Annotated in this window: 54 protein-coding genes and 3 pseudogenes (1 of these 57 running past the window's edge); 30 read left to right on the top strand and 27 right to left on the bottom strand. The window is 65.3% G+C overall.

Translation table 11 applies throughout. The features are described from left to right. Positions 1-275, bottom strand: the beginning of a protein-coding gene (locus M1L58_RS13490) for a universal stress protein (protein WP_248659264.1). It extends 283 nt beyond the left edge of the window; 275 of the gene's 558 nt are visible here — the first part of the coding sequence; it begins with the start codon at positions 273-275; the stop codon falls past the left edge of the window. Positions 276-304: 29 nt separating this feature from the next. Between M1L58_RS13490 and M1L58_RS13495 the strand changes: the two genes are divergently transcribed. Both M1L58_RS13495 and M1L58_RS13500 read left to right on the top strand, forming a co-directional pair. After that, on the top strand, positions 305-1,504 hold the full coding sequence (locus M1L58_RS13495) for a glycoside hydrolase family 3 N-terminal domain-containing protein (protein WP_248659265.1): 1,200 nt from the start codon (positions 305-307) through the stop codon (positions 1,502-1,504). Between the two features lie 100 nt (positions 1,505-1,604). Then, entirely contained in the window at positions 1,605-2,207 is a 603-nt protein-coding gene (locus M1L58_RS13500; protein ID WP_006868819.1) for a TetR/AcrR family transcriptional regulator, read from the top strand. A 130-nt stretch (positions 2,208-2,337) separates the two neighbouring features. Here M1L58_RS13500 and M1L58_RS13505 read toward each other — a convergent pair whose 3' ends face one another. Continuing rightward, a complete protein-coding gene (locus M1L58_RS13505; RefSeq protein WP_248659266.1) occupies positions 2,338-3,225 on the bottom strand; it encodes a MaoC/PaaZ C-terminal domain-containing protein in 888 nt (295 codons plus the stop codon). After that, positions 3,225-4,589, bottom strand: coding sequence for a 3-oxoacyl-ACP reductase (locus tag M1L58_RS13510; protein WP_248659267.1), 1,365 nt, complete (start codon positions 4,587-4,589; stop codon positions 3,225-3,227). The genes M1L58_RS13505 and M1L58_RS13510 overlap by 1 nt, the downstream gene beginning before the upstream one ends. 89 nt (positions 4,590-4,678) lie before the next feature. Here M1L58_RS13510 and M1L58_RS13515 point away from each other — a divergent pair, with 89 nt between their 5' ends. From M1L58_RS13515 to M1L58_RS13530, 4 genes are all read left to right on the top strand, one after another. Next, complete coding sequence (locus M1L58_RS13515; protein ID WP_248659268.1) at positions 4,679-5,992, top strand: acetyl-CoA C-acetyltransferase; 1,314 nt, start codon at positions 4,679-4,681, stop codon at positions 5,990-5,992. Between the two features lie 369 nt (positions 5,993-6,361). Further along, positions 6,362-8,059, top strand: a complete 1,698-nt coding sequence (locus M1L58_RS13520) for a VanW family protein (protein ID WP_248659269.1) — start codon at positions 6,362-6,364, stop codon at positions 8,057-8,059. Between the two features lie 81 nt (positions 8,060-8,140). After that, a complete protein-coding gene (locus tag M1L58_RS13525; RefSeq protein WP_006868824.1) occupies positions 8,141-8,920 on the top strand; it encodes an SDR family NAD(P)-dependent oxidoreductase in 780 nt (259 codons plus the stop codon). 108 nt (positions 8,921-9,028) lie between these two features. Then, positions 9,029-9,847: an LppU/SCO3897 family protein gene (locus tag M1L58_RS13530; protein ID WP_248659270.1), complete on the top strand. Its 819-nt coding sequence runs from the start codon at positions 9,029-9,031 to the stop codon at positions 9,845-9,847. Between the two features lie 87 nt (positions 9,848-9,934). Here M1L58_RS13530 and M1L58_RS13535 read toward each other — a convergent pair whose 3' ends face one another. Then, entirely contained in the window at positions 9,935-11,770 is a 1,836-nt protein-coding gene (locus M1L58_RS13535; protein ID WP_006868826.1) for an acyl-CoA dehydrogenase, read from the bottom strand. 274 nt (positions 11,771-12,044) lie between these two features. Here M1L58_RS13535 and M1L58_RS13540 point away from each other — a divergent pair, with 274 nt between their 5' ends. Further along, positions 12,045-12,593, top strand: a complete 549-nt coding sequence (locus tag M1L58_RS13540) for a hypothetical protein (protein ID WP_248659271.1) — start codon at positions 12,045-12,047, stop codon at positions 12,591-12,593. A 4-nt stretch (positions 12,594-12,597) separates the two neighbouring features. Here the strand turns inward: M1L58_RS13540 and M1L58_RS13545 are convergent, their stop codons facing one another. Beyond that, on the bottom strand, positions 12,598-13,368 hold the full coding sequence (locus tag M1L58_RS13545) for a deoxyribonuclease IV (protein WP_248659272.1): 771 nt from the start codon (positions 13,366-13,368) through the stop codon (positions 12,598-12,600). 70 nt (positions 13,369-13,438) lie between these two features. Beyond that, on the bottom strand, positions 13,439-13,654 hold the full coding sequence (locus M1L58_RS13550) for a hypothetical protein (RefSeq protein ID WP_005194730.1): 216 nt from the start codon (positions 13,652-13,654) through the stop codon (positions 13,439-13,441). 248 nt (positions 13,655-13,902) lie between these two features. On the opposite strand from M1L58_RS13550, the gene M1L58_RS13555 reads away from it, so the two are divergent. The 3 genes from M1L58_RS13555 to M1L58_RS13565 all read left to right on the top strand — a co-directional run bounded on the left by M1L58_RS13555 (position 13,903) and on the right by M1L58_RS13565 (position 16,409). Next, on the top strand, positions 13,903-15,180 hold the full coding sequence (locus M1L58_RS13555) for a phosphatase PAP2 family protein (protein ID WP_006868828.1): 1,278 nt from the start codon (positions 13,903-13,905) through the stop codon (positions 15,178-15,180). A 19-nt stretch (positions 15,181-15,199) separates the two neighbouring features. Further along, positions 15,200-15,625, top strand: a complete 426-nt coding sequence (locus tag M1L58_RS13560) for a hypothetical protein (protein ID WP_248659273.1) — start codon at positions 15,200-15,202, stop codon at positions 15,623-15,625. Positions 15,626-15,692: 67 nt separating this feature from the next. Further along, complete coding sequence (locus M1L58_RS13565) at positions 15,693-16,409, top strand: DUF305 domain-containing protein (RefSeq protein ID WP_248659274.1); 717 nt, start codon at positions 15,693-15,695, stop codon at positions 16,407-16,409. A gap of 80 nt (positions 16,410-16,489) precedes the next feature. Here the strand turns inward: M1L58_RS13565 and M1L58_RS13570 are convergent, their stop codons facing one another. Continuing rightward, positions 16,490-17,551, bottom strand: a complete 1,062-nt coding sequence (locus M1L58_RS13570) for a DUF4185 domain-containing protein (protein ID WP_248659275.1) — start codon at positions 17,549-17,551, stop codon at positions 16,490-16,492. A 66-nt stretch (positions 17,552-17,617) separates the two neighbouring features. After that, entirely contained in the window at positions 17,618-18,484 is an 867-nt protein-coding gene (locus M1L58_RS13575) for an acyl-CoA thioesterase domain-containing protein (protein WP_248659276.1), read from the bottom strand. Positions 18,485-18,573: 89 nt separating this feature from the next. On the opposite strand from M1L58_RS13575, the gene M1L58_RS13580 reads away from it, so the two are divergent. Further along, a complete protein-coding gene (locus tag M1L58_RS13580) occupies positions 18,574-19,155 on the top strand; it encodes an HdeD family acid-resistance protein (RefSeq protein WP_248659277.1) in 582 nt (193 codons plus the stop codon). Positions 19,156-19,535: 380 nt separating this feature from the next. On the opposite strand, the gene M1L58_RS13585 is transcribed toward M1L58_RS13580, so the two are convergent. Then, positions 19,536-20,537 (bottom strand): alpha/beta hydrolase, encoded by a 1,002-nt coding sequence (locus M1L58_RS13585; protein ID WP_248659278.1) that lies wholly within the window; start codon positions 20,535-20,537, stop codon positions 19,536-19,538. 297 nt (positions 20,538-20,834) lie between these two features. Here M1L58_RS13585 and M1L58_RS13590 point away from each other — a divergent pair, with 297 nt between their 5' ends. Further along, positions 20,835-22,211, top strand: coding sequence for an NAD-dependent succinate-semialdehyde dehydrogenase (locus tag M1L58_RS13590; RefSeq protein WP_248659279.1), 1,377 nt, complete (start codon positions 20,835-20,837; stop codon positions 22,209-22,211). A 149-nt stretch (positions 22,212-22,360) separates the two neighbouring features. Here M1L58_RS13590 and M1L58_RS13595 read toward each other — a convergent pair whose 3' ends face one another. Next, positions 22,361-22,834, bottom strand: a complete 474-nt coding sequence (locus M1L58_RS13595) for a winged helix-turn-helix transcriptional regulator (protein ID WP_248659280.1) — start codon at positions 22,832-22,834, stop codon at positions 22,361-22,363. 120 nt (positions 22,835-22,954) lie between these two features. On the opposite strand from M1L58_RS13595, the gene M1L58_RS13600 reads away from it, so the two are divergent. Then, positions 22,955-24,127, top strand: a complete 1,173-nt coding sequence (locus tag M1L58_RS13600) for an acetyl-CoA C-acyltransferase (protein ID WP_248659281.1) — start codon at positions 22,955-22,957, stop codon at positions 24,125-24,127. Positions 24,128-24,147: 20 nt separating this feature from the next. On the opposite strand, the gene M1L58_RS13605 is transcribed toward M1L58_RS13600, so the two are convergent. Together M1L58_RS13605 and M1L58_RS13610 are read right to left on the bottom strand one after the other, a co-directional pair. Next, the gene (locus M1L58_RS13605) at positions 24,148-24,894 is read right to left on the bottom strand and encodes an MBL fold metallo-hydrolase (RefSeq protein WP_248659282.1); all 747 of its coding nucleotides are present in this window, start codon (positions 24,892-24,894) and stop codon (positions 24,148-24,150) included. 40 nt (positions 24,895-24,934) lie between these two features. Next, positions 24,935-25,627 carry an SDR family NAD(P)-dependent oxidoreductase gene (locus M1L58_RS13610; RefSeq protein ID WP_248659283.1) on the bottom strand — a complete coding sequence of 231 codons (693 nt, stop codon included), beginning with the start codon at positions 25,625-25,627 and terminating at the stop codon, positions 24,935-24,937. Positions 25,628-25,769: 142 nt separating this feature from the next. Here M1L58_RS13610 and M1L58_RS13615 point away from each other — a divergent pair, with 142 nt between their 5' ends. Further along, positions 25,770-26,642, top strand: a complete 873-nt coding sequence (locus M1L58_RS13615; RefSeq protein ID WP_248659284.1) for a helix-turn-helix domain-containing protein — start codon at positions 25,770-25,772, stop codon at positions 26,640-26,642. A 48-nt stretch (positions 26,643-26,690) separates the two neighbouring features. Here the strand turns inward: M1L58_RS13615 and M1L58_RS13620 are convergent, their stop codons facing one another. Beyond that, the gene (locus M1L58_RS13620) at positions 26,691-27,566 is read right to left on the bottom strand and encodes a cytochrome c oxidase assembly protein (protein ID WP_248659285.1); all 876 of its coding nucleotides are present in this window, start codon (positions 27,564-27,566) and stop codon (positions 26,691-26,693) included. Continuing rightward, entirely contained in the window at positions 27,494-28,048 is a 555-nt protein-coding gene (locus M1L58_RS13625) for a DUF2243 domain-containing protein (RefSeq protein ID WP_248659286.1), read from the bottom strand. Before M1L58_RS13625 ends, M1L58_RS13620 begins: the two co-directional genes overlap by 73 nt. Before the next feature lie 211 nt (positions 28,049-28,259). On the opposite strand from M1L58_RS13625, the gene M1L58_RS13630 reads away from it, so the two are divergent. Beyond that, positions 28,260-28,448: a hypothetical protein gene (locus M1L58_RS13630; RefSeq protein ID WP_248659287.1), complete on the top strand. Its 189-nt coding sequence runs from the start codon at positions 28,260-28,262 to the stop codon at positions 28,446-28,448. A 17-nt stretch (positions 28,449-28,465) separates the two neighbouring features. Here the strand turns inward: M1L58_RS13630 and M1L58_RS13635 are convergent, their stop codons facing one another. Further along, a complete protein-coding gene (locus tag M1L58_RS13635; RefSeq protein ID WP_248659288.1) occupies positions 28,466-29,344 on the bottom strand; it encodes an alpha/beta hydrolase in 879 nt (292 codons plus the stop codon). A 281-nt stretch (positions 29,345-29,625) separates the two neighbouring features. On the opposite strand from M1L58_RS13635, the gene arr reads away from it, so the two are divergent. Continuing rightward, positions 29,626-30,054 (top strand): NAD(+)--rifampin ADP-ribosyltransferase, encoded by a 429-nt coding sequence (gene arr / locus M1L58_RS13640; protein ID WP_248659289.1) that lies wholly within the window; start codon positions 29,626-29,628, stop codon positions 30,052-30,054. A gap of 22 nt (positions 30,055-30,076) precedes the next feature. Here the strand turns inward: arr and M1L58_RS13645 are convergent, their stop codons facing one another. Further along, complete coding sequence (locus M1L58_RS13645; RefSeq protein WP_248659290.1) at positions 30,077-31,585, bottom strand: APC family permease; 1,509 nt, start codon at positions 31,583-31,585, stop codon at positions 30,077-30,079. Positions 31,586-31,794: 209 nt separating this feature from the next. Here M1L58_RS13645 and M1L58_RS13650 point away from each other — a divergent pair, with 209 nt between their 5' ends. The 4 genes and pseudogenes from M1L58_RS13650 (at position 31,795) to M1L58_RS13665 (ending at position 33,912) form a co-directional block, all read left to right on the top strand. After that, positions 31,795-32,427 carry an LGFP repeat-containing protein gene (locus M1L58_RS13650; protein WP_006864954.1) on the top strand — a complete coding sequence of 211 codons (633 nt, stop codon included), beginning with the start codon at positions 31,795-31,797 and terminating at the stop codon, positions 32,425-32,427. Positions 32,428-32,448: 21 nt separating this feature from the next. Then, a pseudogene (locus M1L58_RS13655) lies at positions 32,449-33,064 on the top strand (AMIN-like domain-containing (lipo)protein). A gap of 74 nt (positions 33,065-33,138) precedes the next feature. After that, the gene (locus M1L58_RS13660; RefSeq protein ID WP_248659291.1) at positions 33,139-33,594 is read left to right on the top strand and encodes a nitroreductase/quinone reductase family protein; all 456 of its coding nucleotides are present in this window, start codon (positions 33,139-33,141) and stop codon (positions 33,592-33,594) included. Between the two features lie 117 nt (positions 33,595-33,711). Then, entirely contained in the window at positions 33,712-33,912 is a 201-nt protein-coding gene (locus tag M1L58_RS13665; protein WP_245548546.1) for a hypothetical protein, read from the top strand. A gap of 54 nt (positions 33,913-33,966) precedes the next feature. Here M1L58_RS13665 and M1L58_RS23620 read toward each other — a convergent pair whose 3' ends face one another. After that, positions 33,967-34,794 (bottom strand): oxygenase MpaB family protein, encoded by an 828-nt coding sequence (locus M1L58_RS23620; RefSeq protein WP_374112722.1) that lies wholly within the window; start codon positions 34,792-34,794, stop codon positions 33,967-33,969. Next, positions 34,791-34,943: a hypothetical protein gene (locus tag M1L58_RS23625; RefSeq protein ID WP_374112723.1), complete on the bottom strand. Its 153-nt coding sequence runs from the start codon at positions 34,941-34,943 to the stop codon at positions 34,791-34,793. The genes M1L58_RS23620 and M1L58_RS23625 overlap by 4 nt, the downstream gene beginning before the upstream one ends. A 455-nt stretch (positions 34,944-35,398) precedes the next feature. On the opposite strand from M1L58_RS23625, the gene M1L58_RS13675 reads away from it, so the two are divergent. Next, a complete protein-coding gene (locus tag M1L58_RS13675) occupies positions 35,399-35,968 on the top strand; it encodes a DUF488 domain-containing protein (protein ID WP_248659292.1) in 570 nt (189 codons plus the stop codon). 67 nt (positions 35,969-36,035) lie between these two features. Here M1L58_RS13675 and M1L58_RS23630 read toward each other — a convergent pair whose 3' ends face one another. After that, on the bottom strand, positions 36,036-37,229 hold the full coding sequence (locus tag M1L58_RS23630; protein ID WP_374112724.1) for an alpha/beta fold hydrolase: 1,194 nt from the start codon (positions 37,227-37,229) through the stop codon (positions 36,036-36,038). Positions 37,230-37,384: 155 nt separating this feature from the next. Between M1L58_RS23630 and M1L58_RS13690 the strand changes: the two genes are divergently transcribed. From M1L58_RS13690 to arsB, 4 genes are all read left to right on the top strand, one after another. After that, positions 37,385-37,813, top strand: a complete 429-nt coding sequence (locus tag M1L58_RS13690) for a hypothetical protein (RefSeq protein ID WP_248659293.1) — start codon at positions 37,385-37,387, stop codon at positions 37,811-37,813. 230 nt (positions 37,814-38,043) lie between these two features. Then, positions 38,044-38,421 (top strand): SRPBCC family protein, encoded by a 378-nt coding sequence (locus tag M1L58_RS13695; RefSeq protein ID WP_248659294.1) that lies wholly within the window; start codon positions 38,044-38,046, stop codon positions 38,419-38,421. A gap of 137 nt (positions 38,422-38,558) precedes the next feature. Continuing rightward, on the top strand, positions 38,559-38,846 hold the full coding sequence (locus M1L58_RS13700) for an ArsR/SmtB family transcription factor (RefSeq protein WP_248659313.1): 288 nt from the start codon (positions 38,559-38,561) through the stop codon (positions 38,844-38,846). Next, a complete protein-coding gene (arsB, locus tag M1L58_RS13705; protein WP_248659295.1) occupies positions 38,843-39,949 on the top strand; it encodes an ACR3 family arsenite efflux transporter in 1,107 nt (368 codons plus the stop codon). Before M1L58_RS13700 ends, arsB begins: the two co-directional genes overlap by 4 nt. An 83-nt stretch (positions 39,950-40,032) precedes the next feature. On the opposite strand, the gene M1L58_RS13710 is transcribed toward arsB, so the two are convergent. After that, positions 40,033-40,515: an ArsI/CadI family heavy metal resistance metalloenzyme gene (locus M1L58_RS13710; protein ID WP_248659296.1), complete on the bottom strand. Its 483-nt coding sequence runs from the start codon at positions 40,513-40,515 to the stop codon at positions 40,033-40,035. Positions 40,516-40,616: 101 nt separating this feature from the next. Here M1L58_RS13710 and M1L58_RS13715 point away from each other — a divergent pair, with 101 nt between their 5' ends. Then, positions 40,617-40,982: an Rv2640c family ArsR-like transcriptional regulator gene (locus M1L58_RS13715; RefSeq protein WP_248659297.1), complete on the top strand. Its 366-nt coding sequence runs from the start codon at positions 40,617-40,619 to the stop codon at positions 40,980-40,982. Between the two features lie 31 nt (positions 40,983-41,013). Here M1L58_RS13715 and M1L58_RS13720 read toward each other — a convergent pair whose 3' ends face one another. Continuing rightward, positions 41,014-41,616 (bottom strand): TetR/AcrR family transcriptional regulator, encoded by a 603-nt coding sequence (locus M1L58_RS13720; protein ID WP_248659298.1) that lies wholly within the window; start codon positions 41,614-41,616, stop codon positions 41,014-41,016. A gap of 108 nt (positions 41,617-41,724) precedes the next feature. On the opposite strand from M1L58_RS13720, the gene M1L58_RS13725 reads away from it, so the two are divergent. Continuing rightward, positions 41,725-42,438: an SDR family NAD(P)-dependent oxidoreductase gene (locus tag M1L58_RS13725; RefSeq protein ID WP_248659299.1), complete on the top strand. Its 714-nt coding sequence runs from the start codon at positions 41,725-41,727 to the stop codon at positions 42,436-42,438. A gap of 635 nt (positions 42,439-43,073) precedes the next feature. Here the strand turns inward: M1L58_RS13725 and M1L58_RS13730 are convergent. Together M1L58_RS13730 and M1L58_RS23635 are read right to left on the bottom strand one after the other, a co-directional pair. Then, the gene (locus M1L58_RS13730; RefSeq protein WP_248659300.1) at positions 43,074-44,684 is read right to left on the bottom strand and encodes an amidase; all 1,611 of its coding nucleotides are present in this window, start codon (positions 44,682-44,684) and stop codon (positions 43,074-43,076) included. Positions 44,685-45,243: 559 nt separating this feature from the next. Beyond that, positions 45,244-45,603: pseudogene (locus tag M1L58_RS23635) on the bottom strand (SRPBCC family protein). 250 nt (positions 45,604-45,853) lie between these two features. Here M1L58_RS23635 and M1L58_RS13745 point away from each other — a divergent pair. Then, positions 45,854-46,798, top strand: a complete 945-nt coding sequence (locus M1L58_RS13745) for a carbon-nitrogen hydrolase family protein (protein WP_248659302.1) — start codon at positions 45,854-45,856, stop codon at positions 46,796-46,798. Positions 46,799-47,790: 992 nt separating this feature from the next. Here the strand turns inward: M1L58_RS13745 and M1L58_RS13750 are convergent. Then, positions 47,791-48,126: a helix-turn-helix domain-containing protein gene (locus tag M1L58_RS13750; RefSeq protein ID WP_020793155.1), complete on the bottom strand. Its 336-nt coding sequence runs from the start codon at positions 48,124-48,126 to the stop codon at positions 47,791-47,793. Then, positions 48,123-48,425: pseudogene (locus M1L58_RS13755) on the bottom strand (tyrosine-type recombinase/integrase); the annotation flags it as partial. The gene M1L58_RS13750 and the pseudogene M1L58_RS13755, both read right to left, overlap by 4 nt. Positions 48,426-48,817: 392 nt before the next feature. Here M1L58_RS13755 and M1L58_RS13760 point away from each other — a divergent pair. Both M1L58_RS13760 and M1L58_RS13765 read left to right on the top strand, forming a co-directional pair. Then, positions 48,818-49,942, top strand: a complete 1,125-nt coding sequence (locus M1L58_RS13760) for a hypothetical protein (protein ID WP_248659303.1) — start codon at positions 48,818-48,820, stop codon at positions 49,940-49,942. Between the two features lie 334 nt (positions 49,943-50,276). Continuing rightward, the gene (locus tag M1L58_RS13765) at positions 50,277-51,128 is read left to right on the top strand and encodes a hypothetical protein (protein WP_248659304.1); all 852 of its coding nucleotides are present in this window, start codon (positions 50,277-50,279) and stop codon (positions 51,126-51,128) included. A gap of 582 nt (positions 51,129-51,710) precedes the next feature. On the opposite strand, the gene M1L58_RS13770 is transcribed toward M1L58_RS13765, so the two are convergent. Beyond that, the gene (locus M1L58_RS13770; RefSeq protein WP_248659305.1) at positions 51,711-52,100 is read right to left on the bottom strand and encodes a helix-turn-helix domain-containing protein; all 390 of its coding nucleotides are present in this window, start codon (positions 52,098-52,100) and stop codon (positions 51,711-51,713) included. Further along, entirely contained in the window at positions 52,097-53,206 is a 1,110-nt protein-coding gene (locus M1L58_RS13775; protein WP_248659306.1) for a tyrosine-type recombinase/integrase, read from the bottom strand. Before M1L58_RS13775 ends, M1L58_RS13770 begins: the two co-directional genes overlap by 4 nt. Positions 53,207-53,482 lie beyond the last annotated feature (276 nt).

Raw genomic sequence — 53,482 nt, forward strand, 5'->3', positions numbered from 1 at the left:
TCGAGTGCGCGATCGACCCCGGCGTCGAGCTGGGTGTCGATGAACGGCTGCATGCCGCCGGCGAGGGTGGACATGCGGGCGGGGGTCATGCCGCCGGGTTGCCAGGCGGTCACGACGACAGCGGATTCGGCGCGTAGGAAGTGTCCGGCATAACGGATCGCACGATCGGCGTTCGGAGAGCCGTCGTAGGCGATCATCAGCGTCTGTCTGGCGCGGTTGCCACCGCGACCGCTGGGGGCGGTCGCGGACCCGGCCGAGATGGACCCCACGTCCATTTGCTCAGGTTACATGCCAGACTCGAGCCATGGGCTCAACTCGACGACCTTGTTGGATTCGGAATGCGCTGACGACTGCGACGGTCGCGGCCCTGGGTCTCGGTCTCGTCGCCTGTGACTCGTCGACGCCCGAATCCGCGCCGCCCACCCCGTCCGCATACAGCTCGCCGTCGGCGTCCCCGTCGTCGGTGTCCGCGACGACGACCACCGTCGCAAATCCTTGTGGCGCAGAGCAACTCGCGAAGCTCACGCTGCGGCAGAAGCTGGCTCAGCTGATCGTCGTGGGTGTCACGGGTGCCGACGACGCGCAGCAGATCGTCGAGGACGAAGAGATCGGCGGCATCTTCGTCGGGAGCTGGACCGACAAGGCGATCCTGACGAGCGGTGCAGCATCACGGATCTCGCAGAATTCGTCGATCCCACTGATGGTCACGGTCGATCACGAGGGTGGGCGGGTGTCGCGGTTGTCGGCACTCGGCATCGACAACGCGTCTCCTCGTGAACTGGCCCGGACGAAGACGCCCGAGCAGGTGAAGGAGATCGCCGCCGGCGTCGGCCGTCAGATGAAGAAGCTCGGCATCACCGTCGACTTCGCGCCGGTGGCCGACGTCAGCGACGAATCCGACAACGAGGTCATCGGTGATCGTTCCTTCAGCAACGACCCGGCCGTGGTCACCGAGTACGCGGCCGCCTATGCAGCCGGTCTCGCCGAAGCCGGAATCACGCCGGTGTACAAGCACTTTCCCGGACATGGCCACGGCTCGGGCGACTCGCACCTCGGCGTGGTGAACGTGCCGTCGCTCGCCGAACTGCAGAACAGCGATCTGGTGCCCTTCCGCAATCTGCTGCGCGACCCGGGTACCGCGGGCGCCATGGTCGGCCATCTGATCGTGCCCGGTCTGACCGAGGGCCTGCCGGCGTCCATCAGCCGGCCGGCCATCCAGATGCTGCGGACAGGTGAGGGCTACAACGGTCCGCGGTTCGACGGCGTGATCTACTCCGACGACCTGTCGGGCATGGCGGCGATCAGCCAGCGCTACCCGATCGAGCAGGCGGTCGAGAAGTTCATCCTCGCCGGCGGCGACGTCGCCCTGTGGCTGTCCACCGACCGCGTCCCGTCGGTCCTGGACAACCTCGAGACCGCGGTGAAGCGCGGACGCCTCGCACCTGCTCGTCTCGATGCGAAGGTGACCCGCATCCTCCGGTCCAAGGGCGTCATCACCTGCTGAGCAATCTGTCCGGAGCAACCCGAGCGCTCGTTGAACTTACCGATTGGTAAGTTGATTGGGTATCGTCGTTCGGACACGACAGTGAGGATCGGAGGCGGCCATGTCGGGCGGAACCAAGCGCCTGCCACGTGCAGTGCGTGAGCAGCAGATGCTCGACGCCGCCGTGAAGGTGTTCGCGCAGAACGGTTTCCGTGAGACCTCGATGGACGCCATCGCGTCCGAGGCGCAGATCTCCAAGCCGATGCTGTACCTGTACTACGGCTCCAAGGAAGAGCTGTTCAGCGCCTGCATCGCCCGCGAGTCCGGACTCTTCATCGACGCGATGAGCGTCGGCTTCGACCCGTCCCTCACCCAGCGCGAGCAGGCCGTCACCGTCATCCGCGAGTTCCTGCGCTTCGTCCACGAGAACCGCGAGTCCTGGCGCGTGCTGTACCGCGTCGCGATCGGGACCGCGAGCTTCGCCGGGATCGTCTCCGACAGCCGCCAGCGTGTGACGGAGATGGTTGCGCAGCTCATCAAGGCGGGCACCACCGTCGAGACCGCCGGCGACATCGACTTCGAACTCACCGCCGTCGCCATCGTCGGCGCCTGTGAGGCCGTCGCCGACCGCATCACCGAGGGCGACGTCGACCTCGAGAAGGCCACCAACATGCTCGTCGGCATCGCCTGGCGCGGCCTGAAGGGTGTCGGTACCGACATCTGAGCGCGCCCCCTTGCTCCCTGAGGTGTGAGGAGCGATAGCGACGAACCACGAAGGGCCTGGCGAGAGCACTCACCAGGCCCTTCGTGGCTCGCTTCGCTCGCACCTCAGGGGGCGAGGGGGTCTGCGAAAATCAGCCCTTCCGCGTCGTCGCGGTGAGGTGCGGGAATCCCTTGCGACGGTCGCGGATCGCGATGTCGAAGTTGCCCTCACCGTCGATGCGGCGGGTGTAGAGGTTGACCTTGGCGGGCAGCAGGATCGGCTTGCCGAACTTCACGTCGTAGGTGACCGCGCCGGGCAGCTGCGCCTCGACATTCGCGATTGCCGCTGCGGCACTCCACATCCCGTGGGCGATCGCCTTGGGGAACCCGAAGGCCTTGGCGGTCAGGTTCGCCATGTGGATCGGGTTGCGGTCGCCCGACGCGGCGGCGTACTCGCGGATGCGGCCCAGGTCCACGGACAGAACCGAATCCGGCGGCGGCGGGGTCTTCGACTTCGGTTCGGGACCGCGCGGCTCGTCGGACAGGCTGGTCCGCTGCTGCTTGAGGAAGGTCGCCGTCTGCGTGGTCACCAGTTCGGTGCCGACGCTGATCTCGCTGATGACGTCGACGAGGATGCCCTTGCGATGCTCCCGCAGGTTCTCCGCGTGCGTCTCGATCGACAGCGGCTCACCGACCTCGATCGGACGCTTCCGCTCGATCTTGTTCGACATGTGAACCGAACCGATTGCGCCGAACGGGAACTCGTCCGACGTCAGCAGCTTCATGACCACCGGGAACTGCAGCACGAACGGGTACGTCACCGGCAGGGCGGCGCCGAAGCGCTGGCCGGTCGCGTGGCAATACGCCTGCAGCGCAGCGGGATCGACACGCACGTCCTCGAGCCGGTAGTGCGTGTCGGGGAGGGGTGCGTCGGCCGGGACGCGGGCGGGCTTGCCCACGCCCGGCAGCATCCCGGTGACCGCTTTCCCGTAGAGTTCGCCGGTGCCGGGGGCGCCGGGAAGAGTGATCGTCTTACCCATCACGCACCCAGGAATCCCTGGCCGCAGACGCGGACCACGTTGCCGGTGATGGCGGAGCTCGCCGGGTTGGCGAAGTAGGCGACGGTCTCGGCGACGTCGACGGTCTGGCCACCCTGCTGCAGCGAGCTCATCAGGCGGCCGGCCTCGCGGGTGGCCAGCGGGATCGCCGCGGTCATCTTGGTCTCGATGAAGCCGGGGGCGACGGCGTTGATGGTGATGCCCTTCTCGCCCAGGATCGGCGCGTAGGCGTCGACCAGGCCGATGACTCCGGCCTTCGATGCGCCGTAGTTGGTCTGGCCGCGGTTACCGGCGATGCCGGCGATCGACGAGACGTCGATGACCGCGCCGCCCTCACGGAGTGCGCCCTTCTCCAGCAGCTTCTCGACGAGACTCTGCGGGGCGATGAGGTTCACCGCGATGACGGCGTCCCAGCGGGCATCGTCCATGTTGGCGAGCAGCTTGTCGCGGGTGATGCCGGCGTTGTTGACGATGATGTCGATGCCGCCGTGACGCTCGAGGGCGTGCTCGGCGAGCTTGTCGCCGGCGTCGGGGGCGGTCACATCCAGCGGGAAGGCGGTGCCGCCGACCTTGTTGGCGGTCTCCGACAGCGCGTCACCGGCCTGCGGGACGTCGGCGGCGATGACGTGGGCCCCGTCGCGCGCGAGAACCTCGGCGATGGTGGCACCGATGCCGCGGGCGGCGCCGGTCACCACGGCGACCTTGCCCTCGAGCGGACGGTCCCAGTCCTTCGGGGCGGTCGCGTCGGCCGATCCGACACGGATCACCTGTGCGTCGACGAAAGCGGACTTGGCCGACAGCACGAAGCGTACGGTCGATTCCAGGCCGCTCAGACCGGTCTTGGCGTCGGGCGAGACGTACACGAGCTGGACGGTGGAGCCCTTGAGCAGCTCCTTGCCGAGCGAGCGGGTGAAGCCCTCGAGAGCACGCTGTGCGACGCGCTCGGACGGGTCGGTCACCAGCTCCGGCGTGGTGCCGATGACCAGGAAGCGCGCGCACGGCGCGGTCGACCGCATGGCCGGCTGGAAGAACTCGAACAGCTGACGCAGCTCGGCCGGGGAGGTGATGCCGGTGGCGTCGAAGACCAGGCCGCCGTACTTGTCGGCGCTGCGGCCGGTCAGGGCGTTCTGGATGAGGTCATAGTCGTCGCCCGAGAGCATCTCCCGGAGCGGTTCGACGAGGCGTCCCGAGCCTCCGAGCAGCACCGGACCCGGCAGCGGCGGCTCCGACGGCTTGTACCGCCGCAGAGGCGGCGGGACGGGAAGGCCGGCCTGCTTGGCGATGAAAGCGCCCGGGCCGGAATGGACGAAGCTCGAGTACAGGCCAGTTGTTCCGTTGGCGGCCATGTTGGATCTCCTCTGACTGTCGTTCGACAACGAACTTACTCTTGAGTAAGAATACGCTATAGATACCGCACACGACCCTGGAGATCGACGTGGCAGACAACAGCACCACCCCGAAGAAGCCCGAGACCCGCACCGAGCGCCCGGTGGCGATCCTCGGCGGCAACCGCATTCCGTTTGCGCGCCAGGACAAGGCATATGCCAAGGTCAGCAACCAGGAGATGTTCACCGCCGCGCTCGACGGCCTGGTGAGCCGCTTCAACCTGCAGGGTGAGCAGCTCGGCATGGTCGCCGGCGGCGCCGTGCTCAAGCACGCCCGTGATTTCAATCTCATCCGCGAATCGGTGCTGGGTTCGGCGCTGTCGCCCTACACGCCCGCCTTCGACATCCAGCAGGCGTGCGGCACCGGTCTGCAGGCCATCACGACCGTCGCCGACGGCATCGCCCGCGGCCGCTACGACGCCGCGATCGGCGGCGGCGTCGACACCACCTCGGACGCCCCGATCGCCGTGGGCGAGGGATTGCGTCGCCAGCTGCTCGAGGTCAACCGCGCCCGGTCGACCAAAGACCAGATCCTCGGCGCGGCGAAGTTGCTCACCAAGCTCGGGATCGAGATCCCGCAGAACGGCGAGCCGCGCACCGGGATGTCGATGGGCGAGCACGCGGCCATCACCGCCAAGGAATTCGGCATCAAGCGCGCCGACCAGGACGAGCTCGCCGCACGCAGCCACCAGAACATGGCCGCTGCCTACGACGACGGTTTCTTCGACGACCTGATCACCCCGTTCATGGGCCTGACCCGCGACCAGAACCTCCGCGGGGACTCGACCGCCGAGAAGCTCGCCAAGCTCAAGCCCGTCTTCGGCGTCTCCCTCGGCGACGCGACGATGACCGCCGGCAACTCGACCCCGCTCACCGACGGTGCGTCGACCGTGCTGCTCGGCAGCGACGAGTGGGCTGCCGAGCGCGGTCTGCCGGTGCTCGCGTACTTCGTGGACAGCGAGACCGCGGCCGTCGACTACGTGAACGGACCCGACGGCCTGCTCATGGCTCCGACCTACGCCGTGCCGCGTCTGCTGGCCCGCAACGGTCTCACCCTGCAGGACTTCGACTTCTACGAGATCCACGAGGCGTTCGCGTCGGTGGTGCTCGCGACGCTGCAGGCGTGGGAGTCCGAGGAGTACTGCAAGGAGCGTCTGGGCCTCGACTCGGCGCTCGGGTCCATCGACCGGTCCAAGCTCAACGTCAACGGCTCGTCGCTCGCCGCGGGTCACCCGTTCGCTGCGACCGGCGGCCGCATCGTCGCGCAGGCGGCGAAGCAGATCAAGGAGAACGGCGGCGGTCGTGCGCTGATCTCGATCTGCGCCGCCGGCGGTCAGGGCGTCACCGCGATCATCGAGGGCTGACCCGTCGTCCGGCACGCCCTGCTCCCTGAGTAGCGAGCTTGCGAGCGTATCGAAGGGACTCGGCGACGGCTGCGTCCCTTCGAAACGCCCCTCCGCGGGCTCCGGGGCTACTCAGGGAGCGGTAAGGAGACGGATCGGGCGACGAATCGCTCGATCCGTCTCGTTTTCGTCCCTGAAATGGGGTCCTTCGTCACATGTTTGGACCAAACGTGGCCCCGGACGTGTCAACGGCCGAAAAGTAGCGTAAACATGAAGACAGCTCCGGCAGAGCTGTCAGACCCCCGACCCGACAGCTCAGCCGGAGCACCTACATTTCTGGGGTATGAGTTCTGCGGCCACCACCCCGACTGGCCCAGGTAGTCAGCCGTGATGGATGGAGTTGTGACCACGAGCGCCGGGCGAGCACGCCACGCGGTACGCGCTGCGATCGTCGTCGTCGTCATCCTGACGCTCGCCCTCTCCGTCGACTTCGTGGCCTCCCGCGATCACTCCGCCCGTGGGGCCGTCATCGGCGGGATCCCGGCGAGCAACCGCGACACCGTCGAACTCGACTCCGTCATCGAAGAACTCACGACACGTTCCAGGCAGCCGGTCGTCCTGCGGACTCCCGAAGGCTCGGCCGAGGTCGCCCCTGCCGAGCTGGGGCTCACCTTCGACGCGGACGCGACCCGCGCACGCCTCCTCGAACAGCCGCGGAACCCGGTGACCCGCTTCCTGGCGCTCTTCGGCCGTCACCTCGACGTCGAGCCCGTCGTGACGATCGACCCCGGCACCATGAACAAGGCCCTCGACGCCAACCGCCGGTCGCTCGAGAAGGCCGCGGTCGAGGGTGGCGTCCACTACGACGGCGCCACGCCGGTCGGAGACGAGCCGGCACCGGGTGAGCGGGTCGCCCGCCAGGGCGCCGCGGCCGTGCTCGTCGACCGTTGGCTCGACGGCACACCCGTCGACCTGCCGATGGAACCCTTCTCCCCGACCGTGAGCTCGGCGGTCGTCGCGGCCACCGTGGCGGGCCCCGCCGACCGCGCGACATCGGCGCCGGTGAAGCTGATCGACCGGCGCAAGCGCACGGTCGAGGTCCCGGCAGGCGACATCGCGGAGATGCTGACCTTCGGACCGGACGGGCGGGGCGGACTCGCGCCCCGCGTCGACGAGAAGACGGCCCGTAAGTCGCTGGCTGCCGAGCTCGATCCCTCCCAACGCCCCGCAGTCAGTGCACGATTCAGCCTCGCGAGCGGCCGGCCCACCGTCGTACCCGCGGCCACCGGCTCGAAGATCAACTGGGACAAGACACTTCAAGCGCTCGCGACGACCGCGACCGCAGACGGCGGCAACCGCACCGCCGATGTGGTCTACGACGACGTCGACCCCAAGCTCACCACTGACGCGGCCCGCAAACTCGGTGTGAACGAACTGATCAGCGAGTACACCACCGACGGTTTTTCGAGCGCCTCCGGGGAGAACATCCGCCTCGTCGCGGCCGAGGTCGACGGCGCTCTGGTCCTGCCTGGCAAGGTCTTCTCGCTCAACGGGCACACCGGTCCGCGAGGTACGGCCGAGGGATACGTCGACTCGACGATCATCAACAACGGCCGCGCCGCGACGGCCGTGGGCGGCGGCATCTCCCAGTTCGCGACGACGCTCTACAACGCCGCCTACTTCGCGGGCCTCGAGGACGTCGACCACACCGAGCACGCGTACTACATCTCGCGCTATCCGGAGGCCCGGGAGGCCACCGTCTTCGAAGGTGCGATCGACCTGAAGTTCCGCAACAACACCCGCCACGGTGTGCTCATCGAGACCAGTTGGTCGCCGTCGGCGGTCACCGTGAGGCTGTGGGGCACCAAGGCTTTCGAGGTCGAGTCGATCACCGGCGAGCGGACCGATCCCACCGAACCGGAACGGATCAAGCTCCCCAAGGGCGACGACTGCATCGCGAGCAGCGGCAGCAAGGGCTTCACGACGTCGAACACGCGGATCATCCGCGACGCCCGCACCGGACAAGAGGTCAACCGGTACACGAGGACAGTGCGCTACGCGCCGGAGCCGATCGTCAAGTGCATCTGAGCCCCGCTCGCACCGTGAGGTGAATGGAACAGTGCCCTGCATGTGTTCCACATCTCACGAACGTTCGATATATTCCGAGACGTGGATATCAACGGAGCTAGTGCAATCGTCACAGGTGGAGCGTCGGGCATCGGCGCCGCGTCGGCCCGCCAGCTGGCGGCCAAGGGTGCGAAGGTCGTCGTCGCCGACCTGAACGCCGACAAGGGGGAGGAGCTCGCCAAGGAGATCGGCGGTGTCTTCGTCAGCGTCGACGTCACCTCGACCGAACAGATCGAAGCCGCCATCAACGCGGCCACCGAACTCGGCCCGCTGCGCGCCCTGGTCAACTCGGCCGGCATCGGCTGGGCGCAGCGCACCATCGGCCGCGACGGCGAGTTCGGTTCGGCGCACAACCTGGACGCCTACAAGAAGGTCATCGCGATCAACCTGATCGGCACCTTCGACTTCATCCGTCTCGCCGCCACCGCGATGAGCCGCAACGAGCCGCTCGACGCCCACGGCGAGCGCGGCGCGATCGTCAACATGGCCAGCGTCGCCGCCTTCGACGGCCAGATCGGCCAGGCGTCGTACTCCTCGTCCAAGGGTGGCGTCGTCGGCATGACCCTGCCGGTCGCCCGCGATCTGGCCGCGGTCGGTATCCGCGTCAACACCATCGCCCCCGGTCTGATCGACACCCCGATCTACGGTGAGGGCGAGGCCGCCGAGGCGTTCAAGGCGAAGCTGGGCGAGTCGGTGCTGTTCCCGCACCGTCTGGGCGCTCCCGACGAGCTGGCCTCGATGGTCGTCGAGCTGGTCACCAACAGCTACATGAACGCCGAGGTGATCCGCGTCGACGGCGGCATCCGGATGCCTCCGAAGTAGTCCGAACCAACCACTCTCTGCCGAACCCACTGCCCCGCGGGGTGGTGGGTTCGGCCGTTTGCGGGATTGCCGAGCTCTGCAGGCCGCGTATCGGGCTACGCTCGCCGGATGACCACGCCGCCACCCGGATCATCCGGGCATCCCGGCCACGGCTACCAGGGCCGGCCGGGACCGCAGGGACCGAATCCACCGAACGCCGGCCCGACGTACCAGGCGGGACCCGGGCCGTACCCCGGACAAGCCCCGTACCCCGGACAAGCCCCGTATCCCGGGCAAGCCCCGTATCCCGGGCAGTCGTCCTACCCGGGGCCGCCGGGGCCGTATCCGGGACAGCCACCGGCAGGCGCGTATCCGCCGGGACCCGGGGGTCCGCCTCCGAAGAAGAGTCGCAAGGGACTCTGGATCACGCTCGGTCTTGTTGCGCTGCTGGTGGGCGGACTGGTGATCGCCGGCGCGGTGCTGCTGGTCCGGAACAGCGACGGCTCGCTCGTCTCCGACGCCGACGACGTCGAGGTCGGGCAGTGCCTCGCGATCACGTCCTCGTCGGATTCGCTGCGGGCCAAGAAGATCTCGTGTGAGAACACCGACTTCCATTACGTCGTCGCGTCGAAGTCGTTCAGCCGATTCGGTTGCGGGCTGAGCTATTCGACGTTCTGGTTCGCCGGCGACGAAAAGGAGGTCCTGTGTCTGGCGCAGGTCTTCCAGGAGGGGAAGTGCTATCACCTGCCCGAATCGTCGGGGGCGGACGCGACGTCGCTTGCCCAGGCCCGCGAGATCGACTGCGGCGGGCCGGTTCCGGCGGGTGAGGCGACCAATTTCAAGGTCGAGACCAAGGAGTCCCGTGAGCCGGATTGCCCGGAGGGGCAGGGTGAGTACTACGTGGCCAGTCCCAGGCCGACCGGATACTGCGTCTCGCTGCTCGAGTGACCGTTCCGCAAACCCACCAGAAATGGGCAAACCCACCGCCTCGCAAGGTGGTGGGTTTGCCGATCAAGGGTGGGTTTGCGCCAGAGATCAGAAGGCCGCTTCGTCGAGCTCCATGATCTCGTTGTCGACGTTCTCGACGGTGACGCGGACTGCGGAGAGCAGCGGCAGCATGTTCTTGGCGAAGAAGCCGGCCACGGCGACCTTGCCCTCGTAGAAGGCCTTGTCGCTGTCCGATGCGCCGTTGTCGAGTGCCTTGAGGGCGATCTCGGCCTGACGCAGGAGCAGCCAGCCGATCATCAGATCGCCGACGGCCATCAGGAAGCGGACCGAACCGAGGCCGACCTTGTACAGCTCGGCCGAGTTCTCCTGAGCGGCCATCAGGCTGCCGGTGAGAGCGGCGGCCATCGCCTGGACGTCCTCGAGGGCGGTCTTCAGCAGAGCGCGCTCGGTCTTCAGGCGACCGTTGCCCGCCTCGGAGTCGATGAAGCTCTGGATCTGGCCGGCGACGTGTGCCAGGGCCTGGCCCTTGTCGCGGATGATCTTGCGGAAGAAGAAGTCCTGCGCCTGGATGGCAGTGGTGCCCTCGTAGAGCGAGTCGATCTTCGAGTCACGGATGTACTGCTCGATCGGGTAGTCCTGCAGGAAGCCGGAACCACCGAGGGTCTGCAGCGACTCGTGGCCGAGGGTGCCGTAAGCGCGCTCGGAGCCGACGCCCTTGACGATCGGGAGCAGCAGATCGTTGACGCGGGCGGCCATCTCGGCGTCGGCGCCGGAGACGATCTTCGCGGCGGCCTCGTCCTGGTGCGACGCGGTGTAGAGGTAGACCGCACGCAGACCCTCGGCGTAGGCCTTCTGGGTCATCAGCGAACGACGCACGTCCGGGTGGTGGGTGATCGACACGCGCGGTGCGGCCTTGTCGGTCATCTGGGTCATGTCGGCGCCCTGGATGCGCTCCTTGGCGTACTCGAGCGCGTTCAGGTAGCCGGTCGACAGGGTCGAGATGGCCTTGGTGCCCACCATCATTCGAGCGTGCTCGATGACCTCGAACATCTGCGCGATGCCCTTGTGGACCTCGCCGACGAGCCAGCCCTTGGCGGGGACGCCGTGCTGGCCGAAGGTGACCTCACAGGTGGCCGAGGCCTTGATGCCCATCTTGTGCTCGACGTTGGTGACGAAGACGCCGTTGCGCTCGCCGAGTTCACCGGTCTCGAAGTCGAAGTGGAACTTCGGTACGAAGAACAGCGACAGACCCTTGGTGCCCGGGCCGGCGCCCTCGGGGCGGGCGAGCACGAGGTGGAAGATGTTCTCGGTCATGTCCTGGTCGGCCGAGGTGATGAAGCGCTTCACACCGTCGATGTGCCAGGAGCCGTCCTCCTGCTGGGTGGCCTTGGTGCGGCCGGCGCCCACGTCGGAACCGGCGTCGGGCTCGGTGAGGACCATGGTGGCGCCCCAGCCGCGCTCGGCGCAGATGGTGGCCCACTTCTTCTGCTCGTCGGTGCCGTTGTTGTAGAAGATCTCGGAGAATCCGGCGCCGGCGGCGTACATGAACACCGGCGGGTTGGCGCCGAGGATCATCTCGCCGATGGCCCAGTACAGCGAACGCGGGGCGGGAAGGCCGCCGAGCTCCTCGTGGATACCGATCTTGTCCCAGCCGCCTTCGATGAGGGCGTTGTAGGACTTCTTGAAGCTCTCCGGGATGGTGACGCTGTGGGTCTCCGGGTCGAAGACCGGCGGGTTGCGGTCGGCGTCGACGAAGGATTCGGCGATGGGCCCCTCGGCGAGTGCCTTGACCTCGCGGAGCATGTCGACGGCGGTCTCGTGGTCGAGGTCGCCGAAGTCGCCCGACTCCAGCACCTTGTCGAGCTCGAACAGCTCGAACAGGTTGAACTGCAGGTCGCGCATGTTGCTCTTGTAATGGCCCATGGTGAATTCCTTCTCTGGTGCGGCCGTATGCGTGATGACGGTGTTGGTGCCAGGTCCCGGTCCGATCCCACTCGGTTGGAGCGGGTACCGGCCGGGCGTGGTGTAGCTGTCTCGGTTCGAGCTAAGTTACTCACCGGTAACCGCCAATATAGCCCCATATCGCCGGGGGATCAATCGCTCATCTGTGTGATCTGACCGATGGCAGGGGCGCAATATGTTGCACGACAAATTCGACAACCGCTGCAGGTGGCGGGCGTATGCGGTCCGATCGGGCATGGGTTCGCGCAGAGGTACCAGGGTTCTGATCGCCGTCTTCGCCGCGGTGGTCGTAGCGGTCGGTCTGGTTCCGACGGTGAGCGCCGCTCCGGCGAGCGCCGCGGATCCCGAGTGGAACGGGGTGTACACGCTCAAACGGTTCGCGGCGTCGAAGACGGGCACGAGCCTCGCCGCGCGGCAGCCGGAACCGGACTTCTCCGATGACTACACGTTCCGGAGCTCATGCGACGGCGGGACGTGCGTGGCCACGGTGATCGACGGCCCGAAACCCGCCAACCCGACGCTGCCGCAACCGCCGCGCTACACCTGGGAAGGGGGGTCCTGGGTTCATCGCTACGACTGGGAGTGGGACTGCTGGCAGGGCGAGGGCGTGCCCAAGGTGTGGCGGCCGGCGACGTCGGTCGCGACCTATACCCCACAGGGCGACGGCACCCTGACAGGTGTGTGGCGCACCACGATCGACGGCGGGCCCTGCGACGGGACCGTCGACATGAACGTGGCGGCATACCCGGTCACGCCGCCGGCGCCGGGCTGGAATCTGTCGTGACGGGCTAGAGCGCCGAGCGCAGGTATTCGAGGTCGGCGGGGATGCCCGCGGCGGGCGTCTCGAGGATCACCGGTGCGTCGGCGGCCTTGGCCACGGCGGCGAGGACCTCGGGGTCGATCTGACCCGAGGTCAGGTTGGCGTGGCGGTCGCGGCCGGAGTCGAACTCGTCGCGAGAGCTGTTGAGGTGCACCAGATCGATGCGTCCGGTGATCTCCTTGACGCGCTCGACCAGTCCGACGAGATCTTCGCCGCCGGCCCAGGCGTGGCAGGTGTCGAGGCAGAAGCCGGCCTGCTCGAAGTCGCCGACCGCTTCCCACAACCGGTCGATGGACTCGAGGGTGCGTGCCATCGCGTGGTCGCCGCCCGCGGTGTTCTCGATCAGGATCGGGACCCCGAAGCCGCCTTTGTCGACCTGGCGGTCGAAGAGCTTGCGCCAGTTGGCGAATCCTTCGGCGGACTCCTCGCCGTCCCGTAGATGCCCGCCGTGTACGACGAGGCCGAAGGCCCCGAGTTCGGCGGCTGCGGCGGCCTGCTGTTCGACGGCCTTGCGCGACGGCATGCGCAGCCGGTTGTTCAGGCTCGCGACGTTGATCTGATAGCTGGAGTGCACGACGACGTCGATGTCGGATTCGCGGATCGCGGCCGCGTGCGGATTGGGTTGCGGCTTCTTCCAGCTCTGCGGATCGGTGACGAACATCTGGAAGACGTCGATGCCGAGTTCGGCGGCGGTGACCAACGGGTCGGTGTCTTCGCGAAGGTGTGCTCCGATGCGCATGCGTCAACGATAGTGGCCGCCTCCGGGCGACACCGTCGGTGCCCGGGATCGGCTCGTTCGACGCGTCGGATCACTCGCCCGGCGCAGGCTCCGTCTCGATCGTGATCGGCACCCCGGCAGCGATCAGCAGACGGCAGGGGGCCGCACTGTCGTGGTACAGATTCAGCCACTCATGACCACGGGTGCCGTCGGAGTACACCGCATCGAGGGTGCGATTCAGCCGAGCCTCCGCCTCCTTGGTGATGATGTAGCGCTGGTCGCCGTAGCGCAGGTAGCGATTGGGCACCGAGACCTCCTCCGAGATGGGGCATTCCAGGCCTCCAGTGTGATCCACGACACGCCCAGGGGGTGTGATTCCGTCGAAACGGGTCGTCGACGCGGGTGATCGCCGTCGGCGCGGCTACCGGCGCGCACCCGCTGCGCAGCGGTGGCTCACCAACCGGACATGGCCACTACACTGACGGCAGGTTACGAGCGTGGGTGCCCTGAGGGGCGTGACGGGCGGGATTGTGTCGGGTGAGTGTTGACGAGTCGGTGGGCTTCCCGCGGCCGGGTGAGTCCTCGGAGCGCGGTGACGGCCAGAAGCCTGATGACACGACCTCGGCGGGCGTGACGCTGTCGAAGTCCGACCGGTCGAGTACAGGACCGGACGTCGACCCGCCGGAGATGGGTCCGGTCCTCGACGACCTGGCCGCCGCCGCCGAGATGGAAGCCCATCCGGAGAACCGCCGCGACCTGACCATGGTTCGCCGCATCGCGGTCACGGCCTGGTTCCTGGTGATGGCGGTGCACATCTACCTCGAGGGCCTGGCGTGGGACCGCACGCGGCTCATCATCCTGCTGTGCCTCGGACTGGCGGCAGCGAGCATCGGACGCCGCAGGTTCATCACGATCATCCTCGACTGGGCGCCGTTCGCGCTGATCCTGATCCTGTACGACTGGACGCGCAACATCGCCCAGATCGTCGGCATGCCGACCCACTGGCATCTGGCGATCGACTTCGACAAATGGCTCATGGGTGGTGACGTCACCCCGACCGCGTGGCTGCAGGAGCAGCTCAAACAGGCGAGTCCTCCGTGGTGGGAGGTCATCGTCAGCGTGGTCTACATGTCGTACTTCATCGTTCCTTACGCGGTGGCCGCCTGGCTGTGGCTGAAGGATCGCCACGCCTGGCGCCGCTACGCGGCCTGCTTCGTGGCGACCACGTTCCTCGCGCTGATCGGCTACACCCTCGTCCCCGGCGCACCGCCGTGGGCGGCGGCGCGATGCACCGCCGTCGAGGTGCAGGACTATCCCCGCGATCCGATCTGCATGTACTCGCAGGACGCCGACGAGCCGGGAGGTCTCCTCGGGCCGCTGGACAACGCGTACCCCGACGCGGCGCCGTACGTCGAGCGGATCTCCGCGCGCGGCTGGAACTACCTGAACATCAGCATGGCGTCGCAGCTCGTCACGCTCGGACAGGGCAAGTCCAATCTCGTCGCGGCCATCCCGTCGCTGCACGCCGGCCTCACCATGCTGCTCGCGCTCTTCATGTGGCCACGGGTCAAGGCGCTCGGCAAAACACTGTTCATGGGCTACGCGTTGGCGATGGCCTTCGCCCTCGTCTACACCGCCGAGCACTACATCTTCGACATCCTGCTCGGGTGGGGCCTCGCCGCAGCGGTGATCGCGGTCTACCGGATCATCGACCGGAAGTACCTGATCCCGCGGCAGGAGCGGCGGGCCGCGGAGGCCGATCCGGAAGCCGCGGACGTCGATTCCGGCAGCGAGGACCCGGACGCGGAGAAGGTCTCGACGCCCGCGTCGTGACCTCGCTAGCCTGGGACGGGTGAGCCGGCCCGCGCCCCGGACTGCCACCTGCTTCCGGGGGCTGATACTTCCTCTCGCGCTCGCGGTGATCCTCATGCACACCGTGATCGCGGGTCCGGGCACGGCGCCCGGTCAACCCGGTGCCGACCCCGGTCACGCCGGTCATCACGCAGTCGGACACGCGCAGATGGCGCCCGCCGCGGTGATGGGCGAGCCTCCGTCGATGTCCGGTGACGACTGCGGCGACCACGACCATGCGTGTGTGTTCACCCGCGCCGCCGGCGTCGACATCCCGCCCGTGGTCCTCGTCCTACTCGTCTGGGCATTCCTGTCCCTGTCGGTGGCCGGGCTGTACCTTCCGGCCCGTCGGGGCGCTTCCGTCCTGGGGCGTCCGCCCCCGTGGGCGATCCGAAACCATCTGCAATTGCAGGTGATCCGCTGCTGAGGAGACGGCTGCGGACCCGCCGGGTCCGCCACGTCGTCATACCCGAAAACTCTCAGCGAGGAATCCAATGTCTGTACAGCACAATGTAACTCTCCGACGCCGCGCCGCGTTCGGAACCGCCGTCGGCGCCGCGCTCGCACTCGCGCTCGCCGGGTGTTCATCCGACGACTCGCCTTCCGGTGGCACCTCGGCCGGCCGCCCGGCGTCGTCCGTTGCCGACGCATCTGCGCCGGGCCAGTCGCCCGCCGCGGAGCACAACGACGCGGACGTCGAGTTCACCACCGAGATGATCGGCCACCACCGGCAGGCGGTGATGATGGCCGACCTCGTCGAGGGCCGGACGCAGAACCGCGAACTGATCACCCTCGCCGACACCATCGAGGACGCGCAGGACGACGAGATCGACCAGATGACAGCACGGTTGAAGTCGTGGGGTGTGCCGGTGACCGGACACATGGACGACGACGGGGACTCCGATCACGGGGACGACATGGATCACGGGGACATGGGCCACGGGAACATGGGGCAGGGGAACATGGGGCACGGGGACATGCCGGGAATGATGTCCGCCGAGCAGATGGCGGCGCTCCGTCAGGCGAGCGGCGGGGAGTTCGACCGACTGTGGCTCGAGGGCATGATCAGGCACCACGAGGGCGCGATCGCGATGGCCGACGAGGTGCTGGCCAACGGCGCCGACCCGGCGACCAGAACCCTTGCCACACAGGTCAGGACGACGCAGCAGGCCGAGATCGACCAGATGCGGGCGATGCTGGGTCAGAACTGACGCCGTGACCCAGAACTGACACCGTGAAAGCGATGTGGGGCGGTACGAGGAGATCCCCGAACCGCCCCACCTCGCAGGCGTCATCGCTTGAGCGGCAACCTCATCAGGTAGACCTGATAGCCGATCGAGATCGAGTAGGTGAAGTACAGGGTGCTGCCCTTCGACCACGGGTGGATGTACGGCGCGTAACCGGTGTAGGGGTCCGCCGACGGTGCCACCAGCTCGCCGGAAGTCCAAGGACCCCACGGCTTGTCGGCGGTACGAAGCGTCACGCCGATGTCCTGGCTGGCCAGCGAGATGTACTTGCCGAGGTAGTCGTTCCAGGCGACCGACATCTCGCCGGTCGGCGCACCCATCACCGGAGTGGCCGCGCCGGGGTTGTTGCGGACCCAGCGGCCGTAGGAGAAATAGTCCCACTTGCCGAGGTTCTCGATGTCCTTCTCGTCGACCCGGGCGAGATAGACGCTGCCCCAGCGGCCATCGGGGGTGCCGTAATAGTAGACGGTCTTGCCGACCTTGAGGAAGGCGCCCATCTGGAACTTCTTGTTGCCGCCGCCGTTCGGGCGGAATGCGTTGAGGGCGCGCCAGTTCTCGCCGTTGTCGTCGGAGACGACCAGACCCGACCAGTTGGTCGTCCAGATCCCCGGCGAATCCCACCGTTTGACCGACATGACGGTCATGTACTGCCTGCCGTTGGCGGCGACACCCGCGGTCGGGATGATGGTGACCTCTTTGCGCACATTCGGCTTCAGCAGGCGCTTCGCGTGGCCGGGGCGGCCGGCGTGCGAGGTGAACGTCATGCCGTCGGCCAGGTTGCGGTCGGTGCTGCGCAGCAAAACGTTGGACCGCCAGTAGTACAGCTGGCCGTAGAGCAGTGACCAGCCGTTGAACGACTGGGTGTCGCCGAAGGCGGTGAGGATCTCGCCTCGGCCGTTGTCCCACATGACGCCCAGGTCGGTGCCGACGATGTTGTAGCGGCCGATGGTGTCGTTCATGGCGAACGGGCCCGTGAGGCGGTTGACGATGCTCGCCGGACCCGCGACGTTGCCGGCCTGCGCCGGTGAGGCCAGCGTCGACGTCAGGGCGAACGCGAGGGTCGAGACGACGAGACCCAGGAGAAGCCGATGAAGGCGTCGTGTCATGGGCGTGACCTTATCAAGACCTGAGAGCCCGGTGGGAGGTATTTCACCTGGCTAAATACGGTCTTTTCAGGCTTCGCGATACCGCTCGGAGGTGTCCACCGTGGTGAAGTCGATCTGGGCGGCAGCGTTGTTGACCGCCGTGACGAGCGCCGTCCCGAACATGCCGTCGGCGTCGTAGAGGCCGGCGTTGCTCACCGAGACCCCGTCGTCCTCGACGTGGACGTCCGCCTCGACGCCGACGCGTTCCCCGTGCGGCAGACGGCTCAGCGCGACGGTGAGATCGCAATTGATGAAACCGATGCCGGTATCACCCCAGTTCGAGACCAGGCTCGCCGACTCGGCGCTGACCACCGCGCGCTGAAATGGTGTCGGCTCCTCGCCCGGCACGATCGGGGCCGCACGGGTCCAGATCCGCTTGCGGTGACCGTTCTGGTGCCCGGACATGTCGCGCTGCCACTCACCGAGCCCACCGTCCGGTGCATCGGAGGCGAATCGCGGTGCGAGGTCGTCGCCGGTGGTGGTCGGCGGATGAAAGGTGACCGCTTCCGGCGGCCGATGCCACCGCTCGCCCGGAGGGTTGGTCGACGTTCGCAGGAACACTGTCGTCCCGCGCGCCACGACCACCTCGTCGGCGTCATCCGGATGCTGGACGATCTCCACATCGACGACGCGGATGCGCCCGCCGGAACGGACGAGTCGCGTGCGGGTGGAGGTGAGAACGTCACGGGCGGCCTTGAACAGATCGATCGTGCACCGAGCGGGCAGGAACTCTTCCGTGCCGAATTCCACCTCGACCGCCCGGGCGGCGAGTGCGCACACCGCCGGACCGTTGAGGGTTCCGGGAGCCCAGAGACTCGCTGCGAATGTGGTCGGGCGGTACCGGATCTCGCCGGACGGCTCGTCGGCCCTCTCGAAGAACGCGATGGAGGTCATTCGACACTTACTACCCGTACGAGTACCAGTTTGTGCCACAGGCCCTCAAGGACAGCGTGTTACGGCCCTCCGGGCGATAACCTTCGACCATGACATTCGCGACGGCGTACACGAAGCATTTCCCTGATGAACTGATCGGCGCCGTCCGGACGGCCCTGATCCTCACCTCGATCGTCGGCATCGTGCTCGGCATCGTCGCCATCCTCTGGCCCGGCCCGACCATCGTCGTGGTCGCGATCCTGTTCGCGATCTCGCTGATCATCGCCGGTATCTTCCGCATCTACCAGGCGTTCGCGGCGTCGTTCCTGAGTACGGGAACCCGTGTGCTGCTCGGCATCGTGGGCGCGATCGTGTTGATCGCCGGTGTCATCGCGGTCTTCAGCCCCGGTGACGCGCTGTGGCTGCTCGCGGTGTTCATCGGCATCGGCTGGATCTTCCAGGGCGTCGCCGACCTCTACGGCGCGGTCACCAAGTCCGGCCACAGCCCGACCTGGTTCCTGATCCTCTCCGGCATCATCTCCGTGATCGCCGGCATCGTGATGATCATCCTGCCGGTCTTCTCGCTCCAGGTCCTGACCTGGGTCGGCGGCATCATGCTGGTCGCACTGTCGATCGCCACTCTGCTGACGCTGCCGAAGAAGGTCGAGGCCCCGGCCGAGCCTGCGGTCTGATCCACACGGCCTGCCGAGGAGCGATCCTCCCGCCGGCGGGGTGAGGAGCGATGGCGACGGCTCTTTCCGCCGGCTGAGGTGCGAGGACGATAGCGACGGCTCTTTCCGCCGGCTGAGATGCGAGGGCGATAGGGACGGCTCTTTCCGTCGGCTGAGGTGCGAGGAGCAATGGGGACGGCTCTTTCCGCCGGCTGAGGTGCGAGGGCGATAGGGACGGCTCTTTCCGTCGGCTGAGGTGCGAGGAGCGATAGCGACGAGCCACGAAGCCCCTGGTGAGGTAGGGTCGCCAGCCCTTCGTGGGGCGCGGGGCGCGCCCCCCCGGGGGGGGGGGGCCGGGGCGCGCCGCGCCCGGTCCCACGCACAGTTCTGGGCAGACCCTGTCAGCGTGGAACGCCGAGTCCCCTGGCGATGGTCGGCCACGCACGGTGTAGGTCTTCGTTCCAGTAGCCCCAGGAGTGCAGTCCGGATCTGAAGTCGTAGGTGACCTTGACGCCTGCGGCATCGGCCCGGCGCTTGAAACTCTGTGTGCACTGGAGAACAACACCTTCGAGTACACCGCCCACCGGGGAGGCGAGGCCGGCGATTCCCAGCGACGGATCGGGCAGGCCGTTGCCGACGGCGACGTAGACCGGCTTGCCCTTCAGCACGTCCACGTGAGCGGCCGGATTGTGGTCGTCCCACGTCGAGTGGCCCACCGGGCCCCACATGTTGTCGGGGTTGCCGCCTCGGGTCGACACCGACGCGGCCGTGGCCTGACGGTACTCGGGAGCGCCCTGGTCGAGGCAGCCGCTGAACGCTGCCACACCGCGATAGAGGCCGGGGTGACGGACGGCGATGGACATCGCGCCCAACGCGCCCATCGACAGCCCCCCGATGACATTCCGGCCGTTGCCGTTGAAGCGTTTGTCGATCAGCGGGGGCAGCTCCTTGGTCAGGAACGTCTCCCATTTGTTCCGTCCCAGAACAGGATCCGGTTTCTGCCAATCGGTGTAGTAGGCGGCCATCCCGCCGATGGGCATGACCACGTTGACCGGTTTGTCCGCCATGAACTTCACGATGTCGGTCTGGAACGTCCAACCGCTCTGCGTGTAGTTGGTGTAGATGCCGCCGTCGATCCCGTCGAGGAGGTACAGAGTCGGGCGGGGCTTCTCACGGTCTCGGGGAAGTAGCACGCTGACACGGACGGGTCGCTCCATCGCAGCCGAATAGACCGTCACGGTCGAACGCGTCGGCGTCGTCGGCGACACGGACAGCACGCGTGACACCTCACGACTCGACCCATCGCTCGGCGCAGCGGCGACCGACCCCCCGACGGTCAGACTTCCGGTCACGGCGACGACACCCGCGCATGCGAGGACGACGGCTCTCTGCCAGATCGACATTTCTCCCCCTACTGCTTTCCGACGGTGCGCCCCCACGCTCCGCGTCGGCGATATCCGCTCAATCATGTACTAGACGTCGCCGACCCGCCGAGGTTTGGGACGAGTGTCCGCGTGTTCGCGACCTGGGTTTCACTGAATTTCGTCCGAACGGGCGAGCGCGGCGTGGCGAGCGGGCCCGCGGTGCTCGTGTTTGCGCCGAGGTCGCGCGGGTACCCGTTCGAGACTCGGCTGCGCCCCATCGTGTGGGCCCAACAACGCAGCCGACCAGAACCACCGACATCGGAAGGACGGTTCTCTGTGAGCACCTACGTCACCGCGAATCCCACCACAGGCGTCACGGATCGGGAGTTCCCCGGACTCGCCGACAACGAGATCGACGGACTCGCGGCACGATCGCTCGAAGCCTTCGAGAGCTGGCGACGCACCGACGTCGCGGAGCGTGCGGCCATCCTGTCCCGGACCGCGGACCTGTACGAGAAGCGGGCCGACGAACTGGCGTCGACGATCACGACCGAGATGGGCAAGCCGGCCAAGGAGGCGGCAGGTGAGGTGCAGCTCGCCGCTGACATCTACCGCTGGTACGCCGAACACGGCCCGGATCTCCTGGTCAGCGAGGAACTCGATCCGCAGGGCGCCGAGTCGTCGATCGTCCAGACGGCGCCGATCGGACCGCTGGTCGGTGTGATGCCGTGGAACTACCCCTACTACCAGGTGGCCCGATTCGCTGCTCCGAACCTGTTGGCCGGTAACACCGTCATCCTCAAGCACGCATCGATCTGCGCGGCATCGTCGGCGCTGATGGCTGAGATCCTGCACGATGTCGGGGTGCCGGACGATGTCTATGCGAACGTGTACGCGAGCAGCGGCCAGGTCGCGGAGCTCCTGGCGCATCCCGCCATCCGCGGCGTGTCGCTGACCGGCAGCGAGGGTGCCGGCGCCGCCGTGGCCAAGGTCGCCGCCGAGAACCTCAAGAAGTCGGTCCTCGAGCTGGGCGGCTCGGACCCGTTCATCCTGCTCGACTCCGCCGACATGGACCGAACCACCACGATCGCCGCGCGGGCCCGCCTGTCGAATGCGGGACAGGCCTGCAACTCGCCCAAGCGGTTCATCGTGCTCGAGGAGCTCTACGACGACTTCGTGCAAGGCCTCGTCGAGAAGTTCGAGGCGACGAAGGTGGGGGACCCGGGTGACTCGTCCACGCGTATGGGACCGCTGTCATCGATCTCGGCGCGCGACACCGTCGCCGACCAGGTCAAGACCGCGGTCGACCAGGGTGCGACGCTACGGACCGGTGGCGCTGCGATCGATCGCGACGGCGCTTTCTTCCAGCCGACCGTGCTGACCGACATCACGCCCGACATGGACGCATATTCCGAGGAGATCTTCGGCCCGGTGGCCATGGTCTACAAGGTGCCCTCGGCGGACGAGGCCGTGGCGTTGGCCAATGACGTGGAGTTCGGTCTGAGTGGGTCGGTGTGGAGCACCGACACCGCGAAGGCCGAGGAGGTCGCCGACCGGCTCGAGGTGGGCATGGCCTACGTGAACGAGCACGGCACCACGCTGCCGGGCCTGCCGTTCGGCGGCGTCAAGCGTTCGGGTTACGGCCGTGAACTCGGACGCTGGGGCCTGGGCGAATTCGTCAACACCAAGCTGCGGCGCACGGCAGCGAAGTAGGTCTTCAGGGCCCGCGGAAGTTTGGACAAGACCGGGGGTTCCTGTAAGCGCCCCGGCCTCTGGTTCAACAAGCGGGTTACAGCACCGCGTGAACGTGAGCCCGAGACTATCAGGTGGATCCGTCTTGCGACGAATCCGTGGCCGGGCGCTCAGCGCACCGAGCGGTTGACCCTCACCTCGACATCCTCGGGGTCGAGGGTCTTCTGCTCGCCCGTCACCACCCCGACCCGAACCGGACTGTGGGACGCGTCGGTGACCGTTAGCGGTGCGCCGTCGGGCTGGAGATGGTCATTGCCCCACTGCCAGAGCGACATGACAACCGGGAAGAGATCCCGGCCCATGGCGGTGAGCAGATACTCGTAACGGACCCGCTGGCCAGGCTCTTGATAGGGCACCTTCGTGAAGACACCCGCCTCGGTGAGCTCCTTCAACCGGGCCGACGCGACCGCATCGGTGATGCCGACACGGCGGGCGAACTGGTCGAACCGGGTCGCGCCGTAGAACGCCTCGCGCAGGATCAGGATCGCCGATCGGGTCCCGACCAGCTCGATCGCCTTGGCGATCGAGCAGTGCGTCGCCTCCCACCGGTCACGTTCCGCGAGCGGTCCCACCAACTTCATCATGTGATCCATCCTACCCTGGCTTGACAGGACCATAGTCAGGGCGTAGATCTCTGACTATGGCCGACAAAAGTCAGCCACCTGCGGATCGTCGGCGACGATCCACCTAGATGGAGGTCAGACATGGCAACTGCAGTCATCGTGGACGCGGTGCGCACTCCGATCGGGAAAGGGAAGCCCTCGGGTGGGCTGCACGACATCCATCCGGTCGACCTTCTCGCGCACAGTCTCCGGGCGATCGTCGACCGCACAGGCATCGATCCCGCGGAGATCGACGACGTCATCACCGGAGTCGTCAGTCAAGTGGGTGAGCAGAGCTTCAACATCGCACGGCTTGCCCTGCTGGCGGCGGGCTATCCGGAGTCGGTACCCGGTGTGTCGATCGACCGCCAGTGCGGCAGCGGACAGCAGGCGATCGCGTTCGCCGCCCAGGGAGTCATCGCGGGCACCTACGACGTGGTCGTGGCCGCGGGAGTCGAATCGATGTCTCGGGTGCCGATGGGCTCGGCCGCGGTGGGGGCGTCGGACCTGAACGGTGTCGCGTTCGACGACCGCTACCCGGATGGACTTGTCGGGCAGGGCATCTCCGCCGAACTGATCGCCGCGCGATGGGACATCTCCCGCACCGCGATCGACGAGTTCTCCCTGCGCTCACACGAACTGGCAGCGCAGGCGACCAAGAACGGGTTGTTCGACGCCGAGCTCGCACCGATCGCCGGGTTGACCGCCGACGAGGGGATTCGGGTGGGCAGCACCCTCGAGAGTCTGGGTGGCCTCCGACCCGCGTACTACGACGAGGCGATCGCGCAGCGGTTCCCCGAGATCGACTGGAAGATCACCGCCGCCAGTGCCAGCCAGATCAGCGACGGGTCGGCGGCCATCCTCGTCATGAGCGAGGAGAAGGCGGCGGAGTTGGGACTGCGCCCGCGGGCACGGGTCCACACGATCGCGGTGGCCGGCGACGATCCGCTCCTGATGCTCACCGCCATCATCCCGGCGACCCGGAAGGTGCTCGCGCGCAGCGGACTCGACCTGGACGCCATCGACCTGTTCGAGGTCAACGAGGCCTTCGCGCCGGTCGTACTGGCCTGGGCCCAGGAGCTCGGCGTCGACCTGGACAAGGTGAACGTCAACGGCGGGGCGATCGCCCTCGGTCACCCACTGGGAGCCAGCGGAGCCCGACTTGCCACCACCGGCCTGAACGCCCTCGAGCAACGGGGTGGGCGGTACCTGCTTCAGACGATGTGTGAGGCAGGCGGTCTCGCGAACGCGACGATCTACGAACGTCTCGACTGAGTAGGGCGGACCGACCGGTGTCAGCTGTCGGTGTGGCGGGCGCGCTCCACGGCCGCCGCCACACCGTGGTGCCACGGGACGCCGTGCCCGGGCAGGACGGACTTCGCGCCGGTGCTCGCGAGGGCGTCGAGCGATGCTCGGTTCCGCTCTAGGTCGGCGGTCGCGGACCCGGCGATCAACCGGGGCCCGTGTGCCCCGGTGTAGGGGTCGAGGGTGACCAGTGCGTCGCCGGAGATCACCGCGTCGCGGTCGGGGAAGTGCAGGGAGACGTGGCCGAAGGTGTGTCCAGGGGTCGGCACCACCGTGGCCTTCCCCGGGAGTTCGGCGGCTTCGCCGAAGGTGGACACATGGGCCTCGTCGACTCCGCGGACCTGGAAGGCTCCGGCAGAAGCCATGCGGCCGAGCAGTTTCCACGATGGCGGGTTGCGCAGCGGAACCCCGAACCGGGTGGCGTTCTGGTGCGCGTACCGATAGGGATGAGCTGCGAGCCACGCGTCGTCGTGATGGATGTGCACCGGTATGCGCCAGTGTTTGGCCAGGCGCCGTGCGGTGCCCACGTGATCGAAGTGCCCATGGGTGATGATCAGCGCGGACACCGCATCGACGTCGCGACCCAGGTGATGGATCGCGTCGACCAGGGGCCCGTACGAGCGGGGCAGTCCGGCGTCGACGAGCACCAGTCGGTCGCCGTCCTCGACCAGGTACTGGTTGGTGTACGCGTGTTCGAGGCGATGGATTCCGGGTGCGACATCGCGTTGGAAGACCATGTCTCAGCGTAACCCCGTTGACCGGCCTCCAAACCCGCCATCACCAGGGGAGGATTCCGTTCTCGTCCTGCAGGGTTCCGGTCGGTCCGTCGGGGCCGATCGTCGCCAGGCGCACGACGGTACGTGCACTGTCCTCGGCGGGCCGTCCGCCGGTCATTCCGGTCGAGGCCGTCATGTCGGTTGCGGTGAAGCCGGGTTCGACCGCGTTGAACTTGATCGCCGGTTCGGCCTTCGAATACTGGAGCGTGAGCATCGTCGCCGCGGATTTCGACGCCGCGTACAGCGTGGCGGTCAAACCGTGTTCGGGACGATCGGGGTTCGTCACGGCCCAGAACGATCCGGCACTGCTGGACACCGTGACGACCCGCGGGTGATCGGATTCGCGGAGCAGTGGAAGTGCCGCCTCGGTGACCCGGACGATGCCCACGGCGTTGGTGTCGAAGACCCGCGCGGCGGTCGGACCGTCGACGATCCAGTACCCGGAGATCCCGGCATTGTGCACCAGTACGTCGAGGCGTCCCTCGAGAGCGTCGATCCGGGCGAGCGCGCCGGCGACCGACGAATCGTCGGTGACGTCGAGTTGCACGAACCGCGCACCGGCTTCGGCGGCGGCCTTCTCACCCCGCTCGGTGTCGCGCGCGCCGATGTAGACGGTGTGTCCGAGCCGGGTCAGCCGGCGGGCCGTCTCGAAACCGATTCCCTTGTTGGCCCCGGTGATGAGCGTAACTGTCATGAGTGGATCCCTTCCGTCTGTGCCCGAGGTGGGCCATGTCGTCGACGCTATGGATGCGCCGCGCGATCCGGCAGTGCTCCGGCTGTCCCAGGGTGTGGCAGGACCCCCTTTCATCCGCGCGGCTCGACCTAGGCTGAATGGCATGACCAACCGGCCCAACACGCTCGGCGAGTATCTGAAGGCTCGCCACGGGCTCGTGACCCCGGAAGACGCGGGCATCCCCGACGTGGGGGTGCGACGCGTGCCGGGTCTGCGACGCGAGGAGGTCGCGATGCTCGCGGGGATCAGCGCGGACTATTACCTGCGCCTGGAGCGCGGCCGCGACCGGAACCCGTCGACGCAGGTCCTCGAGTCGCTGGCGCGGGTCCTTCAGCTCAACGACGACCACGTCGCCTATCTGCTGTCGTTGGTCGGTGATCAACCCCGACGACCCCGCCGACGTGCTCGCAAAGAGGTTGTGCCGGTGGGCGTTCAGAAACTGGTGGAGAGCCTCGGTCAGCCCGCGTACGTCGAGGGCCGCTACTTCGACATCCTGGTCGCCAACGCCTCGGCGACGGCGCTGTCGCCGCGGTTCGCGGTGGGGCGGAACCAACTTCGGGACATGTTCCTGGAACCCGCCGATCAAGCCCTGTACCCGGACTGGCGGAACTCGACGCGATGCTTGATCGGCAACCTGCGTCGAGCGGTCGGCACCGACGTCGACGACCCGCGGTTCGTCGAGCTGGTGGGCGAGTTGTCCCTTGCGAGTCCGTGGTTCCGCGAACTCTGGGCACGGCACGACGTCAAGGCCCAGTTCGGCGCCCCGATGCAGTTCGATCATCCGACGGTCGGGGAGATGACGCTGTACCGGGAGCGGATGAGCATCGACGGGACACCGGGGCTCGAACTCGTCATCTTCCATCCGGAACCGGGTAGCGCAGACGCCGAGAAGCTGGCTCTGCTGTCGTCGGCGACTTTGCCGGTGTCGAGTCGAGAACCGAAGGTGGACCGACCAGATCGCTCAAATCTCACATAGTGAAACGGGTGCAATTTGGTCCGGCCGGTGGCACAAACTGCCTTGAAATCACCCGGGGACGGCCTGCGTCGCTGGGCGGCCACGGTTCTCGGCCGTCCCGCGATGGTCCGGCCGCCAGGTGAGTAGGAGCGCCAAGGCCAGCAGGATCTCGGCGATGTCGCCCCAGTAATACATGAGGGTGCCGCCGGTCCGGAGCTCATCCGGCGGAGCGTCGACGCCGACGAACAGGCCGGCGTAGATCAGTTGCGCGACGACGGCGTGCCCGAGAACCGCGACACCGAGAACCACGATCCGCATCCGCACCGATGGGCGGTCCGGTCCCGGGTCGGGGCCGGCGATCATCCAGGCGAACAGATAACCGGAGATGAAGAAGTGCGCGTGGATCGCTGCATGCACTGCGGCATGATCGTCGGCGATGGTGAACAGTGGCGTGAAGTAGAGCGCAACCAATCCGCCGATGACCGCGGTGAGCAGGAATGCGGGGTGTGTGAGGATGCTGGCCGGCCGGGATCTGAGCAGATGCACCAGCGGCCGGGTCGTCGATGGTGACGCGGTCCGTAGGAGCAGCGTCATGGGAGCGCCCAGGACGAGGCCCAGCGGAGCGAACATGCCTAGCAGGAGGTGGCCGATCATGTGGTCCGGAAATGATCCGGATATGCTGGGCCGCAACGCAAAGCCCAGCAGGATCAGCCCAACGAGGAAGCTCGCGGTGCGCCAGTGGTTCCATCCGCGCGGCTCCTGGTGGCATCGGCGTGCGGCTACGAGGTAGATCGCTGCGGCGAGGACGAGGACCGTCATCGCCGCCAGGGCACCGGCGGACATCGCACCGGGTTCTGCCTGGTGGGCGACGTTCACGACGACGCCGAGGTGTGCTGCTTCGCCGGCGGCGTCGCGCGTGGTGCGGCAGATCGCTGTAGTGCCCATCCGGCCAGCACGAGGACCGCGCCCAGGATCAGAAAGCCGATGTCCCACAGAGTTTGGTCGTCCCCGGTGCGGACGTGGTGGATACCGAGGATGTGGTGATCGACGATCCCTTCGACGAGGTTGAACAGACCCCACCCGACCAGAACCCAACCCCACAGTGCGCGAGAGGTCCACAACCGTTGCCGGGATCGGGTGACACGCGAATACAGCAGCGCGAGCCCGACGAGCACGGCGAGCCAGGTGAAGGCGTGAAACAGTCCGTCCCAGAGGGTGTTGATCTCGAGGCCGTGCACGGTGTCGGCAGGGTAGTGGTCGAGTCCGATGCGGTCGCTGTCCGTGCTCGTCAGCATGTGATGCCACTGCAGGATCTGATGAAGAAGGATTCCGTCGATGAACCCGCCCAACCCGACGCCGAGAACCACCCCCGGCAGGGCGAGGGACGGCGCCGAGACTCGATCTGACCGTGTGCCGTTGCTGTTCACCGTTGGCCTCCCACAGAAGTTTGTGTGCGCGGAGTCGAATACCCCGGCCGCGAACGACGTCAAACGCGTACCCACTCGCCGCGACCCCTCGGCAGGGTTCGCCGTTGCCGGTAGGCGTTGCCCCGCGTGGCGACGTGCTCGTCACACCTGCGAATCGCCGCCGTCGACGAACAGTTCGCTGCCGGTGATGAAACTCGCCTGAGGGGTCTTCGTGGCGGGCAACCGAGGGATGGAGGTCCTGGCGAACGGCGGGGTGGACCGAACGGAGCTGACGGCGATCGCGGTGACCTCGCTCGCTGCGCTGCCGGTGACCGGCGACGGCAGCGACCCCGCTGGCGATTACCGACGTGTCGGTTGTGCCCGCGCGTTCGAGCGGACCGCGTGTTCACCCGTCGGCTGAGGTGAGGAGCGTGTCCGTCACTCGTTGCGTAGTTTGGCGAGTTCGGTGGTGGCCACGACGGTGAGCCGGTCGAGGATCTGCTGGTAGGCGGGGGACTGGCGGTGAACCAGTGAGGTGTGCGTTTCACCGTCCACCAGATTCAACTCGGCTCTGCCACCGGCCGCGTGGACTGCGGCGGTGTAGTGCCGGAAGTTGTTGGGATGCACATCGTCGTCGGCGAGACCGTGGAAGAGGATGACGGGCAGATCAGGGTCGAGGTTCTGGATCGGGTCCACCGACGCGTATCGCTCGGGCACCTGATCTGGTGTGCCGCCGAGGATCTGCTTGATGACCCGGCCGTTGCCGTGGTTCACGGCGTAGCGCATGTCCAGTGGGCCGGAGATGGACACCACGCGAGACGGGACGAAAGCCGGCCGCGAGCCCACTTCGTCGTCGTCGAGCCGGTGCCGGGTGCCGCCCCAGACGGCCAGTTGCGCTCCGGCGCTGTGGCCGATCACCAGTTCGTCGTCGATGCTCAGTTCCGGATGTGCCTCGGCCATCGTGGGTACGTGGTCGAGTGCGCGGGCGACGTCGTGGAAGGTCGTCGGCCATCCGCCGCCGGTGCCGACCCGGCGATACTCGAGGTTGTAGACGGCGAGTCCGCGGACGGCCAGGTCACGCGCCATATCGTCGAATTGTTCTGCGCCGGCCCGGCTTTCCCAGCCGCCGCCGTGGATGATGGTGACCAGTGGAACGGACCCGTCCTCGTGGTCGCCGGCCGGTAGATAGAGGTTGGCCCAGTTCTCGGCAGCGTCGGCGTCGGCGGGGTCGAGATACTCGATCCGTTCGATGCGGAGTCCATCAGAGGACTCGGGGACGGGCGGAGCCGCCGTCGGAGCCTGCGTTGTCGTGGTCACCGCGGACGACTGTGGGGCCGGCTTCCCGGACCCGGCAGAGCACCCGGCGGTCCCGACGACCAGGACAGTCGCTGCGGCGGTTGCGATCAAGTGACTTACGCGCACGACGAATTGAACCACGGCAGCGGCGGTTTCGGGGTAGGGAAATCGTGACCGGACACGACGAAAATGTGTCGTTCCACTTTCAGTCTATCGCCGGGTACGGGGCTTGCGGCAAGACCCGGGAGCGAGTGCACAATGGCTCGGCAACTGTGCTGCGGGGAGGTTTTTCAGTGGCGAACATGGCCGAGACACCCGAACGTTTCGAGGTGCACGAATCCGGTGCGTTGTTTCATGGCACCAGAGCGGACCTACAGGTGGGCGAGTACCTGGTGCCGGGCCATCAGTCGAACTATCGGCCCGAGCACACCTCCAACTACATCTACATGACGAAGGTCCTGGACGGTGCGGTCCTGGCTGCCGAGATGGCCCGAGGCGACGGCCGTTGTCGGGTCTACATCGTCGAACCGCAAGGCCCGGTGGAAGACGATCCGAACGTGACGGACAAGAAGTTCCCGGGCAACCCGACGCATTCGTATCGCAGCGACCGACCCGTACAGGTCATCGGGGAGATGACCGACTGGGAGCCGCATTCCCCGGAGTATCTCCAACGGTTCCGCGAGGGACTCGAGGTCCTGAGGCGAGAAGGACGGGCCGTCCTCTACGACTAGGCACGAACCCGGGACGACCGGTTCAGATGTCGGCATCCTCGGCGGCCGGGTGCTCGCGCGGGCGCTCGTCCGTGCCGCCGAAGACGTCGTGGCCGGGTTCGGTGTCGAGGACCTCTCGCCGGAAGACCAACATGTAGGCGAAGTAGACGCTGCCGAGAAGAATCAGACCTCCGACGATGATGACCGGAACGGTCGCGTCACTGGGGGAGACGAGGATGACGATGGCACACACCGTCCACACCAGAGCGACGACTGCGACAGGCAGCTCGAATCGGCCGAGGTCGAAGGCTCCGGTCCGTCGATCGAGGCGCTTGCGCACGACCAGATACAGCGTGACGACGAGTCCGTAGGTGATCGCCGGGAACAAGGTTCCTGCAGTGATGAGTTCGATGAGCGCGTCACCTGGGATCACGATCATCGCGATGACCCCGATCGCCAGTGGTAGCACGGTTGCGGGAATCGGGGTCTGAGTACGGGGGCTGACCTGCTTCATGAGGCGGTGGGCCGGGAAGCGGCGGTCGCGCGACATCGCGAACACGATACGTGCGCATGAGGTCATCGAGACCAGCCCGCCACCGAAGAAGGCGATGGCGATGACCACCAGCAGGATTCGTTCGGTGGGGGCGCCGAGTTGGTCGCGCATGATCGTCGCCACCGGCGACCCCGAGGCGGTCACCTTCGCGATATCGTCGATGGCCACCGTCAGACCGATGAGGAACATCATCCCCAGGATGCCGGCGGCGGCAACGGAACCCACGATCGCCCGGGGGACCGTGCGATGGGGATCCTTGGCCTCCTCCGCCATGTTGGCCGCCGATTCGAAGCCGACCAGGGTCGCCAGGCCGACGATCATCACCGCCATCAGGCCGCCTCCAAAGGCGAAGTAGTTTGCCGAATCCACTGCGACGCCGCGTGATCCGAGATTGCTGACCGCGCCGTCGCCGGTCACGGCCACTGCCACGAGCAAGGCGATGACGAGCACGATCACAATGGTGACCTCGACCCCCACGGCCAAGGAGTTGATCAGTCCGACGAGTCGGGTGGACGCGATCGCCAGGCCCGCCTGCACGAGCAGGACGACCACCGTGATGACGCGGGCGGTCTGTTCGTCAGGTGCCATGTTGAAGAGCGGCATCAGACATTGGCTGGCCATTGCGAAGTCGATCGCCATCAGGCCGGTGACCAGATAGCAGAAGGTCAGCCACCCGAAGATCCACCCCACGCGGGGGTTGGCCAGTCGTGAGGCCCACTGATACGACGATCCGCTGAGCGGGATGCGTGCGGCGAACTGTGCGATGACCAGCGCCACGAGCAACTGGCCGGCCAACGCGATCAGCCAGGTCCAGATCCCCACCGGCCCCGAGTTGTTCAGCAACATCCCGTAGGTGCCGAAGATGCCGACCGCCACCGAGATGAACGCGAAGGAGACAGCGAACACCTGGAAGGACCCGAGGGTGCGTTTCAGTTCTGGCTTGTACCCGAATTCGGCGGATACCTCGGTCGCATCGCTTCGGGATGTCTGATCGCTCATATGGCCTCCGCCGCTCAGGTCTGGACCAAAGCTAGAGAGCGTCGCCCGAAAACGTCGCGAAACGCTGAAACGTCACCCGGTCGAGCTAACGAGAAGACGATACGAGCAGTGCTCCGACTATTCGTGTCGTCTCTGTTGATCGATTGATTCGGGACATGGATCGTGAGCTGACCTAACGACGTATCCGCTGCATCCGTATGATCACGCCCATGTCTGGTCTCTCGTCTCTGCTTCGACGCGCCTCCGATGACACCCGGACCGCCGCCGGCCGTCGCCGGTCGCGGTATGCCTCGGCTGGCCTGGCGATCGTCGCCGCCGCGATGTCTCTGGTTGTTCTCGCTCCGAACGCCCAGGCCGATCGGGTGATCAACGGGATCGTGGTCGGGGGGAAGATCGAGGAGGCCTACTCCAAGACCGGTGGTTCCTGGAAGTGGGGCGCACCGACCGGTCCCGAACGAGCCTCGGCCAAGCAGGGTCGTTACCAGAGCTTCGCCCGCAATGTCTCGTTCTACTGGCACCCCGCCGTCGACGGCGGTACGGCTCATCAGGTCGGCGGCGCGATCCGGACCCGCTGGCAGAAGATCGGCGCCGAGCGTGGCGCGCTGGGCTTCCCTACGACCAACGAGTACAAGTCGGGTAAGGGGCGGACCAGCGACTTCCAAGGCGGCACGATCACCTGGTCGGCGAACGGCGGCGCCCAGATCGTGTGGGGCGGGATCTTGCAGAAGTGGCGTGCGCAGGGGGCCGCGAAGGGGTACTACGGTGTCCCGCTCGGTGGCGAATACCGCGTCGGCAGCCGCTTCGCCCAGGACTTCCAGAACGGCACCATCTTCTGGCCCTGACCCCCGGTAGCGTGGGCGCTCATGATGCGTGTGCGCGCCGCGCTGGTCCCGTTGGTCGCTGCTCTCGTCGTCGCGGGGTGTTCTGCTGACGACGGTGAGTCTGACGATGGCGGTGGTGCCGCATCTACGGTGACCGAGACGGTCACGTCGACGCCTACGTCCATGCCCGGTGCGACGCCGTCCGATGTCGCGACCGATGGCGGGGAACCCCAGACCGAAGACCGCGCCCGCGGGTGAGGGTGCCCGACTCACCGTCACCGACATCCGGACCGGCAGGCACGACGGATTCGATCGAGTCGTCTACGAGCTCGGCGGAAGAGGGCGGCCCGGCTGGCGCGTCGCCTACGTCGACGAGGCGCTCCAGGACGGAAGTGGCTTCCCCGTCGAGGTCGCGGGTGAGGCGATCCTGGAGGTCCAGATCACCGGGTCGACGTACCCCGGCGACAGCGGCGCCGAGCCATATGACGGCCCCGATCCGGTTCGTGCGCAACCCGGTGGCTCGGTGGTGGAGGTGCGGGGCGCGCTCGTATTCGAAGGCGTCACACAGTCTTTCATCGGAGTGTCCGAACCCGGAGCGCCGTTCACTGTCGATGTGCTGACCGATCCGACACGACTGGTGATCGACGTGCAACGCTGACCGTGCCGCTGGTGGTGTACGCGCCACCGAAAACCTAGTACGGTGTACGGAGTAAGGCGCCGGAAGGAGCGACCATGCCCACGTCACCGCGAACCGCCACGCCTCCGTGCTGGCTCAAGCCGATGAACAAGGTGTTCCTGTTCCTCCAACGCCTTGGTGCGATGAAGGAGCTACCGGTCCTGATCGTGCCGGGCAGAAAGAGCGGGAAGCCGCGGCGGACGCCGCTGACCGTGATCGCCCTCGACGGAGAGCGTTACCTCCTCGAGGGGTTCCCCGGAGCCGACTGGGCTCGCAACGTCCGCGCCGCCGATGGACTCGCGCAGCTGTCGATCCGCGGCGATGTGACCGACGTCCGGCTCGTCGAACTGCCCGCCGATCAGGCGATCCCGGTGCTCCGCGCCTGGCCCGAGCTGTCGGGCAGCGACGGCCCGAAGATGATGAAGGACGCCGGCGTGGTCACCGACGTCACCCCCGACGCATTCGCCGCCGTCGCGGGCCGCTGTGGAGTGTTCCGGATCGACACCCGCTGATCCGCCTGCTCGCGCTCGGGCTCCGGTCGCCGGCAGCGAGATCCGATGTTTACCGATACGAACGAATGGTTAAGTACCTTCCCGGTCAACGTATCGGAACACCAGGAGGCACGACGCATGGTCGCACTCATCGTGGGACTGTTCGCCCCAGTGGGGCTCACGGTGTTCACCATCGGCATGGAACGTTTCCAACGCCGCATGGAGCACCCCGGCACCAAGCGAGACGACTCGCTTGCTGCTGTTTCCGGGGCCGGCGCCACGCCGGCGCCCGCTTCCGAGCGCCCGAGCGGGGTGCCGACAGGTCTGAGGCTCGCCTGACCTTTCCATACCGCTCGATCCGGCCGAACTGACGTCCCCGGCGCGGTCTGGTTGTCAGTGCGCGTACTCGCGGGAATCCGTTGTGTACTCGGGTATTCCGTAGTCGTCGAGGCGTCGTTTGACCAGCTCGGTGATGTACTGGTCGGCGAGATCCTGCAGGACCGGGAGCCTGCCTGCGATGCGGACCGCGGCAAACCGGCTGGTCAGCCACGGCGCGGTCGCCGCTGCTCGCGCGAGGTCGGTGACCGAAAGGGCGACGCCCATGTCGGCAGCCTTCTTGAAGTTGCCCTCGCAGAAGGCGGCGGTGAAAGCCAGTTTGCTGTAGCTCTTTTCGACGGCGTCCGCTGCACGGTCGAAAGTGCTCGCCGACGGGCGCAGGTAGGCGTCCGGGGTGGAGCTGACGAGTTTGCGGCAGTCGTCGTCGTAGCCGTAGCGCAAGGTTGCGGCGCGCGCATTGAACAGATCGACGATCTCCTGTGCGGAACCGGGCAGCAGTTCTTCGGGTAGGCCGAGCAGAAATCCGCGGTAGCGGTGGAACTCGACCATCGCCCGCTCGTCGTAGGGCAGATCACGGTTCGCTCTGACCGCTTTGTCGGCCTTCTGGTATGGCCCGATCATGCCCGCCGGGAACTGATCGATCTGGGGGACCGGCAGACCATAGACCCTGGTATCCCAGATTCGCTTCTTGCGGTTGTTGCGGCCGGTTCGCTGCAACGCGTTGAACCGGACCATCGAATGCATCAGCCGCACCATCACGGTGGCCTCGAAGCCCGGGCTGAAGCGTTCGAGACCCCCCGGCAGTGCCGTGACCGCGAAGTAGGCGGTGGTCTCGTTGACCCGGTGTGCGGCGCGGGTGCCCGACAAGGCGCCGGTGATAGTCATCGGCAGTGCCGTGCCGCATAGCTGTTGGTGAAGGTCGCGAGGAATGCGCCTCGGGTCATGAAGGGCGACACGAGCGCGGCATACAGTCGGGAGTACGCAGCGCCGTCGTCGATGAGACCGAAGTCGATCCAGTCCGGCTTCTCCTGCATCCCACCGCGATGAGTTCGCCGATCTCCGGGGGAGCGTCGGGAACGTTCTCCGTGCCCTCGCGGCATACGCGTCGGACGAGATTCACGAGTTCGGAGACCGGGTACCGCGTAGACAGGGCAGCGACCCGATCGGCGGGTGCATCGGCCAAGAAGGTCGATGTGTGGACCAACTCCATCAGACGCGGGTCGTTCAGGTACTTGTTGCGATCGCCCAGTCGGCGCGGCAGTGCCGACTTCACGTCCGGGTCGGTGGTGAATCGTTCCGGGGTCGTGTCGAAGTCGAAGTCGCCGTACAGCTCGGGCAACTCGTCGGCCTGCCGCGCGACTCGCTCGGCCTGAGAGGTCGGGATGGCGCACTACTACCCAGCGATTTGGGACAAATCGTCGAAAGCGTCTCACAGCGGTGGGTGCAGATGGCCGGTCACCGGCTCGATTTGTCCACCTACGATGAGGACATGCCGGCACCTACGAGATCGGCGCAGGACGTCGAGAGAGAACCGTTCTTCACCATCGGACACTCCACCCACACTCTCGACCAGTTCGTGGGCCTGCTTCACGAGAGTGGCATCAAGCTTGTTGTCGACGTCCGAAAACTGCCCGGCTCCAAGCGATATCCGCAATTCAACCAAGACGCGCTTGCGCCAGGTCTCGAAGATGCGGGGGTCCGGTATCGGCGCGAAGAGGCTCTCACCGGACGACGCCCGGTGAGCAGAGACGTGCCTTTCGATGTCAACGGCTGGTGGGAGAACCGGAGCTTCCACAACTACGCCGACCACGCGTTGTCCGATGAATTCGCCGGCGCTCTCGACGATCTGCGCGACATCGGCCACAACTCCCGCGTGGCTTTGATGTGCTCCGAGGCCGTCTGGTGGCGGTGTCATCGTCGGATCATCGCGGACCATCTCCTGGCTTCCGGCGAGGACGTGCGCCACATTCTCAGCCCCGGCCATGTGGATCTGGCGGTCCTCAGCTCGGGCGCGGTCATCGGGCGGCGGGGGCAGGTCACCTACCCCGCAGGTCGGTGAACACCGCGGAGCAGAGGGGCGGTGGCGATCTGGTCGTACTTGCGTCGACGGCGAGCTGACGGCTGTGTCACCGCACCGACGCGAGGGCTTGCTCGATCACGGCGGTCACCGCTTCCGGGTGGGAGATCAAGGTGAGGTGCGACCCGCCGTCGAAGATGGTCACCTGGGAGCGCGCCCGCCGTGCCATGGCCTTCTCCGAAGTGGGCCTGATGATTTGGTCACCGCTGCTGATGAAGTACCACGAGGGGATGGTCTCCCACGCCGCGAACTTCGACGGCGTGCCGAAGGCCGCGGTCGACGCCGCGCGCTGCGTCGCCCACAGTCGGGTGGCGTGGACGGCGGGTAGGTCGCCGGCGAAGTGCCGCACGAAGATGTCTTTCTTCAGGTAGAGGTCGTTAGCTCCCGGGGGTGCGCCCGGATACGGGAGTTTGTCGAACAGTTCTGCGTCTGGCTTCTTCTTCAGGACGGAATCCGCTCCGCTCAGCGAGCCGTTGGTCTCTCCGACGGCCGGAGCCGCGGCGTCTACGTAGACGAGTGCCCTCACGCCGGGGTTCCCCGCCGCTGCATTGGTGATGACCGAACCCCCATAGGAGTGTCCGACCAGGACGACCGGGGCGCGCACCGTCCTCAGGAAACTCGCGACGTACTCGGAATCGGTGGTGAGGTTCTCCAGGGGGTTGGCGATCGCGCGCGCCTCGTAGCCCCGCCGCTGCAGCGCCGACACGACTCCGTCCCAGCTCGAGGTGTCGGCCCACGCTGCGTCGTCGGGCTTGACCGAACGCAGGACCGCGTAGACGTCGTTGGGCATCATCGGCGCGTTCGACACGGGGAGGTCGGCGCCCAGGTTGCGGCTCAGTCCGGGTGGAGCCTTCCGGTCGGCCGGTACGTCCACGAGCTTGACCAGCTCGTCCAGGACGGTGTTCATGTCGCCGACCAGGCTGTCGCCGACGGGGGCGACCGCCGCGAGGTGGGGATCCTCGGTGATCTGCAACAGGTCGGTTCCGTCGGGCAGGTAGTCGCCCGCCACGTACGGGTAGTAGCTGAACACCAGGGCGCCGATGACGACGACGAGATCGAAACCCGCCACCGCCTCATTGACGCCGGCGATCGTCAGAGGCAGCGGTCCCGCGTAGAGCGGGTGGTCCTCAGGGAACGAACACCTCGGCGCCAACGGTCCGCCGTGTACCGGAGCACGCAGCTTCTCCGCGAAGGCGATGCCGGCGTTCCAGGCGCCGGCGCGGTCCACTTCCGGCCGCAGCACCAGCAACGGGCGCTCGGCGTGGCTGATCCGGGTGGCGAACTCGCGATCTTCGCCAAGCTCGGGTTGTCCTCGCGGCGTGAGCTGAGGAAGGCCGGTGACCGGTGGCCGAAACAGGCGAGAGGCAAGCAGTTTTCGGAGTCTTGAGAGGAGCGCAGATGAGTCGCCTGAATCCTGCTGAGACGATCATCCGTCTCCCTGATGCCATCCGGTGGGAGTCACCGCCGGATGCACCGGCGCAATCGGTGGAGAGGGCGACGCTCGCAGGCGTGGAGGAAGAGTACGGACAGTACCTCGTCCTCACGAAGTGGTATCCGGCCTATATGAGCGCTCCTCACTTCTATCGCACGGACAGGCTGTGCGTGGTGGTCTCGGGGGTGTGGTGGTGCAACAGTGGTTCGGACTTCGATCCCGGGGCAGCCGTGCCGGCCCCGGCGGGGTCGTTCGTCAAGCGGGTCGCGGGAACCCCGCACTTCGACGGTGCTCTTGCTGATGCCGCCGAACCGGCCGTGATCGCCGTGACGGGTATCGGTCCGGTGGATCAGGTTTGGGTCGATCCGTCACAGCCCTGGCTGCGCCGGGTCTGAGACGCTACGCAGCGAGTCGATCCGAACCAACACACTCGATGAATGCGTGCGACCGTGCCTGCAGTGCACCCTCCCATGATCGTGGTGACGACGTCGGCGTGACCCAGGGCAGATGGTCGAGCCCGCGCGCGGCGATTGGCGCCCTCCCGGCCACGTTCTGCGACGATGGTTCGATGTTCCCAACCTCGATGAGCTCGGCACTGCGAGTTCGCACTTCGTTTCGACACGGTATGCCGACCGCCGAAGTGCGGATGAACCTGCCTCCCGAAGCGGTGTGGTCAACCATCACCGATGTGAGCTCCTGGCCGAGATGGGGGCCCACCGTCACCGGGGCACGTGTGCACGGAGACGCCGAGTTGGCCTCCGGGGTACGAGGAACGATCACGACCATCGCGGGGGTGCCCCTGCCCTTCGAAATCACCGAGTTCGTAGATGGACGGTCGTGGGCCTGGAAAGTGGGAGCCGTGAACGCCACGCGACATGAGGTGATCCCAGTGGCGGGTGGGTGTGTTCTCAGCTTCGGCGCCCCGGTCTGGGCGGTGGCATACCTACCTGTCCTGGCCATCGCGTTGCCGCGCATCGAACGCATCGCCTCGCCTCTGGAATAGAGGACCAACGCCACGCGCCGCTTGGGTTTGACCACTGATTCGATGATTGTCAATATCGACAAGTGTCGATACAGAACGCGGTGACAACCGCCTGGCCTGGGTTTGATAACGATCGGTTCGCTGATGCGGCGACGGTGATGAAGGCTCTTGGGGACCCGGTGCGGCTGCGTCTGTTGTCGGAGGTGGCTGCGCATCCTGGTGGCGAAGCATGCGTGTGCGATATCTCGGGCCCGTTCGATCTGTCGCAGCCGACGATCTCGCATCATCTGAAGGTGTTGCGTGAGGCCGGTCTGGTGACCAGTGAGCGGCGGTCTACGTGGGTGTACTACAGAATCAATGCGTCTGTGTTGCAACAACTCTCCGGATTCCTGGAGGATCTCTCCGCAGTGCAGGGTGAGTCCCGTTCGTGTGAGGATTGGCAGTGAGTGGGGGAGAGGCGGCGGTAGCAGGAAGGTTGTCATTGCTTGACCGGTTCCTGCCTGTGTGGATCGGGGCGGCGATGGTGGCCGGTCTGCTGTTGGGCCGGTGGGTCACCGGACTCGGCGACGCGCTGGCTGCAGTGGAGGTCGATGGCATCTCACTGCCGATCGCTGCAGGCCTTCTGGTGATGATGTACCCGGTCCTGGCCAAAGTGCGCTACGACCGGCTCGACTCGGTCACCGGCGATCGTCGTCTGCTGGTGGGGTCACTGATACTGAACTGGATTGTCGGTCCGGCGTTGATGTTTGCACTGGCGTGGCTGCTGCTGTCAGATCTCCCGGAATACCGCACTGGACTGATCATCGTCGGCCTGGCTCGTTGTATCGCAATGGTCATCATCTGGAACGACCTTGCCTGCGGTGACCGAGAAGCTGCCGCCGTCCTGGTGGCGTTGAACTCGGTGTTCCAGGTGGTGATGTTTGCCGTTCTCGGGTATTTCTACCTGTCGGTCTTGCCCGGTTGGCTCGGTCTGGAACAGACAACGATCGACGCCTCGCCGTGGCAGATCGCGAAATCGGTGCTCATCTTCCTCGGGATTCCGTTGCTCGCCGGGTATCTCACTCGTCGGCTCGGAGAGCGAGCAAAAGGGCGTCAGTGGTACGAGGACTCGTTCTTGCCGCGACTCGGTCCGTGGGCCCTGTATGGTCTGCTGTTCACCATCGTCATCCTGTTCGCTCTGCAGGGGGAACAGATCACGTCCCAGCCGTGGGACGTCGCCCGGATTGCGTTGCCGCTGCTCATCTACTTCGCGGTGATGTGGGGTGGCGTGTACGCGATGGGTGCGCTACTCGGGCTCGGCTACGAGCGGACCACGACGCTGGCGTTCACAGCTGCCGGCAACAACTTCGAACTGGCGATCGCGGTCGCAATCGCAACCTATGGGGCCACCTCAGGTCAGGCGTTGGCCGGGGTGATCGGACCGCTGATCGAGGTGCCCGTGCTGGTGGCCCTGGTGTATGTGAGTCTGGCGTTGCGCCGACGGTTTCCCAGCCACCTCGAGTCGCCGACGGAGAAAGTCCAATCGGCGGCAGCGAACGAAGGTGTCTGATCCGCGACGACATCACCGCCCGGATCCACGCCCTCGCCGACCGATCCGAGCGGTAGACGGGGACGCGAGATCGCAACGAGTGCTCAGCAACAGGCGGTGCGCGTATCGACGCCCTCGGCGGTGCTGCCGCCGCAACAGACTGTTCCTTCTACGTCCTCTGTGCTGGTCTGCTCGAGCAGTTTGGGGCTGCTACCGAAGGTCTCGGAGTCCGCGAGCACGGTGTAGACCTCCCACTTCTCGTTGGCAGGCCCGATCACCCACACCTTGTCCTGCTTCGCGAAGCAGCAAGTGGAGTTGATCTCCTCCTGGGTGAACAGATCTTCGCCGGAGAGGCGGGCGATCTCGGCGTGGACCTTTTCGCTTGACTCGACCTCGACACCGAGATGATTGATCGTGCCTCCCTGGCCGGGATTCTCCAACAACACCAGCTTCAAGGGTGGTTCGGCGATCGCGAAGTTGGCATACCCCGGCTTGAGCTTCGCTGGGCTGGTGTTGAACAACTTCGAGTAGAACTCCACCGAGGCATCGAGATCATCGACGTTGAGTGCGAGCTGCATGCGGGACATGACAACCACCTTTCACCTGTGAGACATATATCGAACTGACGGAGTACTCGCAGGATGCCACCTTTTCGACATATGTCAAGAAACCTGCGTACGATGACTTCATGCCGAAGACGTTGCCAGTCGTCGATATCAGTGCCCCCATCTGCTGCGCTCCGGTATCGGCTGCGCCACTGAATGACGACGCCGCACTCGAGATTGCCTTGCGGCTCAAGGCACTTGCCGACCCAGTACGGATCAAGTTGCTCTCGATCCTGTTCGCCGACGAGTCAGGGGAGGGGATCTGCACCTGCGACCTCGCGCCGGCCGTCGGGCTGACCGAGGCGACGACCAGCCATCATCTGGGTCAACTCCGAAAGGCCGGGATGGTCGGTCCCGAACGGCGCGGGATGAATGTCTTCTATCGAGCACAACCGGACGCTCTGCAGGCGCTCTGCAACGTGCTCGGCGCGTCGACGGGATGCGGCTGACCGACGCGTTCACCCCGAAGCCGGCGGCGGGTCAGGGCAGCGCCGGCGCGGGTTGGGGGAGCGGAGTGGCACCCTCTCGCCGGAGTCCGTCGAAGATGATCGCGAGGTAGCGCTTCCAGAGCTCGGGATCGGGATCGGACAGGTTGCTGACCACGTGTACGGGCGCGCACATCAAGAGGAAGATATCCGCAGCGGTCACGTCATCTCGGATGCCGCCGCCTTCTCTGGCGTTGTGGACGAGCGCCTCGATCGCACTGTGCAGTCGGATGCGCAGTTCGATGACCCGGGCGTCGCCATCGCTGACCGCCCAGAGGAATTCGACGTCATGCTGCTGCCGTTCGTCGGCTGCGAGAGTCAGGAATTCCAATAGGGCAGCGAGCGGGTCGTCGGCCTGCGCCAGTTGTTCCGCGCGGTCGATGAGGATGTCGAGGTGGCCGGCCACGATCGCCACCATGAGGTCTTCTTTGCTGGCGAAGTGTCGGAAGACGGTCCCTTTGCCCACGCCGGCCCGGCGAGCGATCTGGGCGACCGAAGCCGATAGGCCGTGCGCGGCGAACTCTTCCTCGGCCGCGGCAAGCAGCAACTGCCGATTACGTGCGGCATCCACGCGTAGTGGGCGGTCGGGTGACGGCATGGATTGATCCTAACAAGGTGACCACGCGGTCCGATTACGTGCTAACGTCGCCAGGGTAAGCGGACCGATGGGTCACCTTGTCGGCCGGACCGACCCGAGGGGGACGAAGTGAATCTTGCCAACGCCACAGCACTTGTCACCGGAACCAATCGCGGTCTCGGCCACGCCCTGGCAACCGAGTTGGTGCGCCGAGGTGCCAAGGTCTACGCAACGGCACGGCGGCCGGAACTCATCGACATCGCCGGTGTACAGGTTCTTCGCCTGGACATCACCGATCAGGAATCGGTCGATGCCGCGGCAGCGGTCGCCGACGACGTCGATGTCGTGATCAACAATGCCGCGTTCACCGGTGGCGGGAATCTGGTCACCGATGAGCTCGACGCCATCCGTGCTGTGATGGACTCCAATTACTATGGGACACTACGGGTTATCCGCACTTTCGCCCCGATTCTCGCCCGCAACGGTGGCGGTGCCATCCTCAATGTCCTTTCTGCCGCGGCATGGAACACGGTCGACGACAACACCGCCTATGCGGCGGCGAAGTCTGCGGAGTGGGGCCTGACCAACGGCGTCCGGGTGGAGTTGGCGGGACAGGGGACTCTGGTCAGTGCTCTGGTGCCCGGCTTGATCGCCACCCAGACGTTGCTCGATTACGCGGAGCAAGCCGGCATGGAGCTGCCCGAAGCGCTGCTCAACCAGCCGACCGAACTCGCGCGCATCGCTCTCGACGGCCTGGAGGCGGGCGATCTCGAGATTATCGACGATCTGAGTAGGCAGTCCAAGGCTGGTCTCTCAGGTCCGCCGCAGGCCCTCGCGTTGTAACCGATTTCGACCGCCGGGCTCGAGTTTCGAGAACTGCCATACCGTCAGGTGCTGCGAGGCCACGAATTCGGTTGGGGCACTGTCCATGAGGCTGGCGTCGCATGCTGGGTGCATGCACCGAACTGCAGGTTCTCCGTTTTGGAGGCGTCTCACGCTAGCGCGACTCATATTCGACGGGCGGGCAGTGGTGAGGCGGGAGGAGCGAGTGATTTGCGCCTGATGCAATATGTAGTGGTTTAGTGGTAACCCTGCATATTCGGTCGCTGCATAATGTGGTTGCACGTCTGGTGAGGCGTTGAGAATCTTGTCGTGTGGAAGCTGTCGCGTCGAAAGAGAAGAATCAGCCGGCGCCGCCGCCTCCCGCTCCTGCTGCGCGATCCGATCGGCATCGCCGGTCGTAGTACCCGAACGAAACCCGCCGTCGATCTCTGCTTGACGGACCCCGTTGCGTAACGCCTCGGGGTGCACTCCGAGGCGATCGGCGATCCGGTTGATCGCACCCCGCGACGACTCCGGAGCTATCTCACCGCTGCCGTCACGGTGAACGGCTTCTGGGCTAGCGCTATGACTCTCATGGTTGCGAGTTGGCACCTCTGAGCGGCGGCCCGATGTACTCGAACCAGTCGTCGAGGGGTTCAGAGGGGGGGTGTGTGGCGGGGTGTCACGCGCGGGTTGTGATCTCGTTCGAAGGAGTGAGCGAGGTTGAGTAGTGTGCTTTCAGCGAACGGTCGCCCCAACAGATCAAAGCCAACCGGGAGTCCCTGCGGGGATAGGCCTCCGGGCACCGACAGCGCCGGCAATCCAGCGCACGGCGCGATGTCTGCGGTGATCGCTGCGTCGACCCGCTCGTCGGGGATTAGTGGAGGCTGAATTTGCGTGGTGGGATGAACCAACGCGGCAACGCCGTGGCGATCCATCAGCCCGGTGATCCTGTTCTTTAGGGCTGTGCGTTGGGCCAGGGCGACACCGTAGAGCGGATTCCTGCGACCGCCGGTTGCACGTGACGCCAGCAAACGCGATTGCGCGTATGCGACCGACGTATTGGATGCGATCACGGCGTCGATGCCGGCGACCGGTCGTCCTGGTAGATGCCTGAGGTAGTTGTCGATGTCCTCGCAGGCTTCGTACAACACGACATCGGCAACGAGTGCCTCAGTCTCGTCCAGTTCAGGAATCTCCACCAGAACGACACCGCTGTCGCGAAGGCGGGCCAGAACCGATTGCATCACTGCCAACACACCGGGGTCACCGCCCGGGCCCGTCGGGCCGGTGAACATCGAGCGAGCCACGCCGATCCGGGCGCCTCGCAACGCCTGCGCGGACAACGCAGCGTAATAGCTCGGAGGGCGCTGTCCGACCGCCCGAGCTGTGGTCGCGTCGCGTGGATCGCTGCGCCCTGCGATGACGTCGAGAACCATCGCCAGGTCTGCGACGCTCCGACCTATCGGCCCAACGGTGTCCTGGGTGGACGCCAACGGTATGACACCACCAATGGATGCGAGCCCCTTGGTTGGGCGCAAACCGTACAAACTGTTGTGCGCGGACGGAATTCGGATCGATCCGGAAGTATCCGATCCCAGTCCGACAGCTCCGAAGTCGGCGGCGACGGCAGCGCCCGTACCGCCGCTGGATCCCCCGGGGTTATGGGTGAGGGAGTGAGGGTTGCGGGTCTGGCCCAGGCGAGAGCTGTCTGTGGAGATGAAAATCGCCCACTCACTCATGTTTGTCTTCGACAGGACGATGGCCCCGGCAGCACGCAATTGCGCCACCACGGTCGCATCGGACGCCGGGACACTACCGGCGAGTAGTCGGGATCCGGCTGACGTCGGAAGGTCTGCGGTGTCGAAGTTGTCCTTGACGACGATCGGAATACCGTGCAGCGGACCTCTCACGCGGCCAACGCGCCGTTCCTGATCGAGCCGCGCGGCGGTGTCCACAGCGTTCGCATTGTCGGTGATGATCGCATTGATTCTGGGACCGCGCTGGTCGTAGGCGGCTATTCGCGCGCGGTAGGCTTGAACAAGATCGACCGAGGTGGTCTCGCCTCGCTCGAGTGCCCGCGCGAGATCAGTGACCGACAAGCCGTCGGGTCGAAAATCCGGCGGCTTACCGGGCGTTGTCGGCGACGTGGGTGTAACCGCTGACGAGACGCCGTCACCGAAAGTGACTGCCGAACCGGCTGCTGCGGTCACCGCGCCCGCTGCAGAGAGAAACCGCCGACGGCTCACCCGCTGCCGATCATCCATCAGATAACTCGCTTTCAAACGTAGAACCAGCTCCACGCGTACTCGCCTGGCCCGCTGGTGCTCTTACGAAGCGCGATCGAAGAGTCGATCCGCGCAAGGTCGACAAGGTTCTAGGTAGGAGTAAATCTCCCACGCGACCGGGACACGTGTGTATCAAACGCAGCGAATCTCTTTAGCGAAGAGAAGAGAAACAGGTCACACTTCGACGAGTGCTGGCTAACTCAGCCAAGTTCAGCGGCGCCCGTCCAGTAGCGCCGACCGACGGAAGGCGGAACTCGGCTACGGTGCAGACCCGCTGGCGTGGCCATCGATGTCCGGGCCAGCCCGCAAAGCTCTGGCCTGGCAATTGATTAAGTCACTACGGATTTCGCGTTCGTTTTCAGTGGATATTCGGGCCGGGGTATGGGCGGGCCGTGCGAGATCGCATGGCAGATAATGTGACAGAAGGATCGGTCGAGACCGCCGCGGAGGCGGTGGGCGAACTGAGCGTCTACCTGTCGAGCGCGTCCGAAGGCGCCTTGCAACAACCGGGTGAGAACGTAATGGGAGCTCAGTGGATTCAAACTATCGACACCGTGTCCCGACCACCGTAAGTGTCCACCCCAGACGCGATCCGTTCGATGCGCGGCAACGCGATGGCCAGCACCGGCAGATACGCGGCCGCCCAGACCGGGGCGCCGAAGCTCAGAACGCAGCCGCCCGCCACCGGGATCACCTCATGTCGCGTCGCGTTCACCCCTGCCACCTTCCAGGCCCATGACCGTCCATCTACGAACTCGGTGATCTCGCACGGCAGGTGCACCTCCGCGACAGTCGAGATGGTTCCGCTTGTCCCGGAGGTCAACTCGACGTTTCAGTTCACTCGCGCCCCGGAGACGGTTGGCCCCCATTTCGAGCTCCCGGCACACTGCCGCGACATCCGCGCCGTCGGCGAGCATCCTGTCCGCCTGACCGAGCTTGCGGACGACCTGCTCCGGGGTGTGACGCTTCCTGCTGTTCGACATGATCTGACCAGTCTCCCTACCCGCAGCTACGGGCGACAGGACGACTCTCAGGACCACCGGACCTACAAACGGGGTCCGCCCAGTGTCGCTGACCACAAGCGTGGAGTAACCTGCTCGCTACGCGTCCGGCGGATGCGTGTTTGTGCAGCCAGAAAGGGTGTGTGAATGAAGGTCGCAGCGGTCCAACTTGAGGCAGTAGTCGCCAATATCTCCGAAAACCTCGCCCGATGTGAGCGGCTGGTGATCGACGCTGTCGCGGCCGGCGCCGAATGGGTGATGCTGCCCGAATTCTTCTCCACGGGTATGGCTTTCGACGACGCGCTCGCTTCTGCCGCGTTGCCACCCGATGGCGTGGCGGTCGAGATGATGATGACTCTGGCCAAACGGAACCACATCACGATTGGAGGATCGTTCCTATGCCGTGACGCTGACGGACACACGCGGAACGCGTATTTTCTTGTGTCCCCGTCTGGTGAAATTCTTGGGCGTCACGATAAAGACCTACCCACGATGTGGGAGAACTGCTACTACATCGGCGGTGACGATGAGGGCGTCATCGACCTCGGCGATGGCCGAGCCGCAGGAGCTGCCGTGTGCTGGGAGTTCATGCGTTCACAGACAGCGAGGAGACTACGCGGTCGAGTCGATGTGGTAGTTGGCGGGTCGGCGTGGTGGAGTATTCCGTCGTGGCACCCGAAAAAGATCTTTGAGCAGCTTGAGAATTCGAATTCAGCCACTGCCACGGGAATCGCGCCCGCGATGGCTCGATTGGTCGGCGCTCCTGTGATCCACGCAGCACACACCGGAACGTTGCATTGCCGCATGCCATGGCTTCCTCTGCGCTACAGGGGACACCTTGAGGGGGGAGCAATGATCTGCACTGCAGATGGTCGCATCCAGGCGCGACGTGACGCGTGGGAAGGTCCCGGTTTCGCGCTCGCCGATGTCGACCTGCAGAGAGCGGCCCCTACTGGCGCTGTGTCGGAAAAGTTCTGGTTGCACCCGCGAGGCGCTATCCCCGCTGCCATGTGGTCAATGCAACGCGTGCACGGAAAGCGTTACTACAAGCAGAAGTCCTATGCACCGAGCAAAGAGCGCACAACAACCTAAAGCGCAGGACGATGTGCCCCCGGTCGTTAACCACACCGAGCCTACCTCTCCGCGAAAACCGGGGCACTTCAGATTGATTCGTGACTTGGGCCCAGATCGGGAACGTTCGGATCGCGTGGCGTGTGGTCGGGCCTGTCATAACCCATTGGTCGACGTCCTGTTGGACACAAGTCTCGATCGTGCGGCCATGCTCGGCATCAAGCCACGCGAGAAACCGAAGTGTCTCAGTGATTTCCTGCTTCGAAGAGTGCACAGGTCCTCGCGTCGGCTTGCCGGCGAGAGCAAGTTCGTTGATCCGGCGCAGGTGATGCCAGGTTGCGAACTGTCGGACTGGACGCTTGATCTCGTCGTTCTCCACTGCGGCGAGCTTCTCATCGAGCCACCGTGTGAAGTAGGCGATGTACTTATCGCGGGGTGGTAGAGCTTTGTGGTGTACGAGGATCGACCGTAGGTGTTCCACGTGTCTGCCAGTCGGCTCGTATGCGTCGAGGCCCTCATGGGTAGGGGCTGTAGCCCCAGACGCCACCGCCGATAGAAGTGGTTGCACCTTCGCCGATCGCTTCCATGTCAGCACGCTTTCGGGCCTGTCGGCAGAACAGAGTGCGTCGATCAGTGCGGCGACTTCGGAGGGTGTGTCGTCGCGAATCAGATCGTGTTCGAGATCTGCGCGGAGGGTACAGCGGGCACAGACGCCGCGGCGGTATGGACGGGCTTCCTGGCCGCACGATCGGCAGTGGTAGTCCTGTCGGATGCGGGCGCAGTCGCGGCATACTGGCTGATCACCGATGGCCAGTCGTCCTGGCAGCATGCGCTCCATGCCGCAGCTTGGGCATGACCCGAACAGGCTCGTGGCCTTGTAGAAGCACGAGTTGCACACCTTGCCATCCGGCCACGTAACTGCAGCTTTTCGCATGTGTCGCTGGCAGCGGACGCATTCCAGTTGGCCGTCGGTTGCTTTGGGTCGGTCTCGGACAGTGTTCCGGCGGCGGGGTTCAATCGTCGTCACTGATGATCCTCGCTCGGCGTGGGCGTACTGCCTTGTTGAGCTCGACGACGTTCTCGCGGCCAGCGCTGGCGGCCTTCTTTCGGGCGTTGGCTGCGGTGACAGTCACGAGGTCCTCAGGGCCGCAGTCGAAGATGTCACACAGAGCTGCAATGAGCTTGAGGGAGACACGTTCGGGGCGCTGGTGCACGAGGCGGTAGACCTGCGGTCGCGAGAGCGTGATGCCACGTTCGTTGAGTCGGGGGATGAGGTCGGTGCTGTTGTGCATCTGGTGGTTGGCCATGAGTTCTGCGAGCCGCCAGGTGTAGTCGACGTCGCGCTTCATGATGCGCCACCTTTCTCGGTGGGGGAGAGTGCGGCATTGAGTGTCGCGTCGAGTGCGTTGCGCAAGGTTCTCGTCCGGTAATCGCTGCTCACGCAGCTGTAGATCGCGGTGGTGGATGCGTGCTCATGACCCATTTGGTGCTGGACGAACATCGCATCCCAGCCGTCCTCGAGCAGGTGGGTTGCGTACGACCGTCGAAAGGAGTGGAGGTCGAGCCCTGGCGACAGGTCCAGATCGTCACAGTATCGGCGGAAACGTCGAATCAGCGTGGTCTCTGAAACCAGGTTGCCGCGCTCGCTGCCCCAGGTCAACGAAGTGTGAATCGGCCGGTTGCCTCTCTACAGGCAGGGGCTCTCGTGGCGTTTGCAGAACCACCATGCTCCGAATGTCGCTGCCTAGCAGCAGGATTGGGGCTGGTTGTAGTGAGGTTGGGGGAGCAGGTGAGTTGATGCATCTGATGAAATATGCAGTGCTTTGCTGGTAACTCTGCATATTCGACTGCTGCATAATCCATCCATCCCGGGTCAGCTCAGCAAGAGACGGGGCGTCGCGGTTGCGAGCGAACCCGTGTTGAGCGCAAGGCTCGGATCGGATGCATTGTCGGTGGCGTCTCCTAGCATCGTCATCATGATGAACCCTGGAAATGATGGTCGCGCGGCACCACCAGTCGGCACGATTGCCCTTGTGCGCGATGAGTGACGAGACGTTGCTCTGGCGGCACAACTTCAATCAGCTGATCTTCTTTGTTGAGGTGGCGCGGGATAACGTTGAGGCCGCCCCTAACTCAAGAGGCGTTGCGGAGAAATCAACCAAGGAGGGCTTGCGGACTTCGGTCTTTCACCATCTGCTTGAAGAGCGCGAGAGGAAGTCGATCTATAGTGCGCAGCTCAGTGCGATTGTTGACGGCGTTCTGGCCGCTGTCGTCGAGCTCCTTGACAGGCCGCTAACGACCACCCAACAGTTGGTGGAAAGCCTCAGCGACGTTGCCACTCTCGCCGGCAAAGCAATCGAAAGTGTGGATGCAATGCCCGACGAAGAAGACGCAGACCAGGTTGTCGATGAGTTCGAGACCCGATTTCTAGTCACCCTGGCGACGACCCTGTCAGCTCATAACACACTCGCCATGACGATCGATGCACGGAAGGATACCGACGGCGAATACTTCGACATCGGGACGTATTCGTTTCGATCAGAATCGGGGCCAGGCCGCGTCCACATCGCGGATCTGAAATATGCGATGGACAGTGGAGCAAGCTCATATAGCCTGAAGCGGGGGTTAATCTCTTACGAGCGGTTCCCGCCAATCCAACTCTTGACCTACGGGCAATGGTTTGCGTACATCCACGCAATCTGGGACGAATGGTACCGGCCACGGCTAGCGGCCGCGTACTCGCGGCAGCTCGGGACGGAGTTCTTGAAGAACGACATCAAGAGTAAGTTCATGGGGGAACTCAACAAAGTTCGAAACGACGTTGTTCACAACAAATCTCGGGTGAAAGAGAGCGCTCGAAACACCGTCCTCGAATGGAGCACGAGTGATGGGGTAGTGGGCATGACAACCGAGAGGATGGTTAGCCTGCTCACACTGTTTCCACGCGACGAACTGATGACTGCACCCGTACGCGGAGACGTCCCGAAGACACAGAACATCCCATGGACTGCCGATATCCAGCTGATCGACTCGGTCAAGCAACAGATATCCAATCTGGGGATCACGAAGAGTCAGCAGAAAGACATCGGTGACGAGATGCTTCGGCTCTGGCTCGAAGCCAACAAGACGCCAGGTACCGAAACGTCGGACCGCCCGACGACTTGAGAAGTCAGCTGGTTCATCTGATGCAATATGCAGAGCTTTTACTGGTAACCCTGCATATTCAATCGCTGCATAATCTCTGCGTGGTCGCCAACGAGCACGTCGGCTACCAGACTGTTGATTTGCATCCGATCCATCCCCGAACTACGAGTCCTGCTTGACAGCAGCAAAGTTCGTGCCAACTCGCGCTGCCGTGTCCCCCCAACAGACGAACCCTGTCACTCAAGTCGTCGCCGCGACAGGGTCCATGCACGTCAGTGCCCTGAGATCACTCGCTCCGTCAATGGCCACCACGAACGTCTTTTAAGACTCCCCTCAGGTACGTAAGATCCTGCAAATGGGTTCAAGCAAGGCCAAGAACGACGACAGCACCATCTTCTGGGTAGGAGCCATTCTGCTCGGGCTAGCGTTCTTGGCGATAGCTTGGCCGTACTTCCTCGGCACGTGGCTCGCCGTGAACGTACTGGGAGCGGACAACCCATCACCAGCGCGAACTGCGACAGGCTGGGTCCTGGAGGGTATTTGGCTCGCTGGGCTTGTAACCGTCGCGTTGTGGTCCTGGTGGAAGGAGGAGACAAAGAAGGCCGAAGCACGTCGCCGTGAGGTCGAGAAAGCTGAACGAGCTGCCGCTAAGCGACAACAGAAGGTGGACTTCGGTCCCGAAGGGTTCGCGCTCTACGAGGACGCCGAAACGTGGGTCGCTACCATCATCGGAACCGAGGCCGCCCGAACCGGTTGGCTCGGGGACCCTGCCGATTTCGACTTCCACGCCGACCTTGAGTCAATCGCGGACAACCTACGTCGGGCACACGAGATTCGCAGCGTGACGACAGATGCCGCCTCCCTCAGGAACTTCAGTGAATCCGACAAGCAGATGTTGCAAGACGCGCAGCGTGAAGTAGCGCGGTTAGAGAGGTCGGTGCAGGAGCGAGTAGCGCTGATCGGCAAGTGCGCTGAGGAGGCCGTCGACATTGACCGCGCTCTGCGTGAGGAGCGCGAGAACGTGGAGATGGCGAAGCAGCGCGAAGAACTAAGGGGCCGCCTCGGCCCGATGCTGTACGGCGCGCATAAGACACAGTCGGAAACCACGTCCGACGCCGCCGATGTAGTGACAGCGCGCGCGACCGCGTTCCACGAACTCAAAGCCATCATCGATAGACACCGCATCGAGGACCTCGGCGAGCAGTAGGCCGCTGTTCGTTGACCGCCTTAGGCGAGCGGGTGTGCGTACAGGAGTAGGAGAATGCCGGCAACACGGTTGGGGAGTGAGTCACTGTCACCCTGTAAGAGCTCCCGGATCCACACCAGGCTTTCCTCTTTCGTGAGCAGGCGCACGGATCTCGCTTGCCGGACCCCGAACGTGACGAGCGATTGATTCGTGACTTGACGGCCGAGATCAGGAACGTTCGGGTTGTGTGGCGTGTGGTCGAGCCTGTCATAACCCATTGGTCGACATCCTTTGGACGCAAGTCTCGATCGTGCGCCATGCTCGGCATCAAGCCAGGCGACAAACCGAAGTGGTTACTGATAATGCTGCATATTCGATCGCTGCATATTGCGCGGCAGGAGAGTGCCCTCCTTGAGCGGCCGGGCCACCGGCACTCGGGAGATCTCAAAGACTGGCTATCGAGGGACGCGAGGTCAGAAAGAAGTTGGTGAGGGACGGCGCGATGCATTCTGATGCAATATTACCGGGTTTACTGGTAACTCTGCATATTCGATCGCTGCATACTCGCAGTGGGAGATATCGATATCCACGGGTTAGCACTTGTCACCGAGGTCCTGGGTCTCCCGCTGGAGACGTCCGGCCGGCACGGGGCGCTCCGGCGTAGATGATGCCAAGTGGCGAACTGTCGTATGGGCGTACTGCCTTGTTGAGCTCGACGACGTTCTCGCGGCCAGCGCTGGCGGCCTTCTTTCGGGCGTTGGCTGCGGTGACAGTCACGAGGTCCTCAGGGCCGCAGTCGAAGATGTCACACAGAGCTGCAATGAGCTTGAGGGAGACACGTTCGGGGCGCTGGTGCACGAGGCGGTAGACCTGCGGTCGCGAGAGCGTGATGCCACGTTCGTTGAGTCGGGGGATGAGGTCGGTGCTGTTGTGCATCTGGTGGTTGGCCATGAGTTCTGCGAGCCGCCAGGTGTAGTCGACGTCGCGCTTCATGATGCGCCACCTTTCTCGGTGGGGGAGAGTGCGGCATTGAGTGTTGCATCGAGTGCGTTACGCAAGGTCCTCGTCCGGTAATCGCTGCTCACGCAGCTGTAGATTGCGGTGGTGGATGCGTGTTCATGACCCATTTGGTGCTGGACGAACATCGCATCCCAGCCATCCTCGAGCAGGTGGGTTGCGTATGACCGTCGAAACGAGTGGAGGTCGAGCCCTGGCGACAGGTCCAGATCGTCGCAGTATCTGCGGAAACGTCGAATCAGTGTGGTTTCTGAGACCAAGTTGCCGCGTTCACTGGGGAAGAGGTCAATGCCGTCGTCCATGTGGGCATGGCCGTTGGCGAGCCAGTCGGCGATGACCTCGGGGGTCCAGTCGAAGACAGTAAGTACGCCACGACGCTTTGGCGGCGACCCTTTCTTGGCCTTGCCGTATCGGACGTTGACCACCCCGAACTTGCCGAACTCCTTGGCATGAGGGTTTCGCGCGAAGTCGACGGTTTGCAGGTGCGCGAGCTCGTTGAAGCGAAGGCCGTAGGAGTAGGCGAGCTTGAACATCACGGAACCGCGGTAGGCCGGCAGCCACCCCTTGCGTCCGGATGCGGCGATCGCCGAGACCTGATCGTCGGCATGGTCGAAGAAGTCTTGAATTTCGCGCTTGGTGAATGCCCGCTTATCTGGCCTGGACTCGTTCTCCTGGACGTGCTGGGCAGTGTTCCAGTCGAAGAAGACCTGCGATGGATGGGTGCCGAATAGCACCTCGCAGACGCGGTCCCAGCCGTAGTCGGGATTGCTGATGTATGAGCAGAACTGCCGCAAGCCCACCTGATAGGCGCGGATGGAGGACTGGGAGAGACTGTGAATCGATCTGAGATCGCCGAAGAACTCGTCGACCATTGCAACTGTCCAGGACCACGGGTGCTCATTCGAGTGCTCGATGAACCGTTCGACCTGCTTGATGCGGGCATCGATGGTCTCGAACCGAAGGTTGCGGCTGAGCTGCTGGTTGCGCCATCCCTGCAGCATCTCTGCGATGGTCTGTTCCTCGGGGTGCAGCGGCCGGACAGCATTGACGAGATAGGCGCGTCCAACATCGTCAACCGCCATCGGCACCTCCAGGCCGTGTCTCATCTGATGCATCAATGATTCATCTGATGCATCATCAAGTCAAGACCCCAGGTCAACGAGGTGTGGATCGGTCGGTCGCCACGCCGCGGGCGCAGGCCCTCGTGGCGTTTGTAGAAGTCTCGATGCTCCGAATGTCACTGTGCGGCAGTCGGGTTGGTCCTGGCCGTGGCGAGGTTGGAGGAGCGGGCGGGTTGATGCATCTGATGCAATATGCAGTGGTTAACTTGACATAATGTATCTTATCGGCACTTAACG

The organism is Gordonia sp. C13 (assembly GCF_023218005.1).
GTDB classification, from domain to species: Bacteria; Actinomycetota; Actinomycetes; order Mycobacteriales; family Mycobacteriaceae; genus Gordonia; species Gordonia namibiensis.

What these genes read in the sequence shown, in the direction of transcription:
- M1L58_RS13495 (WP_248659265.1), top strand. Translation starts at nt 305, where the DNA reads ATGGGCTCAACTCGACGACCTTGTTGGATTCGGAATGCGCTGACGACT.
- M1L58_RS13500 (WP_006868819.1), top strand. Translation starts at nt 1,605, where the DNA reads ATGTCGGGCGGAACCAAGCGCCTGCCACGTGCAGTGCGTGAGCAGCAG.
- M1L58_RS13505 (WP_248659266.1), bottom strand. Translation starts at nt 3,225, where the DNA reads ATGGGTAAGACGATCACTCTTCCCGGCGCCCCCGGCACCGGCGAACTC.
- M1L58_RS13510 (WP_248659267.1), bottom strand. Translation starts at nt 4,589, where the DNA reads ATGGCCGCCAACGGAACAACTGGCCTGTACTCGAGCTTCGTCCATTCC.
- M1L58_RS13520 (WP_248659269.1), top strand. Translation starts at nt 6,362, where the DNA reads ATGGATGGAGTTGTGACCACGAGCGCCGGGCGAGCACGCCACGCGGTA.
- M1L58_RS13530 (WP_248659270.1), top strand. Translation starts at nt 9,029, where the DNA reads ATGACCACGCCGCCACCCGGATCATCCGGGCATCCCGGCCACGGCTAC.
- M1L58_RS13535 (WP_006868826.1), bottom strand. Translation starts at nt 11,770, where the DNA reads ATGGGCCATTACAAGAGCAACATGCGCGACCTGCAGTTCAACCTGTTC.
- M1L58_RS13540 (WP_248659271.1), top strand. Translation starts at nt 12,045, where the DNA reads ATGGGTTCGCGCAGAGGTACCAGGGTTCTGATCGCCGTCTTCGCCGCG.
- M1L58_RS13545 (WP_248659272.1), bottom strand. Translation starts at nt 13,368, where the DNA reads ATGCGCATCGGAGCACACCTTCGCGAAGACACCGACCCGTTGGTCACC.
- M1L58_RS13565 (WP_248659274.1), top strand. Translation starts at nt 15,693, where the DNA reads ATGTCTGTACAGCACAATGTAACTCTCCGACGCCGCGCCGCGTTCGGA.
- M1L58_RS13570 (WP_248659275.1), bottom strand. Translation starts at nt 17,551, where the DNA reads ATGACACGACGCCTTCATCGGCTTCTCCTGGGTCTCGTCGTCTCGACC.
- M1L58_RS13575 (WP_248659276.1), bottom strand. Translation starts at nt 18,484, where the DNA reads ATGACCTCCATCGCGTTCTTCGAGAGGGCCGACGAGCCGTCCGGCGAG.
- M1L58_RS13580 (WP_248659277.1), top strand. Translation starts at nt 18,574, where the DNA reads ATGACATTCGCGACGGCGTACACGAAGCATTTCCCTGATGAACTGATC.
- M1L58_RS13585 (WP_248659278.1), bottom strand. Translation starts at nt 20,537, where the DNA reads ATGTCGATCTGGCAGAGAGCCGTCGTCCTCGCATGCGCGGGTGTCGTC.
- M1L58_RS13595 (WP_248659280.1), bottom strand. Translation starts at nt 22,834, where the DNA reads ATGATGAAGTTGGTGGGACCGCTCGCGGAACGTGACCGGTGGGAGGCG.
- M1L58_RS13600 (WP_248659281.1), top strand. Translation starts at nt 22,955, where the DNA reads ATGGCAACTGCAGTCATCGTGGACGCGGTGCGCACTCCGATCGGGAAA.
- M1L58_RS13605 (WP_248659282.1), bottom strand. Translation starts at nt 24,894, where the DNA reads ATGGTCTTCCAACGCGATGTCGCACCCGGAATCCATCGCCTCGAACAC.
- M1L58_RS13610 (WP_248659283.1), bottom strand. Translation starts at nt 25,627, where the DNA reads ATGACAGTTACGCTCATCACCGGGGCCAACAAGGGAATCGGTTTCGAG.
- M1L58_RS13615 (WP_248659284.1), top strand. Translation starts at nt 25,770, where the DNA reads ATGACCAACCGGCCCAACACGCTCGGCGAGTATCTGAAGGCTCGCCAC.
- M1L58_RS13620 (WP_248659285.1), bottom strand. Translation starts at nt 27,566, where the DNA reads ATGGGCACTACAGCGATCTGCCGCACCACGCGCGACGCCGCCGGCGAA.
- arr (WP_248659289.1), top strand. Translation starts at nt 29,626, where the DNA reads ATGGCCGAGACACCCGAACGTTTCGAGGTGCACGAATCCGGTGCGTTG.
- M1L58_RS13645 (WP_248659290.1), bottom strand. Translation starts at nt 31,585, where the DNA reads ATGAGCGATCAGACATCCCGAAGCGATGCGACCGAGGTATCCGCCGAA.
- M1L58_RS13650 (WP_006864954.1), top strand. Translation starts at nt 31,795, where the DNA reads ATGTCTGGTCTCTCGTCTCTGCTTCGACGCGCCTCCGATGACACCCGG.
- M1L58_RS13660 (WP_248659291.1), top strand. Translation starts at nt 33,139, where the DNA reads ATGCCCACGTCACCGCGAACCGCCACGCCTCCGTGCTGGCTCAAGCCG.
- M1L58_RS13665 (WP_245548546.1), top strand. Translation starts at nt 33,712, where the DNA reads ATGGTCGCACTCATCGTGGGACTGTTCGCCCCAGTGGGGCTCACGGTG.
- M1L58_RS23620 (WP_374112722.1), bottom strand. Translation starts at nt 34,794, where the DNA reads ATGACTATCACCGGCGCCTTGTCGGGCACCCGCGCCGCACACCGGGTC.
- M1L58_RS23625 (WP_374112723.1), bottom strand. Translation starts at nt 34,943, where the DNA reads ATGCAGGAGAAGCCGGACTGGATCGACTTCGGTCTCATCGACGACGGC.
- M1L58_RS13675 (WP_248659292.1), top strand. Translation starts at nt 35,399, where the DNA reads ATGCCGGCACCTACGAGATCGGCGCAGGACGTCGAGAGAGAACCGTTC.
- M1L58_RS13690 (WP_248659293.1), top strand. Translation starts at nt 37,385, where the DNA reads ATGAGTCGCCTGAATCCTGCTGAGACGATCATCCGTCTCCCTGATGCC.
- M1L58_RS13695 (WP_248659294.1), top strand. Translation starts at nt 38,044, where the DNA reads ATGCCGACCGCCGAAGTGCGGATGAACCTGCCTCCCGAAGCGGTGTGG.
- M1L58_RS13700 (WP_248659313.1), top strand. Translation starts at nt 38,559, where the DNA reads ATGAAGGCTCTTGGGGACCCGGTGCGGCTGCGTCTGTTGTCGGAGGTG.
- M1L58_RS13710 (WP_248659296.1), bottom strand. Translation starts at nt 40,515, where the DNA reads ATGTCCCGCATGCAGCTCGCACTCAACGTCGATGATCTCGATGCCTCG.
- M1L58_RS13715 (WP_248659297.1), top strand. Translation starts at nt 40,617, where the DNA reads ATGCCGAAGACGTTGCCAGTCGTCGATATCAGTGCCCCCATCTGCTGC.
- M1L58_RS13720 (WP_248659298.1), bottom strand. Translation starts at nt 41,616, where the DNA reads ATGCCGTCACCCGACCGCCCACTACGCGTGGATGCCGCACGTAATCGG.
- M1L58_RS13730 (WP_248659300.1), bottom strand. Translation starts at nt 44,684, where the DNA reads ATGGATGATCGGCAGCGGGTGAGCCGTCGGCGGTTTCTCTCTGCAGCG.
- M1L58_RS13745 (WP_248659302.1), top strand. Translation starts at nt 45,854, where the DNA reads ATGAAGGTCGCAGCGGTCCAACTTGAGGCAGTAGTCGCCAATATCTCC.
- M1L58_RS13750 (WP_020793155.1), bottom strand. Translation starts at nt 48,126, where the DNA reads ATGAAGCGCGACGTCGACTACACCTGGCGGCTCGCAGAACTCATGGCC.
- M1L58_RS13760 (WP_248659303.1), top strand. Translation starts at nt 48,818, where the DNA reads ATGAGTGACGAGACGTTGCTCTGGCGGCACAACTTCAATCAGCTGATC.
- M1L58_RS13765 (WP_248659304.1), top strand. Translation starts at nt 50,277, where the DNA reads ATGGGTTCAAGCAAGGCCAAGAACGACGACAGCACCATCTTCTGGGTA.
- M1L58_RS13770 (WP_248659305.1), bottom strand. Translation starts at nt 52,100, where the DNA reads ATGAAGCGCGACGTCGACTACACCTGGCGGCTCGCAGAACTCATGGCC.
- M1L58_RS13775 (WP_248659306.1), bottom strand. Translation starts at nt 53,206, where the DNA reads ATGGCGGTTGACGATGTTGGACGCGCCTATCTCGTCAATGCTGTCCGG.